At 65.6% G+C, this 56,802-nt stretch carries 50 protein-coding genes (1 of these 50 only partly in view); 36 read left to right on the top strand and 14 right to left on the bottom strand.

The window, feature by feature from the left end:
• Positions 1 to 85: 85 nt before the first annotated feature.
• Entirely contained in the window at positions 86 to 604 is a 519-nt protein-coding gene (locus ACSQ3P_RS31245; protein WP_436169309.1) for a hypothetical protein, read from the bottom strand.
• 196 nt (positions 605 to 800) lie between these two features.
• Between ACSQ3P_RS31245 and ACSQ3P_RS31250 the strand changes: the two genes are divergently transcribed.
• The 4 genes from ACSQ3P_RS31250 to ACSQ3P_RS31265 all read left to right on the top strand — a co-directional run bounded on the left by ACSQ3P_RS31250 (position 801) and on the right by ACSQ3P_RS31265 (position 7,283).
• Entirely contained in the window at positions 801 to 1,988 is a 1,188-nt protein-coding gene (locus ACSQ3P_RS31250) for a trypsin-like peptidase domain-containing protein (RefSeq protein ID WP_436169310.1), read from the top strand.
• A gap of 123 nt (positions 1,989 to 2,111) precedes the next feature.
• Complete coding sequence (locus tag ACSQ3P_RS31255) at positions 2,112 to 2,795, top strand: response regulator transcription factor (RefSeq protein ID WP_069690458.1); 684 nt, start codon at positions 2,112 to 2,114, stop codon at positions 2,793 to 2,795.
• Positions 2,796 to 2,850: 55 nt separating this feature from the next.
• Positions 2,851 to 4,311: an ATP-binding protein gene (locus tag ACSQ3P_RS31260; protein WP_436169358.1), complete on the top strand. Its 1,461-nt coding sequence runs from the start codon at positions 2,851 to 2,853 to the stop codon at positions 4,309 to 4,311.
• Positions 4,312 to 4,328: 17 nt separating this feature from the next.
• The gene (locus ACSQ3P_RS31265) at positions 4,329 to 7,283 is read left to right on the top strand and encodes a bifunctional [glutamine synthetase] adenylyltransferase/[glutamine synthetase]-adenylyl-L-tyrosine phosphorylase (RefSeq protein WP_436169311.1); all 2,955 of its coding nucleotides are present in this window, start codon (positions 4,329 to 4,331) and stop codon (positions 7,281 to 7,283) included.
• 4 nt (positions 7,284 to 7,287) lie between these two features.
• On the opposite strand, the gene ACSQ3P_RS31270 is transcribed toward ACSQ3P_RS31265, so the two are convergent.
• From ACSQ3P_RS31270 to ACSQ3P_RS31300, 7 genes are all read right to left on the bottom strand, one after another.
• A complete protein-coding gene (locus ACSQ3P_RS31270) occupies positions 7,288 to 9,558 on the bottom strand; it encodes a PAS domain-containing sensor histidine kinase (protein ID WP_436169312.1) in 2,271 nt (756 codons plus the stop codon).
• 248 nt (positions 9,559 to 9,806) lie between these two features.
• The gene (pepN, locus tag ACSQ3P_RS31275; protein ID WP_436169313.1) at positions 9,807 to 12,452 is read right to left on the bottom strand and encodes an aminopeptidase N; all 2,646 of its coding nucleotides are present in this window, start codon (positions 12,450 to 12,452) and stop codon (positions 9,807 to 9,809) included.
• Positions 12,453 to 12,599: 147 nt separating this feature from the next.
• Complete coding sequence (locus tag ACSQ3P_RS31280; protein ID WP_436169314.1) at positions 12,600 to 14,705, bottom strand: alpha/beta fold hydrolase; 2,106 nt, start codon at positions 14,703 to 14,705, stop codon at positions 12,600 to 12,602.
• A gap of 4 nt (positions 14,706 to 14,709) precedes the next feature.
• Entirely contained in the window at positions 14,710 to 15,324 is a 615-nt protein-coding gene (locus ACSQ3P_RS31285) for a TetR/AcrR family transcriptional regulator (protein WP_436169315.1), read from the bottom strand.
• Positions 15,325 to 15,387: 63 nt separating this feature from the next.
• Complete coding sequence (gene mddA, locus ACSQ3P_RS31290) at positions 15,388 to 16,170, bottom strand: methanethiol S-methyltransferase (RefSeq protein ID WP_436169316.1); 783 nt, start codon at positions 16,168 to 16,170, stop codon at positions 15,388 to 15,390.
• Positions 16,171 to 16,651: 481 nt separating this feature from the next.
• Entirely contained in the window at positions 16,652 to 16,936 is a 285-nt protein-coding gene (locus ACSQ3P_RS31295) for a hypothetical protein (protein ID WP_436169317.1), read from the bottom strand.
• Between the two features lie 105 nt (positions 16,937 to 17,041).
• Positions 17,042 to 18,499, bottom strand: a complete 1,458-nt coding sequence (locus tag ACSQ3P_RS31300; protein WP_436169318.1) for a cation-efflux pump — start codon at positions 18,497 to 18,499, stop codon at positions 17,042 to 17,044.
• A gap of 176 nt (positions 18,500 to 18,675) precedes the next feature.
• Between ACSQ3P_RS31300 and ACSQ3P_RS31305 the strand changes: the two genes are divergently transcribed.
• From ACSQ3P_RS31305 to ACSQ3P_RS31340, 8 genes are all read left to right on the top strand, one after another.
• Complete coding sequence (locus ACSQ3P_RS31305; RefSeq protein WP_092176790.1) at positions 18,676 to 19,125, top strand: VOC family protein; 450 nt, start codon at positions 18,676 to 18,678, stop codon at positions 19,123 to 19,125.
• 13 nt (positions 19,126 to 19,138) lie between these two features.
• A complete protein-coding gene (locus tag ACSQ3P_RS31310) occupies positions 19,139 to 20,032 on the top strand; it encodes a PfkB family carbohydrate kinase (protein ID WP_436169319.1) in 894 nt (297 codons plus the stop codon).
• A 116-nt stretch (positions 20,033 to 20,148) separates the two neighbouring features.
• Complete coding sequence (locus tag ACSQ3P_RS31315; protein WP_436169320.1) at positions 20,149 to 21,000, top strand: urease accessory protein UreD; 852 nt, start codon at positions 20,149 to 20,151, stop codon at positions 20,998 to 21,000.
• Positions 21,001 to 21,010: 10 nt separating this feature from the next.
• Entirely contained in the window at positions 21,011 to 21,349 is a 339-nt protein-coding gene (locus tag ACSQ3P_RS31320) for a hypothetical protein (protein WP_436169321.1), read from the top strand.
• Positions 21,346 to 21,966: an urease subunit gamma gene (locus ACSQ3P_RS31325; protein ID WP_436169322.1), complete on the top strand. Its 621-nt coding sequence runs from the start codon at positions 21,346 to 21,348 to the stop codon at positions 21,964 to 21,966. The genes ACSQ3P_RS31320 and ACSQ3P_RS31325 overlap by 4 nt, the downstream gene beginning before the upstream one ends.
• Before the next feature lie 15 nt (positions 21,967 to 21,981).
• Positions 21,982 to 22,818, top strand: a complete 837-nt coding sequence (locus tag ACSQ3P_RS31330) for a DUF1003 domain-containing protein (protein ID WP_436169323.1) — start codon at positions 21,982 to 21,984, stop codon at positions 22,816 to 22,818.
• 45 nt (positions 22,819 to 22,863) lie between these two features.
• On the top strand, positions 22,864 to 24,600 hold the full coding sequence (gene ureC / locus ACSQ3P_RS31335; protein WP_436169324.1) for an urease subunit alpha: 1,737 nt from the start codon (positions 22,864 to 22,866) through the stop codon (positions 24,598 to 24,600).
• A 113-nt stretch (positions 24,601 to 24,713) separates the two neighbouring features.
• On the top strand, positions 24,714 to 25,691 hold the full coding sequence (locus ACSQ3P_RS31340) for a GSU2403 family nucleotidyltransferase fold protein (protein WP_436169325.1): 978 nt from the start codon (positions 24,714 to 24,716) through the stop codon (positions 25,689 to 25,691).
• Between the two features lie 25 nt (positions 25,692 to 25,716).
• Here ACSQ3P_RS31340 and ACSQ3P_RS31345 read toward each other — a convergent pair whose 3' ends face one another.
• The gene (locus ACSQ3P_RS31345; RefSeq protein ID WP_436169326.1) at positions 25,717 to 26,340 is read right to left on the bottom strand and encodes an FMN-dependent NADH-azoreductase; all 624 of its coding nucleotides are present in this window, start codon (positions 26,338 to 26,340) and stop codon (positions 25,717 to 25,719) included.
• A gap of 76 nt (positions 26,341 to 26,416) precedes the next feature.
• Here ACSQ3P_RS31345 and ACSQ3P_RS31350 point away from each other — a divergent pair, with 76 nt between their 5' ends.
• From ACSQ3P_RS31350 to ACSQ3P_RS31430, 17 genes are all read left to right on the top strand, one after another.
• Positions 26,417 to 26,836 carry a winged helix-turn-helix transcriptional regulator gene (locus ACSQ3P_RS31350; RefSeq protein ID WP_436169327.1) on the top strand — a complete coding sequence of 140 codons (420 nt, stop codon included), beginning with the start codon at positions 26,417 to 26,419 and terminating at the stop codon, positions 26,834 to 26,836.
• Positions 26,837 to 27,041: 205 nt separating this feature from the next.
• The gene (locus ACSQ3P_RS31355; protein WP_436169328.1) at positions 27,042 to 27,350 is read left to right on the top strand and encodes a putative quinol monooxygenase; all 309 of its coding nucleotides are present in this window, start codon (positions 27,042 to 27,044) and stop codon (positions 27,348 to 27,350) included.
• Positions 27,351 to 27,376: 26 nt separating this feature from the next.
• Positions 27,377 to 28,075 (top strand): urease accessory protein UreE, encoded by a 699-nt coding sequence (locus ACSQ3P_RS31360; RefSeq protein WP_436169329.1) that lies wholly within the window; start codon positions 27,377 to 27,379, stop codon positions 28,073 to 28,075.
• Positions 28,076 to 28,084: 9 nt separating this feature from the next.
• Complete coding sequence (locus ACSQ3P_RS31365) at positions 28,085 to 28,762, top strand: urease accessory protein UreF (protein WP_436169330.1); 678 nt, start codon at positions 28,085 to 28,087, stop codon at positions 28,760 to 28,762.
• A complete protein-coding gene (locus ACSQ3P_RS31370) occupies positions 28,759 to 29,196 on the top strand; it encodes a DUF3995 domain-containing protein (protein WP_436169331.1) in 438 nt (145 codons plus the stop codon). The genes ACSQ3P_RS31365 and ACSQ3P_RS31370 overlap by 4 nt, the downstream gene beginning before the upstream one ends.
• Positions 29,197 to 29,199: 3 nt before the next feature.
• Positions 29,200 to 29,832 carry an urease accessory protein UreG gene (gene ureG, locus ACSQ3P_RS31375; protein WP_069690481.1) on the top strand — a complete coding sequence of 211 codons (633 nt, stop codon included), beginning with the start codon at positions 29,200 to 29,202 and terminating at the stop codon, positions 29,830 to 29,832.
• 90 nt (positions 29,833 to 29,922) lie between these two features.
• Positions 29,923 to 30,513: an ANTAR domain-containing response regulator gene (locus tag ACSQ3P_RS31380; protein WP_436169359.1), complete on the top strand. Its 591-nt coding sequence runs from the start codon at positions 29,923 to 29,925 to the stop codon at positions 30,511 to 30,513.
• Positions 30,510 to 31,562: a CmpA/NrtA family ABC transporter substrate-binding protein gene (locus tag ACSQ3P_RS31385; RefSeq protein WP_436169332.1), complete on the top strand. Its 1,053-nt coding sequence runs from the start codon at positions 30,510 to 30,512 to the stop codon at positions 31,560 to 31,562. The genes ACSQ3P_RS31380 and ACSQ3P_RS31385 overlap by 4 nt, the downstream gene beginning before the upstream one ends.
• Before the next feature lie 320 nt (positions 31,563 to 31,882).
• The gene (locus ACSQ3P_RS31390) at positions 31,883 to 33,202 is read left to right on the top strand and encodes a CmpA/NrtA family ABC transporter substrate-binding protein (protein WP_436169333.1); all 1,320 of its coding nucleotides are present in this window, start codon (positions 31,883 to 31,885) and stop codon (positions 33,200 to 33,202) included.
• A gap of 4 nt (positions 33,203 to 33,206) precedes the next feature.
• Positions 33,207 to 34,436, top strand: coding sequence for an NAD(P)/FAD-dependent oxidoreductase (locus ACSQ3P_RS31395; RefSeq protein ID WP_436169334.1), 1,230 nt, complete (start codon positions 33,207 to 33,209; stop codon positions 34,434 to 34,436).
• A 1-nt stretch (position 34,437) separates the two neighbouring features.
• Positions 34,438 to 37,146, top strand: a complete 2,709-nt coding sequence (locus ACSQ3P_RS31400; RefSeq protein WP_436169335.1) for a molybdopterin-dependent oxidoreductase — start codon at positions 34,438 to 34,440, stop codon at positions 37,144 to 37,146.
• Positions 37,147 to 37,198: 52 nt separating this feature from the next.
• Complete coding sequence (ntrB, locus tag ACSQ3P_RS31405) at positions 37,199 to 38,107, top strand: nitrate ABC transporter permease (protein ID WP_436169336.1); 909 nt, start codon at positions 37,199 to 37,201, stop codon at positions 38,105 to 38,107.
• Positions 38,108 to 38,117: 10 nt separating this feature from the next.
• Positions 38,118 to 38,909, top strand: coding sequence for an ABC transporter ATP-binding protein (locus ACSQ3P_RS31410; RefSeq protein ID WP_436169337.1), 792 nt, complete (start codon positions 38,118 to 38,120; stop codon positions 38,907 to 38,909).
• Positions 38,910 to 39,060: 151 nt separating this feature from the next.
• Positions 39,061 to 40,857 (top strand): NirA family protein, encoded by a 1,797-nt coding sequence (locus ACSQ3P_RS31415; protein WP_436169338.1) that lies wholly within the window; start codon positions 39,061 to 39,063, stop codon positions 40,855 to 40,857.
• The gene (locus ACSQ3P_RS31420; RefSeq protein WP_436169339.1) at positions 40,854 to 42,437 is read left to right on the top strand and encodes a sulfite reductase subunit alpha; all 1,584 of its coding nucleotides are present in this window, start codon (positions 40,854 to 40,856) and stop codon (positions 42,435 to 42,437) included. Before ACSQ3P_RS31415 ends, ACSQ3P_RS31420 begins: the two co-directional genes overlap by 4 nt.
• Positions 42,438 to 43,115: 678 nt before the next feature.
• Positions 43,116 to 44,138 (top strand): PAS domain-containing protein, encoded by a 1,023-nt coding sequence (locus ACSQ3P_RS31425; protein ID WP_436169340.1) that lies wholly within the window; start codon positions 43,116 to 43,118, stop codon positions 44,136 to 44,138.
• A 221-nt stretch (positions 44,139 to 44,359) separates the two neighbouring features.
• The gene (locus ACSQ3P_RS31430; RefSeq protein WP_436169341.1) at positions 44,360 to 44,692 is read left to right on the top strand and encodes a hypothetical protein; all 333 of its coding nucleotides are present in this window, start codon (positions 44,360 to 44,362) and stop codon (positions 44,690 to 44,692) included.
• Positions 44,693 to 45,216: 524 nt separating this feature from the next.
• Here the strand turns inward: ACSQ3P_RS31430 and ACSQ3P_RS31435 are convergent.
• Together ACSQ3P_RS31435 and ACSQ3P_RS31440 are read right to left on the bottom strand one after the other, a co-directional pair.
• Entirely contained in the window at positions 45,217 to 46,140 is a 924-nt protein-coding gene (locus ACSQ3P_RS31435) for a MurR/RpiR family transcriptional regulator (protein WP_436169342.1), read from the bottom strand.
• The gene (locus ACSQ3P_RS31440; RefSeq protein ID WP_436169343.1) at positions 46,137 to 46,895 is read right to left on the bottom strand and encodes an HAD-IIA family hydrolase; all 759 of its coding nucleotides are present in this window, start codon (positions 46,893 to 46,895) and stop codon (positions 46,137 to 46,139) included. The genes ACSQ3P_RS31435 and ACSQ3P_RS31440 overlap by 4 nt, the downstream gene beginning before the upstream one ends.
• Positions 46,896 to 47,109: 214 nt before the next feature.
• Here ACSQ3P_RS31440 and ACSQ3P_RS31445 point away from each other — a divergent pair, with 214 nt between their 5' ends.
• From ACSQ3P_RS31445 to ACSQ3P_RS31460, 4 genes are all read left to right on the top strand, one after another.
• On the top strand, positions 47,110 to 48,033 hold the full coding sequence (locus tag ACSQ3P_RS31445; RefSeq protein ID WP_436169344.1) for an ABC transporter permease: 924 nt from the start codon (positions 47,110 to 47,112) through the stop codon (positions 48,031 to 48,033).
• Between the two features lie 6 nt (positions 48,034 to 48,039).
• The gene (locus tag ACSQ3P_RS31450; protein WP_436169345.1) at positions 48,040 to 48,957 is read left to right on the top strand and encodes an ABC transporter permease; all 918 of its coding nucleotides are present in this window, start codon (positions 48,040 to 48,042) and stop codon (positions 48,955 to 48,957) included.
• 70 nt (positions 48,958 to 49,027) lie between these two features.
• Positions 49,028 to 50,596 (top strand): ABC transporter substrate-binding protein, encoded by a 1,569-nt coding sequence (locus ACSQ3P_RS31455; protein WP_436169346.1) that lies wholly within the window; start codon positions 49,028 to 49,030, stop codon positions 50,594 to 50,596.
• 76 nt (positions 50,597 to 50,672) lie between these two features.
• On the top strand, positions 50,673 to 51,551 hold the full coding sequence (locus tag ACSQ3P_RS31460) for a metallophosphoesterase family protein (RefSeq protein ID WP_436169347.1): 879 nt from the start codon (positions 50,673 to 50,675) through the stop codon (positions 51,549 to 51,551).
• A gap of 7 nt (positions 51,552 to 51,558) precedes the next feature.
• Here the strand turns inward: ACSQ3P_RS31460 and ACSQ3P_RS31465 are convergent, their stop codons facing one another.
• Positions 51,559 to 51,795, bottom strand: a complete 237-nt coding sequence (locus tag ACSQ3P_RS31465; protein WP_436169360.1) for an NAD(P)-dependent oxidoreductase — start codon at positions 51,793 to 51,795, stop codon at positions 51,559 to 51,561.
• 52 nt (positions 51,796 to 51,847) lie between these two features.
• Here ACSQ3P_RS31465 and ACSQ3P_RS31470 point away from each other — a divergent pair, with 52 nt between their 5' ends.
• Positions 51,848 to 52,738, top strand: coding sequence for a hypothetical protein (locus ACSQ3P_RS31470; RefSeq protein ID WP_436169348.1), 891 nt, complete (start codon positions 51,848 to 51,850; stop codon positions 52,736 to 52,738).
• 101 nt (positions 52,739 to 52,839) lie between these two features.
• On the opposite strand, the gene ACSQ3P_RS31475 is transcribed toward ACSQ3P_RS31470, so the two are convergent.
• The gene (locus ACSQ3P_RS31475) at positions 52,840 to 53,832 is read right to left on the bottom strand and encodes a transglutaminase-like cysteine peptidase (RefSeq protein WP_436169349.1); all 993 of its coding nucleotides are present in this window, start codon (positions 53,830 to 53,832) and stop codon (positions 52,840 to 52,842) included.
• 171 nt (positions 53,833 to 54,003) lie between these two features.
• Between ACSQ3P_RS31475 and ACSQ3P_RS31480 the strand changes: the two genes are divergently transcribed.
• Together ACSQ3P_RS31480 and ACSQ3P_RS31485 are read left to right on the top strand one after the other, a co-directional pair.
• Positions 54,004 to 55,353, top strand: coding sequence for an HlyD family type I secretion periplasmic adaptor subunit (locus ACSQ3P_RS31480; protein WP_436169350.1), 1,350 nt, complete (start codon positions 54,004 to 54,006; stop codon positions 55,351 to 55,353).
• Positions 55,343 to 55,969 (top strand): ribbon-helix-helix domain-containing protein, encoded by a 627-nt coding sequence (locus ACSQ3P_RS31485; RefSeq protein ID WP_436169351.1) that lies wholly within the window; start codon positions 55,343 to 55,345, stop codon positions 55,967 to 55,969. Before ACSQ3P_RS31480 ends, ACSQ3P_RS31485 begins: the two co-directional genes overlap by 11 nt.
• Positions 55,970 to 56,117: 148 nt before the next feature.
• Here ACSQ3P_RS31485 and ACSQ3P_RS31490 read toward each other — a convergent pair whose 3' ends face one another.
• Positions 56,118 to 56,802, bottom strand: the 3' portion of a protein-coding gene (locus ACSQ3P_RS31490) for a class I SAM-dependent methyltransferase (RefSeq protein WP_436169352.1). 128 nt of this gene lie beyond the right edge of the window; the window shows 685 of its 813 coding nt (coding positions 129-813); the start codon falls outside the window, past its right edge; the stop codon is at positions 56,118 to 56,120.

Consider the following 56,802-nt stretch of genomic DNA (forward strand, 5'->3'; position numbering starts at 1 on the left):
CAGGGGAGAAGGGTTCCCCGAGCCCATCTTTGTTTCAACGTGTTTTCTTCGCGCGAGCCGGTATCCACTTTGCTCGAAAACGCTCTCAACGGCTGATGCCGCAACTGCTTTGAAGCTCGAGCGCGTAGACCGGGACCGAGCGGCCCTCCACAACGTAGTGTACCCGGCCATCCGGCCGTTGGCTTGCCGAGGCGTAGCTGGAGAAGATGCGGGCGTAGCAGGCGGCGCGCTCGCCACCATGGCCGCGCTCGGCTGCGACCTGAAGGCCAGTCGCATAAGCCGAACCTGCGGGTCTGCGTGGTCGTATCGCGGTCGCGCGCATGGCGCGGCGCGACGAGATATCGGCCAGACGGTCTATCCCGCAGCGGCTGCGTTGCTCGGCGTTATAGGCGGGGGTCGAGGCCGCATGCCAGTTCCGCCGCCCATCGGCCCTCTCCACGACGACGGCGTGCTTGGCGAAGACCTGCGCATAGCAGCCGGCATTGGCGTAGCCTCGCCCCTCGGCTATCCGCAGCCCGGATTGATAGGCCGTGACGGTCTGCGCCAGCGCCGCATTGCTGCCGAGCAGCAGCATGGCGGCGACCGCATGTCTGAGAACGCCCATTATCAGTCCCCCCGCGAACGTCGGTTTGCGGGGGGAGTGTTTCTGCAGCGTAAACGCCCGTCAAGCGTGCAGGGACGCGCTGCAGCGCCAACCTTACGAAATCGTCATCTTCGCGCCAAATCCGGGTAAGGCTGCGCTCGTCATGGTCCCTGGCACAGACAGGGAAGGCCCTGCCGATTTGACCGAGGGTTTCGCCATGACGACCACCATCTCAAGATCCATTCTGAAGCGCGGCGTCCTGATCGCCGGCGCCGCCACGCTCGGCATCGGCCTTGCCGCCGGTATCGCCGATGGCGCGCTGAAGCTCGATCACAGGGCCTTCGCCCAGCCGATTCAGCTCTCGGGCGTCCAGACGCAATTGCCCTCCTTCGCCGACATCGTCGAGAAGGTGAAGCCCGCCGTCGTCTCCGTCCGCGTCAAGACCCAGACCGTCGCCGCCACCGATGAGGACGGCCAGGGCAGCCTGGACGATCTGCCGCCCGGACTGCGGCGCTTCTTCCGCCAGGACGGCCAAGGCGGCCAAGACGGCCCGCGTCAGGGCCGGCCGCAGCCGCGCCAGGGCATGGCTCAGGGCTCCGGCTTCTTCGTCAGCCAGGACGGCTATGTCGTGACCAACAACCACGTCGTCGAGAACGCGGTCGAGGTCCAGCTCGTCACCGATGACGGCAAGACGCTGGAGGCCAAGGTCGTCGGCACCGATCCGCGCACCGATCTCGCCCTGCTGAAGGTCAAGGATGGCGGCAATTTCCAGTACGTCCAGCTCGCCTCGGCCAAGCCGCGCATCGGCGACTGGGTGCTGGCCGTCGGCAATCCCTTCGGGCTCGGCGGCACCGTGACCGCAGGCATCGTCTCGGCGCAGGGACGCGACATCGGCTCTGGCCCCTATGACGATTACCTGCAGATCGACGCGCCGGTGAACAAGGGCAATTCGGGTGGCCCGACCTTCAACCAGCAGGGCCAGGTCGTCGGCGTCAACACCGCGATCTTCTCGCCCTCGGGCGGCAGTGTCGGCATCGCCTTCGCCATTCCCTCCGCGACCGTCGAGCAGGTCGTCGATGCGCTGAAGAAGGACGGCTCGGTCGCGCGCGGCTTCATCGGCGTGCAGATCCAGCCGGTGACGAGCGAAGTCGCCGACGCTATCGGCCTCAAGGAGGCGCGTGGCGCCCTGGTCGCGAGCGCTGAAAAGGACGGTCCGGCCGCCAAGGCCGGCGTCAAGCGCGGAGACACCATCGTCGCCGTCAATGGCGAGCAGGTGAAGGATGCGCGCGACCTCTCGCGCCGGATCGCCAAGTTCGCGCCGGGCACCAAGACCAGTCTCACGGTCTGGCGTGACGGCAAGGAGCGTCAGCTCAGCTTCGAGGTTGGCCGCCAGCCGGCGGCCTAACGAGGGCAGGCTAGAGTCTCACGGTTCCTGTCGCCCCCACCGGGAGACCAGCCTTCACCGCGGCAGGCCGGATGCGTATCGTCCGGCCTGCCGTTTTTGCGTTTTGTAGGATAGGCTTATCCCATGCGACTCTTGATCGTTGAAGATGATGCCGAGGCAGCGGCCTATCTGACCAAGGCTTTCCGCGAGGCCGGCCATGTCGCCGACCATGCCGCCGACGGGCTCGAAGGCTACGCCATGGCGGAAGGCGGCGGCTATGACGTGCTGGTGGTTGACCGCATGCTGCCGCGCCTCGACGGCCTGTCATTGATCCGCTCGCTGCGCGAGCAGAACGACGTGACCCCGGCGCTGATCCTCTCGGCGCTGGCGCAGGTCGATGATCGGGTGAAGGGCCTGCGCGCCGGCGGCGACGACTATCTGCCGAAACCCTATGCCTTTTCCGAACTGCTCGCGCGGGTCGAGGTGCTGTCGCGCCGCCGCGCCGCGCCGGCGTCCGAGCCCACGACCTATCGCGTCGGCGATCTCGCGCTCGACCGGCTGGCCCATCGCGTCGCGCGCGGCGAGGAGGAGATTCCGCTGCAGCCGCGCGAATTCCGCCTGCTCGAATATCTGATGAAGCATGCCGGGCAGGTGGTGACGCGCACCATGCTGCTGGAGAATGTCTGGGACTATCATTTCGACCCCCAGACCAATGTCATCGACGTGCATGTCAGCCGCCTGCGCGCCAAGGTCGACAAGGGCTTCGAACACCCGATGATCCACACCATTCGCGGCGCGGGATACATGGTCCGTGACACGGCGCGCTGATCCTGCGGAGCAGGGCGCGGCCGCGCAGAGCGTTCCGCGCAAGACGACCACGCATCTGCTGCCAAACCTGTTCCGCACCACCGCCTTCAAGCTGACGGCGGTCTATCTCGTCATCTTCGCGCTCTTCGCCGGCTTCGTGCTGGGCTATGTCGCCTGGAACGCCAAGCGCCTGCTCGACGACCAGATCCGCTCGACCATCGACGCCGAGATCCAGGGGCTTGCCGAGCAGCAGCGCCAGGGCGGCATCAGGCGGCTCGTCAACATCATCGAGCGGCGCTCGCGCGGGCCCGGCGCCTCGCTCTATCTCGTCACCACGCCGGTGGGCGATCGTCTCGCCGGCAATGTCGAGGCCGTGCCGCCCGGTGCGCTCGATCGGCCGGGTGAAAGCGAGATCGAATATGCGCGCTCCGCCGATGCGGTCGATACGCCGAGCCGCGCGATCGTGCGCGTCTTCGTGCTGCCGGCGGGTTTCAGGTTGCTGGTCGGGCGCGATGTCGAGGAGCGCGAGCGTCTCGGCGTGGTGATCAGGCGCGCGGCCGGCTGGTCGCTGCTGCTGGTCTTCGTGCTCGGCTGCTTCGCGAGCTGGTTCGTGGCGCGCCGCGTGCTGAAGCGCGTCGACGGCATGACCGACACGGCCCAGTCGATCATGGCCGGCGATCTGAAGGGCCGGTTGTCGATCTCGGGCACGGGCGACGAGCTCGACCGCCTTGCGCTGAACCTCAATGCCATGCTCGACCGCATCGGTGAATTGATGGCCGGCATGCAGCAGGTCTCCGACAACATCGCCCATGACCTGAAGACGCCCTTGACCCGGCTGCGCAACCGCGCCGAGGAGGCGCTGCGCACGGCGAAATCCCCCGACGAATTGCGCGCTGCGCTCGACGGCTCGATCGACGAGGCCGACAACCTGATCCGCGTCTTCAACGCGCTCTTGATGATCGCGCGCCTCGAGACCGGCCGCATCCAGGACAGTATGGATGCGCTCGACCTCTCCGAGATCGTCTCCGGCATGGCGGAGCTCTATGAGCCGCTGGCCGAGGAGGCGGGCCTCTCGCTGGTCACTGAGGTTGCGCCGGAATTGCATGTCTCGGGCAATCGCGAATTGCTCGGCCAGGCGCTCGCCAATCTGATCGACAACGCCCTGAAATACGGCCAGCCGATCGAGGCGGGCGCGGCGACGGTCGTCGTCTCGGCGGCTCCTGTCGGCTCCGAGATCGAGCTTGTCGTCGCCGATCATGGGCCGGGCGTCCCGGAGGCCGATCGCGGCCGCGTGCTGGAGCGCTTCGTCAGGCTCGACCAGAGCCGCAGCAAGCCCGGCTTCGGGCTCGGCCTGGCGCTGGCGGCCGGCGTCGTCAGGCTGCATGGCGGCCAGCTCAGGCTGGAGGACAATGCGCCGGGCCTGCGCGTGGTGATCTCGCTGCCGCAAGCGCAGCCGAAGCCTGTGGACATGCCCGAGGGCGCTGCGCTCCCGGCCTCGACAGCGCAGCCGAACCCTGCTGGCTTGCAGTCCGCGTGATCTAGCAGGGCGGGACGATGGACGGGCGGCTTTGTGATCGACTGAAGGCCGCCCCCGTGCTGCCGGCCAAAGCCCGCCGCGAGGCGCTCCTCGTGCGCGAGCTGATCGAGCGCCTGCGCGACGATGAAGCCGCCGAGGCTCTGACGCAGCACTTCGCCGCCAACCCGGCATCAGTCGATCTCGTTGCCGGCATCCTGGCGCATTCGCCCTTCCTGACGCAGATCATGCGGCTTGATCCCGCAGGCCTCGTCTCGGCGCTGACGACAGCGCCGGAGGCGCGCCGCGATGCCTTGCTGGCCGAGATCGCGGCCATCGCCGCGTCGGGCGTCGAGACGGCCGAACTCATGCGCGCGCTACGCCGCTTCCGGCAGGCAATGGCGCTCTTGATCGCGCTCGCCGATATCGGCGGCGTCTGGGATGTCGAGACGGTGACGGCAGCGCTGACGGCGATGGCCGATGCCGCCGTGCGTCTCGCGACCGAGCATGTCCTGCGGCAGGCGGCCGATCTCGGCCGCATCCACTTGCGCGATCCGGCTGATCCCGGCGTGGGCTGCGGTCTCGTCGTGCTCGCGCTTGGCAAGCATGGCGCGGGCGAGCTGAACTACTCCTCCGACATCGACATCGTCGTCTTCTTCGATCCCGAGGCTGCCGAGACTGTAGGCGTCGCCGAGCCGTCGAGCTTCTTCGTCAAGCTGACGCAAGCCATCGCCCGCATCATCCAGGAGCGTACGCCCGACGGCTATGTCTTCCGCGTCGATCTGCGCCTGCGGCCGGACCCGGCCTCGACCCATGTCGCGGTCGCGCTGCCATCAGCCTATTCCTACTACGAGACCGTCGGCCAGAACTGGGAACGCGCCGCCATGATCAAGGCGCGGCCGGTCGCGGGCGACCTCGCGCTGGGCAAGCGCTTCCTCGCCGATCTCGCGCCCTTCATCTGGCGCAAATATTTCGACTTCGCCGCGATCGCCGACATCCATGCGATGAAGCGCCAGATCCAGACGGTGAAGGGCCATGAGACGATCGCCGTCGAGGGCCATAATGTGAAGCTCGGGCGCGGCGGCATCCGCGAGATCGAGTTCTTCGTGCAGACGCAGCAGCTTGTCTTCGGCGGCCGGCGCCCGGCCCTGCGCGGCCCGCGCACGCTGGAGATGCTCGGCGAACTGACGCATGAGGGCTGGATCACGCCCAAGGCGCGTGATGAGCTCGCCGAATCCTATCGCTATCTGCGCGTGATCGAACATCGCCTGCAGATGCGCCATGACGAGCAGACGCAGACCTTGCCCAAGGCGAAGGGCGATCTGGAAGCCTTCGCGCGCTTCTGCGGCTATCCCTCGACTGCGGCCTTCGGCAAGGCGCTGACGGCGCATGCCAGGCGCGTCGAGGGGCATTACGCCTTGCTCTTCGAGGAGGGGCCGAGCCTGGCCAGCGAAGCGGGCACGCTGAGCTTCACCGGCACCGAGCTCGACCCGGACACATTGGCGACCCTGCGCAAGCTCGGCTTCCGCGACCCCGGCACCGCCGCCGAGACGGTGCGCGGCTGGCATTTTGGCCGCCGCGCCGCCGTCACCAGCGCCCGCGCCCGCGAGGTCCTGACGGAGCTGACGCCGGCGCTCTTGGTGGCGCTGGGTCGCACCGTCGATCCCGATGGCGCGCTCGCCCATCTCGACAACGCCTTCGTGCGCATGCCGGCGGCGGTCGAATTGCTGACGCTGCTGCGCTCGCATGCGTCGTTGCTGACGATCTTCGCCGACATCCTCGGCAGCGCGCCGAGGCTCGCCAAGGTCGCCGCGCTCTATCCCCATGTCCTCGACGGCATCATCGACCCGGCCTTCACCTCGGCCAATCTCGACATCGATGCCTTGACCGGCCGCATCAGGGCCGTCGTCGGCAATCCGCCGCCCAGCGTCGAGGACGGGCTCGACCGCTTGCGCGATGCGGCGCGGCAGGAGAATTTCCTGGTCGGCGCGCGCCTGATTTCGGGCGTCTACCGGGCCCAGCAGGCGGGCCAGGCCTATTGCGCCGTGGCCGAAGGCTGCCTGCGCGTCGCCTTCGACGATACCCGGGCCGCCTTCGCCGCCGATCATGGCCTCATTGCGGGCGCCGAGACGGTGGTGCTGGGGCTGGGCCGGCTCGGCGCGGGCGAGCTGACGCCATCCTCCGATCTCGACCTGATCCTGCTCTATGACCGGCCGGAGGACGCCGGCCCGAGCGACGGCGCCAAAAGCCTCGACCCCGTCACCTGGCATGTCCGCTTCACCCAGCGGCTGGTGGCAGCGCTGACGGTGCCGACGCGGCGCGGCGGGCTCTACCAGGTCGATATGCGCCTGCGGCCCACCGGCAACAAAAGCCCGGCAGCGACCCAGTTCTCCGGTTTCGAGGCCTATCATACAGGCGAGGCCGAGATCTGGGAGGAGATGGCGCTGACACGCGCCCGCGTCGTCGCCGGCGATGCCGGATTGGCGCAACGGGCTCAGGCTGCGATTACCCTGGTCCTGCGGCGCGAGCGCAAGCCGGCGAAGGTCGCGGCAGCTGTGCTGGAGATGCGCGCCCTGATCGCCAAGGAGAAGGGCGAGAGCGATCCCTGGGATCTGAAGCTCGTGGCTGGCGGCCTGACCGATCTGGATTTCCTGGCGCAGTTCCTGGTGCTGGCCCATGCCGCGCGCCATCCAGGCCTGGTCGCGCCCGATACCGCCGCCGTTTTCGCCGCGGCGCGGGAGGTTGGCTTGCTGTCGCCTGCCGATGCGGCCTTCCTGATCGAGGCGCACAGGCTGATCGGCGATGTTCAGCTATGGCAGCGTTTCACCGTCGAGGAGACGTTCGACCCTGCCGCCGTGCCGCCGCGCGTGCTCAAGCGGATTGCGACGGCTGTGGGCCGGCCGGACGCCAAGGTGTTGCGGGCGGAGCTGGACGAGATGCGCGCCGGTGTCCGCGCCCTGTTCCAGAAGCTGCTCGGCGCGGCCCGCGCCGGCTGAGGGCTCAGGCCGCCTGGGCGGTGATGCGCCCGGCGCCGCCATCCAGCGGCAGATGCACCATCACGATGGTGCCGGCGCCGATCGATGAGCGCAGGCGCAGCGAGCCGCCATGCAGTTCGGCCAGCGAGCGAGCGATGGCGAGGCCGAGCCCCGAGCCCTGATAGCTGCGGGTGAGGTCGCCCTCGACCTGTTCGAAGGGCCGCCCGATACGGTCGATCTTCTCCTTGGGAATGCCGATGCCGGTGTCCTCGATATAGATGTTGAGCGCACCCGGCACCTGGCGCAGCCGCACCGCGACCTGCCCGCCTTCGGGCGTGAACTTGACCGCGTTGTCGAGCAGATTGCCGAGGATCTGGTAGAGCGCGTGTGGATCGGCCTCCAGGCGCAGGTCGCGCGGCCCCTCGATGCGCAGCGCAAGGTGCTTGCGGTCGATTTCGCTGCGCGCCTTGAGGACGGCCTCGTCGATGACCAGGCCCACCGCGACGTCGGATTTCTCGAGCCGCATCCGGCCGGCCTCGATGCGGGCCATGTCGAGGACGTCGTTGATGACGCCGAGCAGATAGCCCCCGCTGGAGCGGATATCGCGGACATAGTCGAGATAGCGGTCGCAGCCGAGGCTGCCGAACAGGCCGTTTTCCATGATCTCGGAGAAGCCGATGATGGCGTTGAGCGGCGTGCGCAGCTCATGGCTCATATTGGCCAGGAATTCCGATTTGGCCCGGTTGGCGCTCTCGGCCGCGGCCTTCTGCTCCAGATAGCGCTCGGCCATGTCGGCGAGCTGCTGCGCCTGCGCTTCCAGCTTCTGGCGCGAGGCCTTGAGGTCGGTGACATGCATCAGGAGCTGGTGCTCCGACTGGGTCAGGCGCTCCTCCTGCTGCTTCAGCTTGGTGATGTCGGTGCCGACCGAGACCGAGCCGCCATCCTTGGTGCGGCGGCCGTTGATCTGCAGCCAGCGGCCGTCAGACAGGCGCGCCTCATAGGACGAGGCGCCGACCGTGCCGCGCATGGTGCGCACCGGCTCGCGGTCGATATTGGGCTGGGCGCTCAGCGCCATCAATTGATCATGGCCGATGCCGACCTGGAGCTGCTCCGAGGGGAGCTGGTGGAGCTGCTGGTATTTGGCGTTGCACAGGACGAGGCGGTTATCGGCATCCCAGAGCACGAAAGCTTCGGAGATCGCCTCGACGGCGTCGCGCAGGCGGGCGTCGGCGGTCGCCGTGCGCTCGGCCATGTTGCGCTGCTCGGAGATGTCGACGGCGATGCCGACGAGATGCTGGGAATGGGTCCGGCGGTCGATCACGAGCTCGGCGCGGGCCTTGAGCCAGACCCAGTCGCCGGTGGCGCCGCGCACGCGGAACTCCTGGTCGAGATGCTCGGCCTCGCCGCGGCTGATCGCATCGGCAAGCGCATAGAGATCGACATCGTCGGGATGGATGAAGGCGCTGACCTCGCCGAAGGACATGTAGTCGCCGGAGCGGTCATAGCCGAGCATGGCGTACATCGAATCCGACCAGTAGATCCGGCCACGCGCCAGATCCCAGTCCCACAAGCCGCAATGGCCGCGGTTCAGGGCGGAGTCGATGCGCTGGCGCACGCGGTCGCAATCCTCATCGGCGGCCGAGGCCCGCCGCGATTGCAGGATGAAGGCGAGGGTGAGGGCGACGAGCACGAGCGCGGCTGAGCCGATCAGCGCCAAGATCGCGCTGCGGCGCTGCTGCCAGGTCGCGAGCGCCCGGGACACGGGCTGCATCACCGCGACCTGGCCGAGCGGGGCGGGAAGATTGCGGACGGTCGCGAACACCTCGGTCGCGCCCGGCAGGGTGATGCGCATCACGCCGGCGCGGTCGCCGAACACGGTCAGCGGCTGGGTCTGGCCGAGGAGGTCGACCAGCGTGCGCTGGGTCTGGCCGATGACGGGCTCGCTGGCGATGACCTGCCCGTCGGCTGTGCTGACATGGACGATGCGGCCATGGGGGGCGAGGTGCTTGGAGGCCAGCGTTGCAAGAAGAGACGCAGGCGAGGCGCCGGTCTGGACCGCGACCTCAAGTTCTCGCACGATCAGCGCCGAGACGAGATCGATGTCGCCTGCAGCATCGAGCAGGGCGTCATCTCGCATGGCCGAGGTTTGAACCAGGGCCCCGGCGCCCAGGATGAGCATGAACACGGCGACGAGCGCCGGCAAGACTTTGCGAAAGATCGGTTCGAGGCTCTCGAAACGCCGATAAAGCGGGTGCGTCAGCGATCTGGCGACCCCCAGAATCGTGTCTGCGCGCATAGATGCGCAGCTCGCGTTGGCACGCGTCATGCCCGTCCCCCTTCGGATAATCCGTACCGTCAGTAAGATCGGGAGACGTGCCGCATCCCCTCGAATCACTTTGAGTTGAATCCGCGCGGGCCGGTTTGTCTAGCCTTGAGTTGAATCGGGACGTAAGAATTCGCCTTAAGGTTGTAGTGATCGAATCAATGAATCCTGTGCGGGTAATGAAACGTTAACGTTTCGGGCAAGGGGCCCCTCAGTGCCGTTCAGGCGAGAGCGCGCTCGGCGATATCGGCGACGTCCCGCGACAATCCGGGCGTCCGCGCGACCATCGCCAGAGACGCCTGTGCGAGGTCCTTGCGGGTGGGTTCGAGCATCTTCCAGCTCTTGAATGAGCCGAGCAGGCGCGAGGCGACCTGGGGGTTGGTTCGGTCGAGCGCGATGACCATGTCGGCGACGAATTCGTAGCCCGCGCCGTCGGCCCGGTTGAACTGGGTCAGGTTCGCGGCGAAGCCGCCGATCAGGGCGCGCACGCGGTTGGGATTGCCGAGCGAGAAGCCCTTGTGCTGCATCAATCGCTTGACGCGGTCGAGCGTACCTGGTTCGGCGATCAGCGCCTGCGCCATCAGCCATTTGTCGAGCACCAGCGGCTCGCTGGCATAGATCTCGGCGAAGCGCCCGATCAAGTGCTCGCGCGCCTCGCCGGGGATCAGCGTCATGGCCGCGAGCGCGGCCAGCCGGTCGGTCAGGTTGTCGGCGCTCGAAAACTGCTGCTCCACCAGCCGGGCTCCCGCCTCGGGAGCGGCGATGGCGATCAATCCAAGGGCCTCATTGCGTAGGGCGCGGCGGCCGGCGGAGGCCGCATCGGGAGCGTAGGTGGCCTTGGTGGCGAGCGTGTCGCGCAGGCCGATCAGCGTTGCTTCCAAAGCCTGCCCGATTGCGCCCGACAGGTTGCGATGGGCGCCATAGATCGCGTCGGGATCGACATCGCCGCCGATCTCGCGGGCGATGTCGGCCGGGGCCGGCAGGCGCAGCACCTGGGCAGCGAAGGCCGGGTCGGCAAGCCCCTGTTCGCGCAGGAAATGCTCAAGCGCGCCTGCGATCTCGGCTGCCTTCGCCAGGAGGACGGCGCGGTCGGTGCCGGGGCGCCCGGCCGCGACCAGGGCCCGTGTCGCCACGCTCTGCAGCGCCTGCCAGCGGTTGAAGGAATCGCTGTCGGCCGAGAACAGGCGCAGCAAATCGGCGTCGGAGAGATCGAGCTCGAGCCGCACCGGCGCCGAGAAACCGCGCAGCAGCGAGGGGATCGGCGCCTCCGCGACATCGCTGAAGACCACCGAAAGCGAGGGCTGGTCGAGTACGATCAGCCCGTCCCCGGCATAAGCGCTCGATCCGGTCGTCAGGGGCAGGTCGCCATCCCGGCCGACGAGACCGAGCGTGACCGGCAGCACCACTGGCTGCTTCGTCGCCTGGCCTGGCGTCGGCGGGGTCGTCTGGGCGAGGTCGAGCGTGTAGCGCTTCGCCCGCGCGTCGTAGCGGCCGGAGGCGACGATGGTGGGCGTGCCGGCCTGCTCGTACCAGCGCGCGAAATGGGAAAGGTCCCGGCCCGAGGTCTCGGCGAAGCAGTCGAGGAACTCCTCGATCGTCGCCGCCGTGCCGTCGCAGCGCTCAAAATAGAGGTCCATGCCGCGCTTGAAGGCGTCCGCGCCGATCAGGACCTTGAGCATGCGGATCACCTCCGCGCCCTTCTCATAGACCGTCGGCGTGTAGAAGTTGTTGATTTCCTTATAGGCACGCGGCCTGACCGGGTGGGCGAGGGGGCCTGCATCCTCGGAGAATTGCGTCGCGCGCAGCGTGCGCACGTCAGCGATGCGCTTCACCGGGCGCGAGCGCTCATCGGAGGAGAACTCCTGGTCGCGGAAGACGGTGAGGCCCTCCTTCAGGCAAAGCTGGAACCAGTCGCGGCAGGTGATGCGGTTGCCGGTCCAGTTGTGGAAATACTCATGCGCGATGATCGCCTCGATCGAGGCATAGTCGCCATCGGTGGCGGTCTGCGGATCGGCCAGCACATATTTGTCGTTGAAGATGTTGAGGCCCTTGTTCTCCATCGCGCCCATGTTGAAGTCCGACACGGCGACGACGTTGAACACGTCGAGATCGTAATTGCGGCCGAAGACGCGCTCGTCCCAGCGCATGCAGCGCACCAGCGAATCCAGCGCCCAGCCGGCGCGCCCGGCCTTGCCGGGCTCGACATAAACAGCGAGCTCGACCTGCTGGCCGTCGGCGGTGACATAGTCTTCGCGGACATGGTCGAGCGCACCGCCAACCAGGGCGAAGAGATAGGCCGGCTTGGGATGGGGGTCGTGCCAGACGGCGAAATGCCGGTCGCTGCCGGGCACTTCCCCCGTCGCGACGCGGTTGCCGTTGGAGAGCAGCACCGGCGCCTCGGCCTTCGCCGCCTCCAGCCTGACCGTATAGACCGACATCACATCGGGCCGGTCGAGGAAATAGGTGATGCGGCGGAAGCCGTCCGCCTCGCATTGCGTGCAATAGACCTTGGACGAGCGGTAGAGGCCCATCAGCTTGGTGTTGGCGGAGGGGTCGAGCACGGTCTCGATCGTCAGGGTGAAACCGCGCCGGGGCGGCGCATGAACGGTCAGCGATTGCGGGCCGGCGGCAAAGGCGTTCGCATCGAGCGTGACGCCGTCCAGCTTGATCTCGCTCAGCGCCAGCTCGTCGCCGTCGAGGATCAGGGGCGCGCCCGGCTGGCCAGCCGGGTTGGGTCGCAGGCCGAGCAGGGCGCGCACGCGGGTCTGCTGCGGGGCGAGGCTGATGTCGAGATCGACCGTATCGATCAGCCAGTCGGACGGGCGATAGTCCTCGAGGCGGATCAAGGGGGTGTCTTCGGCGCGCATGGACTGACCTGACAGAAGCGACTCTTAAGCCTCGTGTGTAGCCCGAGCCTCCTCCGCTCGGAAGTCCGGGCGTGCCGCAGGGCTGGAGCGCTTGCGGGGCCGGGCCCATGGTCTCTCCCATGGGCTTCGCCATGGCCCGGCTTCGGGTCAGAGGAGATCGGCAAGCATCCGCGCCGCCCGTTGGGCGCCGTCTGCTTCGACCTGTCTGAATTGCGGCGGTGCCTGCAGCGCCGTGACCATGGCCTGCGCGATCATGTCCGGTGTCGCGGTGGCGTAGTCCATACGCTGCCCCGCGCCGTAACGGTCGAGGCGGTGGGCGACGTGGAAATTCTGCTCGAAGTGATTGCGGAGCGGGAAATAGAGAAACGGCGTGCCCGCCGCCGTCAGCTCCATGCAGGTGGTCAGCCCGCCCTGCACCAGCGCGAGATCGCAGGCTGCGAGATGACGGTCGAGGTTCGGCACGAAGGCATGTACTTCGACGCCTGCTGGCGCCTTGAGCGAGGCAGGATCGATGCGCGGACCGGCGACGACGATCATGCGCAGGCCCGGGAGCCGCGCGCTGGCCAGCGCATGGCTTTGCAGGATGCGCCTGATCAGATGCCCGCCGATCCCCGAGCCGCCGACCGTCACGATGCACACGCGCTCGCCGCGATTGTAGCCGAGCCTCTCGCGCAACTCGGCCCGTCCGCCAAAGCTCTCGGGGTGCGCGCCGATAACGTAACCGGCGAAATCGAAGTGCTTGGGCACCCAATCGCGCATCGCCGGCAGGTCCCGGCCGAACGACAACGGAGCAATATCCTCGGGATTCCCGACGAAGATGGCACGATCCCGAACACCCGGGTGGCGTTCAATGTGCCCGATCATCTCGGCATTGTAGTCGGTGGTCAGAAAGGCTTCGTGATCTCCTCCCGATGGCATGGGGATGTAGCCCACGAAATCGGTGAGCCAGGCGAGCTTGGCCCTCTTCAGCTCGGGATGCTCGTGCCAATAATGGTCGATGTCCCAGGCTTCATCGGCGATCACGAGATCGTAGCCGCCCTCGTCGACGGCATCCTGGAAGATCATGAAATTGGCGATCAGCACCTCATCCATCCGGCGGATGGCCTGGAAGGCATTGAGCTCGTGCTCGCCCGACTCCAGTTCGATGTGCCGCGTCTCGCTGGCGAGCCGAGGACTTAGCGGATGGATGGGCTCGCGATGCGCCTCCAGCAGGCGCGTCACCGGATCCTGCGCCAGCCAGTCGATCCGCAGCTCCGGGTGCAGTTTGCGCAACTCGCGGGCAATGGCGATGTCGCGGCGACCATGTCCAAGACCGATGGGCGAGGACAGATAGAGCGCCTTCTTTGTCTTCGCGCTCCGCCGCACAGCGCCTTCCCGGGCGGGAATGCCGAGCTTTCGGTCGAGAAAATCGACGATCAATGTGTTGCACTTTGCCGGATAGCGCCCGAACGGATTATGGCCGCCGCCTGGAATCGCTACGAGCTCGGCGCCGGTTACCTCCGCCACCGCTTGCGCGCGCGCATGAGGCTGAATCTGATCGTCTTCGCCGTGGATCATCAGAATCGGGCAGCGAATCTTGCGGTACATCGCTTCGCTGACATCGAAGGCCGGCGGAAGTGAGCGCGCTTCCACGGTCTTGGTCAGAACGGCACCCGTGGTGTCGCTGGCCCAGCCGATTGCATCCTCGATCTGCTTGGTCGAGTGAGGATCCGAGAAGATGTTGCGAGCGAAATAATCCGCGAAATCGGGATAGTTCCTAAGCCAGTATTCGCGGTTGTACTTGTTCCATCCCTCGAACCGTTCATGCCTGGCGAGAAAATGCTGCGGTGTCGCGTAAGGATATCCGGGGCCTATGCTCGCCGATGTCCCGCCCAGAATCGCTGCTTTGACCCGTTCGGGGTGATGCGCGGCGAGCGCGCAGGCCAGCATGCCGCCAAAGGAAAGACCCACGAGGATGGCCTCACCGGCCTCGGCCGCATCCATGACGGCAAGTGCGTCGGCGAGGTAGTTGTCCAGCGCATACGCAGCGACAGTGGCGGGCCGGTCGGACTTGCCGTTGCCACGGCCGTCATAGGCAATGCAGCGGAAGCGCTCGCTGAAATAGGGCAACTGCGCCTTGTAGACACGGGAGTGCACGATGCTCCAAGGCGGCAGGAAAACAATCGTCTCCGGGCCGTCGCCATAGATCTCGTAGTGCAGCTTCACGCCGTCGCGATCGACGAAGCCCTCCTCGCCGGGCAGCTTTGCGCGCATGATGTCACCTCTTCGGCGAAGCTCCTTCCGCCATACGAATGAGATCCCCCACGCGCTCCAAGGATCGGCGTACGGGCGAGCCCTGCTTTTCCAGGCCGAGGAGATAAAGGCTCTCCGCCCCGATGAAGGCGTTGGCGACGAGGGCGCCGACCTCCTCGGGCGAGAACCGGCCCAGGCTGCCTATTTCGGGCTCGCTCCTGCGCACGGCATCCACGATGAGATCCACCCAGCCCATGATCCCGGCGCGAATGACCTCGGCGACGGCTTGATCATGCCAACTGGCGGCGATGAGCTCCTGCAGAACGCGCACATAGCCCGAGCCGATATCGTCGTCGAGATATTGGCAGGCGCGGTCCCATCGCTCCGATAGCGTGAGCGTCGCGTCGCCGAACATGGCGTTCTGGCGACTGAGCAACTGTGCGTTCAGATATTCGAAGAGCGCGAGCACGAGCCCCTGCTTGGAGCCGAAGTGATAGTGAATCTGGCTCAGCGGCACGCCTGCGGCAGCCGCCACCTCACGGGTCGACAATCCGGCATAGCCATTCTGGCGCAGCACCTGCTTGGCCGCCTCGAGCAGCGTGACGCTGGTCTCCGGTTTCTTCGACAACGCGCCCGCCATGCCAATCCTTCCAACTCCCCGCCGGCACCTCATTCGAGAAGGGCCAAGGATCATCCGCCGCCGCTATGGGCGCTTCAACCCTGCGGGCGGCGTTTCAGGGGAGCCATCTGCGGCGGCCTTGCGCCCGGGAAGCGGAATGAGCATCGATACCTGCTCGCGATAGCGGCGATATTGATCGCCAAACAAGCCGATCAGATCGCGTTCCTCGAGATAGATCCCGATCAGGATGTAGCCGGTGGTCGCGATCGCAAACAGCAAATGTCCGGCCGTCATGGCGGGCGTTGCCCAGAAGGCCAGCAGGAAGCCGAGATAGATCGGATGCCGGACCTTCCTGTAGAAGAACGGCGTCTTGAACACCGGTTCAGGCAATGTTCGGCCGCATAGCCGGGCATAGACCTGGCGCAGGCCGAACAGCTCGAAATGATTGATCAGGAAGGTGCTGATCAGCACGACGGCCCAGCCGACCCAGAAAATGGCCTGCAGGGCCGCGGCGCCGACAGGACCGGTCACCGACCACACCAGTTCGGGCATCGGCCGCCACTGCCAATAGAGCAGCACCAGCGCCAGGCTCGCGAGCAGCACATAGGTCGTCCGCTCGACCGGCTGCGGCACGAACTGCGTCCACCAGCGCTTGAACCCGGGCCGAGCCATGACGCTGTGCTGAATGGCGAAGAGCCCCAGCAAGACCATGTTGATCAGCAATGCCGGCGCGAGCGGCCCGGCTACGCCGCTGTCGATCGTCTTGGGCACCGGCAGGTTGCCGACGAAGGCGATGGCGTAAAGGAACGTGCCCAGGAACAGCAGATAGGCCAGCACACCGTACAGAACTGAAGCGATGCCACCCATGGCGATGCCTCCTTGCCGTGGAGCTGCCGAAGACCGCGATGCCGCGCCTTCGTTCGGTCGAACGACCGATATTGCTCGAACGTAATATCGGTCGACCGACCGAGTCAATCGCTGGATCGGCCGTGCCCTTCCACGGATCAATCCGAACGGTTCCCGGAGCATCGGCCCGAAAAGTGGGAACCGGTTTTCGGGGCAAGCCGATGCGGGACCAAAAGAGCATCGGCCCGAAAAGTGGGAACCGGTTTTCGGGGCAAGCCGATGCGGGACCAAAAGAGCATCGGCCTTTGAGACCGACTTATGGCTGAAGCTCCGCCGTCATTCCGGGGCGATCCGAAGGATCGAGCCTGGAACCCAGAACCGATACCGCTGCTCAAGACGGCACCGGTCGCCGGCTCGCGTCACGAGGACGCGCAGCGGCTCTGGGTTCCGGGCCCATGGCTGCGCCATGTCCCGGAATGACGGCAGAGAATAACGCCAGAGCTCAGCGCCAGCCGGCTTCCTTGTCGCAGGCGGCGCGCGCGGCCGGATTGCTCTTCTCCCATTGCGAGATCGAGCGGGTCTCGTTGTCGCTCATCTTGTTGTTCATGCAGACGCAGTATTTGCGCACGATCGGCTCGGCCGCGCCGCCGGCATTGTCGATCAGGCATTGCCCGACCCATTTGGCGTCATCGGCGCTCTGCGCCATGGCGGCTTGGCCGGTAAACAAGGTCTGGCCGGTAAGCAGGGTGAATGCGATGGCGGCGGTCGCGAGAATGGCTGTCTTCATCAGTGATGTCCCTCGTCATGCCTCGCTGTTCGGAAGCGACAGCGTTTGGCGGCCGCAACCTCTCACCGGGACGTGGACCTCGAATGCATCAGCTGTGAACCGCGGTCACAATCCGGGCAGCGGGTCGGGCGTCGTCGCCATGCGCGCCGGTTCCGCATGGCTGACGAGCCGGCAGACCTGCGGGCGGGCGATCCGAACCGCGCGCTCGATCGCATCGACGGCGGCATGGACGGCCGCGACATTGAGCGCGGGGTCGACGCGGCAGTGATAATTCACCACCAGCCCATTCTTGGTCTGGCGCACGCGGACGCTGTGAATGTCGTGGATCGGCCCGCCGAGTTTTGAGGCTTCGCCCGCCAGGGCCTTGCCGATATCCTCGACCGTCTCCCAGGCGGCGTTGTGGCCGGCCGGCGCGCCGGTCTCCATCGGTTCGATATGGGTCTCGACCTCTGTCTCGCCGCCGAATTCTTCCCGGATCGCCGCTTCCAGCCGGGTCGCGATGTCATGCGCTTCGCCCAGCGGCAATTTGGCGTCGACCTCCATGTCGAGGCTCACCGAGAGCCGCCCGCCAATGGTGTGGACGGTGACGTGATGCACCGGGATCTTGAGCTTGAGCGCGATCAGCAGCACTTTCTCCAGCGCCGTTTCGTCATCGACCTGGATCGGGTTGGCGGCGATGGTGATCTCGGCTCCGGGCTCTTCCTTCTCGACGGCGTCGAGCAGCGCCTGCTTGATCGCCACGACCCGGTCGAGCGGCAAGGTGCGCGAGACGCGGATGCCGATCTCGCCATAGGTTCGCCCGCCGGCCGGGCGGACCCTGATCCAGTCGACCGCCACGATGCCCGGCACGGCCGCCGCGATCTTGTTCAGTCGCTCGCTGACGCCCTCTGGCGCTGCGTCCATCAAGGTGTTGATGGTTCGCCGGGCGAGCCTGAAGGCGGAAAAAGCAGTGAAGGCCGCGATCGCGAAGGCGGCGATCGTGTCGGCGCGCGGCGCGCCGGCCCAGACGCCGATGAGGCCGGCGAGCACCAGCGCGGAGCCGACGAAATCCGTCGAGAAATGCGTCGCCTCGCCGGCCAGCGCCTCGCTGCCGGTCTCCTTGGCGACGCGGCTGAGCGAGCGCCAGCGCAGCGCATCGACCGTCATCGAAAGCAGCATCACGCCGATGACCACGGGCGTGACGGCGACATATTCGGCGATGCCCAGCCACAGCCGCGAGCCTGCCTCCCAGAGGATCGCGCCGGCGAGCGTGAACAGGATCGCGGTTTCGACCAGTGCGGCCAGCGCCTCGAGCTTGCCATGGCCGTAATGGTGCTCCTCATCGGCCGGCTTGTCGGCGGCATGGACGGCAAACCAGGTGAACAGGGTCGAGCCGATATCGACCAGGCCCTGGAGGGCGTCGGTCAGCAGGGCCAGCGAGCCCGAGATCATCGCCGCCACGACCTTCGCGGCCGTGAGCAGGATGGTGGCCATCACGGACAGCATCGCCGCGCGGCGCTTGATCGCGCTGATCTGCAGGGCGGTCGGCGCCGGCCGCTCGTCTGCGTCGTCCGTTCTCGTCATGGCAAATCCCGTATCGGGCTGTCATCAATGGCCAGAGCAGGATTTGGGGTCAAAACAGGACTTGGTCCGAAAACCGGTTCCCACTCTTTGGTGTCATGCTCTAGGAATGCGCAGGGTTTGGCCCGATCCGGGATCGAGATCAACCCGCCCATGATCGAAACAAGAGGCAGTCCACGATGCGCTATCTCCACACCATGGTCCGCGTCACCGATCTCGACGCAGCGCTCGATTTCTACGTGACCAAGTTCGGGCTGGTCGAGACCCGCCGCATCGAGAACGAAAAAGGTCGCTTCACGCTGGTCTTCCTGGCCGCGCCCGACGAGGTCGAGACCGTCAGGGAGCAGGGCAGCCGCGGCCGCCCGACGCTGGAACTCACTTATAACTGGGATCCGGAGGTCTATACCGGCGGCCGCAATTTCGGTCACCTCGCCTATGAGGTCGACGATATCTACGCCACCTGCGACAAGCTCATGAAGGCCGGCGTCACCATCAACCGGCCGCCGCGCGACGGCAACATGGCCTTCATCCGCTCGCCCGACAACATCTCGATCGAGATCCTGCAGAAGGGCGATCCCAAGCCGCCGGCCGAGCCCTGGACGAGCATGCCGAACACCGGGGCTTGGTAGGCGAAGCGGCGGCATGACCGGCGTCTTCTCCCTCGGCATCGCCACGCTCGACTATGTCTACAGCGTCGAGACCATGCCGACGCGCGGCGAAAAATATCGCTCGCGCGATCTCGCCGTGGTCGGCGGCGGCTGCGCCGGCAACGCCTCGGTCGCGATCGCGCGGCTCGGCGGCCGCTCATGGCTGGCGACGCGGCTCGCCGACGACCTGACCGGGGACCAGATCGTCGCTGAGCTCGAAGGCGAGGGCGTCGACACCGGCTTCTGCCTCCGCGCGCCCGGCCTGCGCTCGCCGGTCTCCGCCATCCTGGTCGATGCCGAAGGCGAGCGCATGGTGATCTCCTATTCCGATCCCGCCATGCCGGTGACGACGGATTGGCTGCCCGGGAGCCTGCCGGAGGGGGCGGACGCGGTGCTGGCCGACACGCGCTGGGGCGAGGGCGCGCTCGCCGCCCTGACCCTGGCGCGCAAGGCCGGCGTCCCCGGCGTGCTCGACGCCGACCGCAAGCCGCCCCATCCCGATCTCGTCGCGACCGCGAGCCATGTCGCCTTCAGCGCGCAGGCGCTCCAGGAATTGTCGGAGGAGGATGATCCGCGCCTCGGCCTCGCCAAGATCGCCGGCAATGCCGAGACCTGGCTTGCGGTGACGCTCGGCAAGGAGGGCGTGCTCTTCGTCGAGAATGGCGCGATCGCGCATATCCCCGCCTTTCCCGTCGTGGCGGTCGATACGCTGGGCGCCGGAGATGTCTGGCACGGCGCCTTCGCACTGGCGCTGGCGGAGGGGCAGGGCGAGCGCGCGGCGATCCGTTTCGCCTCAGCGACGGCCGCGATCAAATGCACGCGCTTCGGCGGCCGCGCCGGCGCGCCGCGGCGCGAGGAGGTCGAGCGCTTTCTGGCGCAGGCCGGCTGAGCTTCGCTCTGCGGCGAGGCTCTGCCTGAAATTTAGGCAGACGAGATCGCGCAAGCCCTTGCCCGGACAAGAGGCGCGCGGAAGATTGGCGGCGTTCGCTCGTTTCAAGGTTTCCCATGTTTGCGCCGCCCGTGCCGGCAGCCAGTGACCCGCTCCTGCCGGCCTATGTGCGGGCCGATGGTGGCGTGCGATTGCGCTTCGGCCGGGTGGGAGCGCGGACGCATCGTCTCGAACTGGCGGAATCCGGCGGCTACCGCGCCCGCTTTCCCACGACCTTCGACGCAAGCTGCGAGGCCGTGCTGATCAACACCGGCGGCGGCATGGCCGGCGGCGATACGATGCGGGTCGCAGCCGTGCTGGAGGCCGGCAGCGACGCGGTCATCACCAGCCAGGCCGCCGAGAAGATCTATCGCAGCCAGGGCGCCGACACGCGCATCGAGACGGCGCTCACGCTCAAGGCGGGCGCGAGCCTGGCCTGGCTGCCGCAGGAAAGCATCCTGTTCTCGGGCGCGCGGCTCGCACGCAACCTGACGATCGATCTCGCCGCGGATGCAAGGCTGGTCGCCTGCGAGTCGGTCTTCTTCGGCCGCAGCGCCATGGGCGAGGCGATGCTGCGCGGCTCGCTGCGCGATCGCTGGCGCATCCGGCGCGAGGGCAAGCTGGTCTTCGCCGATGATCTGCGGCTCGAAGGAGCTGTGGCGGCAAGCCTTGCGCGCCCTGCGATCGCGGCTGGTGCGCGCGCCTCCGCCACACTGGTAGCCGTGGGGCCTGAGCATCTCGTGGGGCTCGATGATGTGCGCGGGCTCATCGCCGACGCCCTTCCCGATGTCGAGGGGGGCGCCGGCATCGTCTCCGATCTGCTGGTGGTCCGTCTGCTCTCGCGCGATGCACAGGCGCTCCGTCGCGTCCTCGTCACGCTGCTCGGGCATTTGACCGGTCGTGCGCTGCCGCGCACCTGGTCAATTTGAGGAGAGCATCATGCTGGCGATCCATGGTCTGAAATGCATCTATGACACCGGCGCGCGCGGGTGGGCGGTCGAGCTCGCTTTGAGCGGCGAGGGCGAGGAGGCGGTGCGCCGCTTCGATGTCGACGGCCCCGATGATGCGGAGATGCTGATCGAAGCCTTCGACGAATCGACTTCCAGCAGCTTCGACCCCGCCACCGGCGAGATCGTCTTCGCCTATGAATATGCCGAACTTGACGGCGATGAGGACGAGGACGACGAGTCCGAGGAAGACGGCGACGAAGACGAAGAAGACGAGGAGGTCGCCGAAGACGAGACCTCCGAGGATGAAGACGAAAAGGTGAAGGCATGAATCTGACGCCGCGCGAAAAGGACAAGCTGCTCGTCGCCATGGCTGCCATGGTGGCGCGGCGAAGGCTCGAGCGCGGCGTCAAGCTGAACTACCCCGAAGCCGTCGCGCTCATCACCGACTACGTCGTCGAGGGTGCGCGCGACGGCAGATCGGTCGCCGATCTGATGGAGGCCGGCGCCCATGTCATCACGGCCGACCAGGTCATGGACGGCATCGCCGAGCTGATCCACGACGTCCAGGTCGAGGCGACCTTTCCCGACGGCACCAAGCTCGTCACCGTGCATGAGCCGATCCGTGGCTCGGCCGGCAGGCTCAAGCCCGGCGAGGTCACGACACTGCCGGGCGACCTGATCATGAATGACGGCCGTGAGAGCCTGACGCTCACGGTCGCCAATAGCGGCGACAGGCCGATCCAGATCGGCTCGCATTATCATTTCTACGAGGCCAACCCGGCCCTGCGCTTCGAGCGCGACAAGGCGCGCGGTTTCCGGCTCGACATCCCGGCCGGCACGGCGGTGCGCTTCGAGCCCGGCCAGACCCGCGAGGTGAGATTGGTGGCGCTCGCCGGCAAGCGCGAGGTCTATGGCTTCCGCCAGGATGTGATGGGCAAGCTTTGAACGGGCCGGTTGGTAATGAGTGATATCCTGAACGAGGCCGAGCTGCCGCCTGCCGAGGCGGTGGCGCAGCTCAGCAAGAAAAAGGGCGTCTGCGCGCTTACTGGCGTTGAGATGGCGCGCAAGAACCTCGTCGTCCTCGACAGCCTGCGGCCGACGCTGGCCGAGCATATCAGGCGCGATTTTCCCGAGCTCGAAGACCACAGCCTGATCAGCATCAAGGAGCTGGCGCGCTATCGCACGCGCTATGTCGAGGAGATCCTGCGCGAGGAGCACGGCGAATATTCCGATCTCGACCGCGAGGTCGCCGAGAGCATCGCGCGGCAGGAGACGATCGCCGAGAACATCGAGGATGATTTCGAAGAGCACCGCACGCTGGGCGAGCGCCTCTCCGACGGTCTCGCCAAATTCGGCGGCTCCTGGTCCTTCCTGATCAGCTTCGGCATGGTCCTGGTCGTCTGGATGGCGATCAATGCGATCATCGGCGAGGGCAAGGCCTTCGATCCCTATCCCTTCATCCTGCTCAATCTCGTGCTGTCCTGCATTGCCGCGATTCAGGCGCCGATCATCATGATGAGCCAGAAGCGGCAGGAGGAGAAAGACCGGCTACGTTCCTCGAACGACTACCAGGTCAACCTCAAGGCCGAGCTCGAAATCCGCCATCTCCACGAGAAGATGGACCACCTCATCACGCGGCAATGGCAGCGCCTGGCCGAGATCCAGCAGGTCCAGCTCGAATTGCTGCAGGATCAGGCGCGGCCGAAGCCGAAGCGGCGCAAGCCGGCTGCGAAGAAGAAGCCGAAAGCGAAAGCGGAGGGCTCGTCATCGTCGCCGGCCACGCCCGAGCCGGCCTGAGTCTTGCTGGCAAGTTTTTGAGAAAACAGGGATCCGAGAACCCCCATGCCCTTTCCCTTCCCACGCAACGCCTATGCCGCGATGTTCGGCCCCACCACCGGCGATACGGTGCGCCTGGGCGATACCGAGCTCGTCATCAAGGTCGAGAGTGATTTCACCACCTATGGCGAGGAGGTGAAGTTCGGCGGCGGCAAGGTCATCCGCGACGGCATGGGCCAGAGCCAGGTCCGCAATGCTGACGGTGCGGTCGATACCGTCATCACCAACGCGCTGATCCTCGACCACTGGGGCATCGTCAAGGCCGATATCGGCATCAAAGCGGGCCGCATCTGCGCCATCGGCAAGGCCGGCAATCCCGACATCCAGAGCGGCTTCGGCAATTTCAACCCGTCCGAGACCATCATCGTCGGCCCCGGCACCGAGGTGATCGCGGGCGAGGGCAAGATCATCACGGCCGGCGGTTTCGACAGCCATATCCATTATATCTGCCCGCAGCAGATCGAGGACGCGCTGATGAGCGGCCTCACCACCATGCTGGGCGGCGGCACCGGCCCGGCGCACGGCACCTTGGCTACGACCTGCACGCCCGGCCCCTGGCATCTCGGCCAGATGATCAAGGCGGCCGACGCCTTCCCGATGAATCTCGCCTTTGCCGGCAAGGGCAATGCGGCGCTGCCCGGCGCGCTGGTCGAGATGGTCGAGGCCGGCGCCTGCGCGCTCAAGCTCCATGAGGATTGGGGCACGACGCCGGCCGCGATCGACAACTGCCTCTCGGTTGCCGACGATTACGATGTCCAGGTGATGATCCACACCGACACGCTGAACGAGTCGGGCTTCGTCGAGGATACGATCAAGGCCTTCAAGGGCCGCACCATCCACGCCTTCCATACGGAAGGGGCGGGCGGTGGCCATGCGCCCGACATCATGAAGGTGGCGGGGCTGCCCAATGTGCTGCCCTCTTCGACCAATCCGACGCGGCCCTTCACGGTCAATACGCTGGACGAGCATCTCGACATGCTCATGGTCTGCCACCACCTCTCGCCCTCGATCCCGGAAGATCTCGCCTTCGCCGAGAGCCGCATCCGCAAGGAGACGATTGCGGCCGAGGACATCCTGCACGATCTCGGCGCGCTCTCGATGATGTCGTCAGACAGCCAGGCCATGGGCCGCGTCGGCGAGGTCATCACCCGGACCTGGCAGACCGCCCATAAGATGAAGCTGCAGCGCGGCCCGCTGCCGGAGGATGCCGGTACGGGGGCGGATAATTTCCGCGCCAAGCGCTATGTCGCGAAATACACCATCAACCCGGCGATCTCGCATGGCATCTCGCGCCATATCGGCTCCATCGCCGTGGGCAAGCTCGCCGATCTCGTGATCTGGTCGCCGGCCTTCTTCGGCGCCAAGCCGGACATGATAATCAAGGGCGGCATGATCGCGGCAGCCCCGATGGGCGACCCCAACGCCTCGATCCCGACGCCGCAGCCGGTGCATTACCGCCCGATGTTCGGCGCTTTCGGCAAGGCCGTGACCTCGACCTCGCTGGTCTTCGTTTCGCAGGCTGCGATCGCCAACGGTCTGAAGCAGCGATTGGGCACCGACAAGGAGATGGTCGCGGTCGAGAACACGCGCGGCGGCATCTCGAAGAAGAGCATGATCCACAACGACGCCACGCCCGACATCCAGATCGATCCGGAGACCTATGCCGTGGTGGCCGACGGCGAATTGCTGGTCTGCGAACCCGCCAAGGAACTGCCGCTGGCGCAGCGTTATTTCCTGTTCTGAGAGCCGCCGCTCCGTCATTGCGAGGAGCGCAGCGAAGCATTCCGGACGGGATGGGCTTCTCGATAATAGGTCAACTTAGTAGCACAAATGGTAATCTGTGCTACTAAGTGTCCATGCAGCGCATCCCGCTCAACATCCAGACGCTCTATGCCGATCTGCAGCAGCAGGTCGGGATGGCGTCGTCCGACGAGGCGACGGTCGTCGCCACGACGGTCGGCGGTATCAGCTATCTGCGCCTTCAGCGCTGGGTCGGCGCAAGCCGCACGGTCGAGCATCTCGGCCGCGCCGACGATCCCGCCGTCATCACCCGCGCCGAGGCGGCGAAAGCCGAGATGGCGCGCCGGCAGGAGCGGCGCCGGCTTGTCTCGACCTTGCGGCGGCTTATCCCGGGACCCACGGCGACGCTCGGCAAGGTGCTCGATGCTGTCGCCCATGCCGGCTTGTTCCGGCGCGGCGCGGTGCTGGTCGGAACGGCGGCCTATCAATGCTATCCGCCGCTTCTCGGCGCGATCCTGCCCTCCGCCACGGTGATGACGCAGGATGCCGATCTCGCCACCGCCGACCTCGCGCTCGATGGCGAGATCGCGGGAGACAGCATGATCGCGATCCTGCAAAGGGCCGATGCTAGCTTCACCGGCTTGCCTGGGCTCGATCCGAGGGCTCCGCCGGCGCGCTTCCGCAATGCCGAGAGCTTCGTCGTTGATCTCCTGACGCCGCAGCGGCGACGCTCTGATCGCAATCCGATGCCGCTCAAGGCGCTCGCTGCGGGAGCCGTTCCGTTGCAGCATCTCGACTGGTTGATCGAGGAGCCCGTTCCAGCCGTCGCGCTGCATGGCGCGGGCGTGGCGGTCTCGCTCCCGCGCCCCGCGCGTTTCGCGGTGCACAAGCTCATTCTGGCGCAGAAGCGCGGGGCGCATGAGGCCGCCAAGAGCCGCAAGGACCTCGCTCAGGCGGCGGCGCTGGTCACGGCATTGCGGGAGGCCGCGCCGTTCGAGCTGCAGGACGCACTGGACGAAGCGCGTGCGATCGGCCGCGACGGTTGGGCGCGACCGATCGACCGATCCCTCTCTCAGATCGCCGCTTTGGCCTAAGCAGGCGGCGAGGACGGAGTGGGTTTCACGCCGCCTTCGGCAGGGTGGGCTTGAGCGCGGCGGCGGTTTCCTGCGCGCTCGCCAGCGCGGCCTTGCGGTGCTCGGGGCTGAAGTTGATGCCCTCGGCACGGACGAACTCCACGTCGCTGATGCCGATGAAGCCGAAGAGGGCGCGTAGATAGGGCTCCTGGAAATCATTCGGCGCTGCGGGCGCGCCTGGCGAATAGATGTTGCCGCGTGCGACGGCGATGATGACGCGCTTGCCGCCGGCCAGGCCCTGGGGGCCGTTCTCCGAATAGCTGAAGGTCTTGCCGCGGACGGCGATGCGATCGATCCAGGCCTTGAGCTGGGTCGAGATGGTGAAGTTGTACATCGGCGCGCCGATCACGACGGTATCGGCGGCGAGGAACTCGTCCATGATCGCCGTGCTGGTGGCGACCTCCTGCTGGAGCGCCTCGCTGCCCGGCGCGCCGGCGGCTGCGGCGAGATAGGCGCCGGAAAGATGCGGGACGGGATCGGCGGCAAGGTCGCGATAGGTCACGTCGAGGCTCGGATCGGCCTGGCGCAGGCGGGCGACGATGGCTGCCGAAACCTCGCGGCTGGCCGAGTTGTCGCCGAGGATGCTGGAGTCGAGATGAAGCAGTTTCATAGGGAGCCTCTCTGGTATATGTTTGATACTGAGGCTATGTACGAGCCTGACTAAACCACGACAAGGAGGCACATTTTTGGAACAAGGGCACACGCATGTGACTGAGAACTGCCGGGTCGTTGCGCCAATTCTCGCCCGCATCGGCGACAAATGGAGCGTCCAGATCGTTCGCCTGCTCGGCGATGGTCCCAGGCGTTTCAACGAGATCAAGCGCATGGTCGACGGCATTTCGCAGCGCATGCTGACCCTGACCCTGCGCGGGCTCGAGCGCGACGGGCTGGTCAACCGCACCGTCTTCCCGACGATTCCGCCGCGCGTCGATTATGAGCTGACCGATCTCGGTCGCTCGCTCTGGCTGCCGGTCCAGGCGCTCGGCCTATGGGCCTATGAGCACCATGGCGAGATCAGCCGGGCGCAGAAGGCTTTCGACAAGCGCGCCGGCATAGGCGAGGAGCAGCCGCGCAGGATCGCAGCAGTGGGCATGGCCGGGCGCTAGATCACGTCGCGTTCGGACGGAAACGCCCGAATGCGAGCATTGCTCCTGCGAAAGACCGGCCGCCACTTTTTTGCGCAAGGCTTTGGCGCGTCTTTTTTGTTAATCTTTGGTCAACCATGCAGCTTGCGCTGTTGCGCCCGGATACAACGTCGAGATGTAATCGGGGAATCAGGCAACCCTCGATCGTTCCGGAGCTTCAGGCCGCATGTCCGATCCGATTATCGTCATCGCCCGGGCGCAGGTGCTGGCCGAGGCGCGCGCCAAATTCACCGCTGCCGCGCATGATTGCATCATCGCCACCCGCCGCGAGCAGGGCTGCCTTGCCTATGACATGCATGAGAGCCTCACCGAGCCCGGCCGTTTCCTGACCGTCGAGCATTGGGAGACACGCGCCGACATCGATCGGCACATGGCCGCGCCGCATCTCATCGCCTTCCTCAATGTCGCAGGGGCTTGCGTCAGCGCCCCTCCGGTGATCGAAGTGGTCGAACCGCGATCCATCGATCGCCTCTGATCCACCATCGTCACGGGTTTAACATCATGCTGCGTGCCACCTCCGTCGTTCGCAAGGCTGCAGTCAAAGCAGACAAGATCGTCGAGACGCTGACGCTCGACCATGAGGATCGCAACCGCCGCCGCCTCGCGCTCAAGGGCGATGGCGGGCTCGACATCCTGCTCGACCTGGACAAGCCGACCGCGCTTGGAGACGGTGACGCGGTCAGGCTCGAAGACGGCCGGTTGGTCGTGATCAAGGCGGCGGCGCAAAGCCTGCTCGAGATCCGTGCCGAGAACCCGCTGCGCCTGATGCGGCTGGCCTGGCATATAGGCAACCGCCACACCCCGGCCGAGATCAGCGGCGACGCGATCTATATCGAGAACGACCATGTCCTGGCGGAGATGATCCGCGGCCAGGGCTGCGCCATGAACGCGGTGACGCGCCCCTTCCAGCCCGAGCGTGGCGCCTATGACCACGGCCACGACCATCACGATCACGGGCATGAGCATGGGCACGCTCATGCGGCGGATGCTTGCGGCTGCGGGCACGACCACCATGCCGGCCATGATCACGCCCACCATGATCACGGGCACGACCATGCGGGCCATGATCACAAGGCTCATGACCACAAGGCTCATGACCACGCCGCGCATGCTCACGGTGACGACTGCGGCTGCGGGCATGACCACGGCCACAAGCATGGCGCCGAGCATGGTCACAAGGGCCACAGCCACGACCACTGAGCGCCGCTCATGTCGTCCGCGCATCTCCCGCTCATGGTCTGGCTGTCGCCGTCCTTCCCGGTCGGCGCCTTCGCCTATTCGCATGGGCTGGAATGGGCTTTCGAGGCGGGCGATCTTCATGACGCCGCGACGCTCCGGGACTGGCTCGAGGCCCTCATCGTCCACGGCTCGCTGCGCAACGACCTGATCCTGTTCGCCAACACCTGCCGCGTGGTGGAAGCTGGCGACGATGCCGGCCTGGTCGAGACCGCGGAGCTGGCCCTGGCGCTGGCCAATTCGGCCGAGCGCCGGCTGGAAACGGTGACGCAGGGCAACGCCTTCATCGCAGCGGTGCGCGCCGCCTGGCCGTGTGATGCGATCGAGCATCTGCGCAGCATCTGGCACGGCGATATCGCCTATCCCATCGCTGTCGGCGTGGCGGCCGCCGGCCATGACCTGCCGCTACGGCCGTCACTGGAGGCCTATGGGCTCGGCTTCGTCGCCAACCTCGTCTCGGCCTCGGTGCGGCTCGGCATTGTCGGCCAGACCGATGGGCAGCGCATCACGGCCGGTCTCGTGCCGGCCTTGCATGAGGCTGCAGCCGCAGCCGAGACGGCGACGCTCGATGATCTCGGCGGCTGCGCGCTGCGCTCCGACCTCGCATCTTTGCGACACGAGACCCAGTATTCGCGGCTGTTCCGCTCATGATCATGGCGGTCGCGACGGCTTTGGCGTTCGTACTGGCCGTGATCGCAGGCTTGCATCTCTATTGGGGGCTGGGCGGCCTCTGGCCGGCCTCGACCCAGCAGGGCCTCGTCAGCACCGTCGTCGGCGATGCGAGGCTGAAGCGCATGCCGTCGCCGCTCCTGTCCATCACTGTAGCTGCCGCAATCGCGGTCACGGCGCTCTGGCCGTTGCTGCTCGCCGGGGCTTTCGCGGGCGCGGCGCCCCGCCTGCTGATCATGGGCGCGGGCCTCGCGATCATGGCCGTGTTCTTGCTACGAGGGGTCGCGGGCTATGTGCCGGCCTGGCGGCGAAAGCATGCGCTCGAACCTTTCGCGACGCTCGACAGACATTACTACGCGCCTCTATGCCTCGCGATCGCCGCGGGCTACGCGGCTCTGCTCTTCGAAGGATTGTGATCGGTGACACGCTCTCCCCATGGCCCCCTGCGCGTCGGTATCGGCGGCCCGGTCGGCTCCGGCAAGACCGCGCTGATGGAGGTGCTCTGCAAGCGCATGCGCGACACTTACGATCTCTGCGCCATCACCAACGACATCTACACCAAGGAGGATGCGCGCCTGCTGACGGTGGCGGGTGCGCTGCCGCAGGAGCGCATCATGGGCGTCGAGACCGGCGGCTGCCCCCATACCGCGATCCGCGAGGACTGCTCGATCAACCTGGCGGCGGTCGAGGAGATGCGTGGCAAATTCCCCAATCTCGACATCATCCTGATCGAGTCCGGCGGCGACAATCTCGCCGCGACCTTCTCGCCCGAGCTCGCCGATCTGACAATCTACGTCATCGACGTCGCCGCCGGCGAGAAGATCCCGCGCAAGGGCGGGCCGGGCATCACCCGCTCGGACCTGCTCGTCATCAACAAGACCGATCTCGCCCCCCATGTCGGCGCGGATCTGGCGGTCATGGACCGGGATTCGCGGCTGATGCGCGGCAAGCGCCCCTTCGTCTTCACCAATACGAAGGCGGGCGAGGGGGTCGACGCGGTGGTCGACTTCATCGAGACCGCAGGCGGGCTCCGGGCTGCTCCTGCTGCGTGAGGCATCGCGGCCGCTGGCCTGACTCTTGCTGGCTTTCCAGCTCGTCGACACCGGCGTAACACCTGTGGGTGGAATGCCGGCGCCTCCTTGCTGACCATGAGACCAGACCTGAAAATCCTGATCGTCGATGCCAATCCGGTGCGCGCAGCCATCATCGATGAGGGCCTGCGCGAGGCCGGCTTCACCGATCTCGTCCGCATCGGCGCGACCAACGGGCTCGTCGCGGCCATCGAATTGCATGACCCCGACGTGGTCGTCATCGACCTCGAGGATCCCAGCCGCGACGCGCTTGCCGACATGTTCCTGGTCAGCCGCCATGTCCGGCGGCCGATCACCATGTTCGTCGATCAGTCGGATTCGGCCTCGATCGAGGCTGCGGTCGAGGCCGGCGTCTCCGCCTATATCGTCGACGGGCTGAAGAAGGAGCGCATGCAGCCGATCCTGCAGACCTGCATCAGCCGCTTCAACGCCTTCCGCAAATTGCGCGAGGAGCTCGACGAGGCCCGCTCGCAGCTCGAGGACCGCAAGACGATCGACCGCGCCAAGGCCATCGTCATGCGCATGAAGGGCCTGCCCGAGGAAGAGGCCTATGCGCTCCTGCGGCGCACAGCGATGAACGAAAAGCGCAAGCTCGTCGACATTGCGCGCTCCATCATCACAGCCGCCGAGGTGCTGAAATGACCCTGCACTTACGCGTCGGTTTCATGCCGCTGGTCGATTGCGCCCTCGTCACCTTGGCGAAGGACGAGGGTTTTGCCGAGGCGGAGGGCCTCAATCTCGAGCTGGTGCGCGAGGTCTCCTGGTCGAACCTGCGCGACAAGCTCAATGTCAGGCTGTTCGACGCCGCCCATATGCTGGGGCCGGCCGCCATTGCCGCGACATTGGGCGTCGGCGGCGTCAAGGCGCCGATGGCGGCGCCGCTGGCGCTCAACCTCGACGGCGCGGCGATCACCTTATCGGTGCGCCGCTATGAGGAGCTGGCGCGGCTCGCCGAGGGCGACATGGCCGACACCGCCATTTCCGCCCGGGCGCTCGCCGCCATGGTGGAGCGCCGCAAGGCCTCGGGCCTGCCGCCATTGACGCTTGCCGCTGTCTTCGGCTTCTCCAGCCATACCTACCTGCTCTGCGACTGGCTGGCCAAGACCGGGCTCGTCCTCGGCCGGGACATCCGCTTCGAGGTCGTGCCGCCGCCGCAGACGGTGGAGGCGCTGACCAGCGGGCGCGTCGACGGGTTCTGTGCGGGCGCGCCCTGGAACACGGCCGCCGTCGCTGCAGGCATCGGCGCCATGGTCCATTGCAGCGTCGATCTGCGCCGCAACTGCCCCGACAAGGTGCTGGCCTGGCGCGCCGACGATGCGGAGCGGCGCGCGGCTGCGGTCTCGAAGCTCAACGCCGCGATCCTGCGGGCGAGCGACTGGGCCTGCCAGCCCGCTAATTTCGGCCGCCTCGCCATGCATCTGTCGAAGCCCGATCGGCTCGCGCTGCCCGCCGATATCCTGGAGCCGGTGCTGCATGGGGAGTTGCTGCAGGGAGCGGGGCGGCCGCCCCGCAAGGTCGAGCGCTTCATCCGCTTCGACCGCGAGGCGCTGCGGCCCGATCCCGAGCATGCCGACTGGATTCTCGCAGGCATGGAACAGGCCGGCCAGATCATCCGCAGCCCGGAGATGACCGAGCAAGCCAGGGCCGTCTTCCGGCCTGCTCTCTTTGCGGGCAGCGCCGATCGCCCTTGAAGATTTGCGCATTTTTTGTGCGACTGCGGTTGAATTGTGCGGCGCAATAAAGGGCGCCGCGCCCGCGGCCGGCAGAGGCCCGTTACCTCTAAGCTGTTGAAATTCTAAGAATTGCCTCGGTTTGAACCGGTTGGCACGATCCTTGTTTGTGTTGGTGTAACGCGGCCAAGGCTGCCCGCGCCCTATTTCAGATCGAAACGCACAGCAACGCCGCTGTCGAACGTGCCTCACCCAGGTGCTTTCGCGCGGCGTTTTTCGTTCTGGCGGCGCAGACGAGTTCGACCCAGACCCCAGCTTTAAGTCCAGCAGAGAGGCGATCGATGACCGAGACAGTCGAGACCAGGGTGAAGCCGGCGAAAACCGCCGCCAGCCGCCGCCAGCTCCTCAAGCTCTCCGGCGCGGCCGCTTTGCTGAGTGCGGCGAGGCTTGCGCTGCCGTCGGGCGCCTTCGCGCAAGCCGCGGGGCCGGAGCTCAAGGGCACGCGCCTCGGCTACATCGCTTTGACCGACGCCGCTCCGCTGATCATCGCCAAGGAGAAGGGCCTCTTCGCCAAATACGGCCTGCCCGACATGGACATCGCCAAGCAGGCCTCCTGGGGCGCGACGCGCGACAATATGGCGCTCGGCTTCAAGAACAATGGCATCGATGGCGGCCATATCCTGCGCCCGAAGACGCATCTCTACAGCACCGGCAAGGTGATGCAGAACAGCCAGCCTTTGCCGATGTACACGCTGCTGAACCTCAACCAGGACGGTCAGGCGATCTCGGTCTCGAATGAATACAAGGACCTCAACGTCCAGAAGGATTCCTCGCCGCTGAAGCTGGCCTTCGAGCGCAAGCGGGCGGCCGGCAAGGAGCTCACCGCCGCGATGACCTTCCCGGGCGGGACGCATGATCTCTGGATCCGCTACTGGCTCGCCGCCGGCGGCATCGACCCCGACACCGACATCAAGGTCATCACCGTGCCGCCGCCGCAGATGGTGGCGAACATGAAGGTCGGCACGATGGACTGCTTCTGCGTCGGCGAGCCCTGGAACGAGCAACTGGTCAACCAGAACATCGGCTACACCGCGCTCACCACCGGCGAACTCTGGTTCAAGCATCCCGAGAAGATCCTGGGCATGCGCGCCGATTTCGTCGACGCCAATCCCAAGGCGACGCAGGCCATCCTGATGGCGGTGATGGAAGCCCAGATCTGGGCCGACAAGATGGAGAACCGCCAGGAGCTGGCCGAGATCGTTGGGCGCCGGCAATGGTTCAACGTCCCCGTCACCGACATCAACAAGCGCCTGCAGGGTGACATCAACTACGGCAATGGCCGCGAGGTGAAGGGCACCAATCTCTACATGAAGTTCTGGGGCCAGGGCGGCGAGGTCTCCCATCCCTTCAAGAGCCATGACAGCTGGTTCGTCACCGAGAACATCCGCTGGGGCAAGTTCGAGCCGACGATCGACATCAAGGCCCTGGTCGACAAGACCAACAGGGCCGATCTCTGGCGCGAGGCCGCCAAGACGCTCGGCGTCGCTGGGGCCCCGACCGCGGATTCGCGCGGCGTCGAGACCTTCTTCGACGGCGTGAAGTTCGATCCCGCCGCGCCGCTGGACTATCTCAAGGCGCTCAAGATCAAGCGGGTCGCCTGATCGCATGGCCGAGCCGCTGATCATCGTGGGGAAGGGCATGGCCGCGACGCGGCTGGTTGACGAGCTCAGCCAGCGCGCGCTCGGTCGCTATTCCATCGCGGTGATCGGCGCGGAAGGCCGGCTTGCCTATAACCGGGTGCTGCTCTCGCCATTGCTGGCGGGCGAGATCGCTGAACCCGATATCGAGTTGAAGCCCGCCGCCTGGTGGCGCGCGCGCGGCGTCTCGATGATCTATGGCCGCCCGGTTGCCGGCATCGACCGTGCGGCCAGGACGGTCACGCTGGAGGACGGGCTGGCCCTGCCTTACGGCAAGCTCGTCCTCGCCACCGGCTCCAAGCCCCTGAAGCCGCCTTTCCCGGGCGGCGATCTGCCGGGCGTTGCGACCTTCCGCGACACCGCCGATGTCGGAATGATGCGGGCCTATGCGCAGCGCAGTGCGCGCATCGTCGTCATCGGCGGCGGCCTGCTCGGGCTCGAGGCTGCTTATGGTCTCTCGAAGGCCGGCGGTAAGGTCACGCTGCTGCATCTGGTCGATCGGTTGATGGAGCGCCAGCTCGATGCCGAGGGCGCGGGCCTGCTCGCGGCCGCGATCACGGCGCGCGGCATCGATGTCAGGTTGAGCAGCGCGACCAAGGGTTTTGTCGGCACGGACAAGGTCGAGGGCGTCGAGCTTCAGGACGGCACGATCATCCCCGCCGATCTCGTCGTCATCGCCATCGGCGTGCGCCCCAACATCGATCTCGCCAAGGCGGCGGGGCTCGCCGTCAATCGCGGCATCGTCGTCGACGATGCGATGGCGAGCGAGGATGCCGATGTCTTCGCGATCGGCGAATGCGCCGAGCATCGCGGCCAGGTCTATGGCCTCGTCGAGCCGGCCTATGAGCAGGCACGCGTGCTGGCGATGCGGCTTGCTGGCCAGAAATCCGCAGGGGTGGAGGCCGCTTACGCCGGCTCGCTGCTTGCGACCAATCTCAAGGTCAGCGGCGTCGGCGTCTTCTCGGCCGGCGAGTTCGAGGCGGGCGAGGGCGCCGAGATCCTCGTGCTGCGCGATCCCAAGGCCGGCATCTACCGCAAATTCGTGCTGCGCGAGGGCAGGCTCGCGGGCTGCGTCCTCGTCGGCGATACGCAAGGCGCCCTGTTCTATCTCGGCCTGATCCGCTCGGGGCAGGAGATCTCGGCGATCCGCGCCGATCTGCCTTTCGGCGAGCCTTACTGCATCAGGGAGGCTGCCTGACATGCGCATCGACGATGCCTCGTTCGGCCCCGGCATTCCCGATCCGGCGATCCGCACCACCTGCCCCTATTGCGGGGTTGGCTGCGGCGTTCTGGCAACACCGGACGGCAAAGGCGGTGCGGCGATCGCAGGCGATCCCGCCCACCCCGCCAATCTCGGCCGGCTCTGCTCGAAGGGCTCGGCGCTCGGTGAGACGCTCGGCCTGGGCAGCCGCGTGCTGCACCCGCTGAAGCGCAATGCGGCGGGCGGCTATGACCGTGTCACCTGGGAGCTTGCGCTCGATGCGGTTGCCGAGGGCTTCCGCTCGATCATCCGGCACGAGGGTTCTGAGGCCGTCGCCTTCTATCTCTCCGGCCAGCTCCTCACCGAGGATTATTACGTCGCCAACAAGCTGATGAAGGGCTTCATCGGCTCGCCCCATGTCGACACCAATTCGCGGCTGTGCATGTCCTCCACGGTCGCCGGCCATAAGCGCGTCTTCGGCTCCGACACGGTGCCGGGCAATTACGAGGACCTCGACAGCGCCGATCTGATCGTGCTGGTCGGCTCGAACACCGCCTGGTGCCACCCGGTGCTGTTCCGTCGCATCCAGCAGAACCGCAGCGAGCGCGGCGCCAAGGTCGTCGTCATCGATCCGCGCGTGACGGCCACCGCCGAGGATTGCGACCTCGTCCTGCAGCTCAAGCCGGGCTCCGACAGCGTCCTGTTCGCAGGGCTGCTCGTTCATCTCGCCGAGCACAGCCTGACCGACGCGACCTATCTCGCGCGCCACGCCAGCGGTTTCGAGGCCGTGCTGGAGAATGCGCGCGGCATCGCGCCCGACATCGCCGCCGTCTCCGCGCGCACCGGCTTGAGCCCGGCCGACATTGCAGCCTTCTACGCGCTCTGGGCCGGCACGCCTGCTGTGGTCACGGCCTGGAGCCAGGGCGTCAACCAGTCGGCGCAAGGCACCGACAAGGTCGCCTCCATCCTGCATTGCCATCTCGCCACCGGCCGCATCGGCCGTCCCGGCGGCGGGCCGCTTTCGCTGACCGGCCAGCCCAACGCCATGGGTGGGCGTGAGGTCGGCGGGCTTGCCAATATGCTCGCCGCCCATATGGGCTACTCGGCTATCGAGATCGACAGCGTCCGTCGTTTCTGGAACGCGCCCAACATGGCGCAGCATGAAGGCTTGAAGGCCGTCGCCATGCTCGATGCGGTGGCAGACAAGCGCATCAAGGCGCTCTGGGTCATGGCAACCAACCCGGCCGTCTCCCTGCCGCGCGCCGACCATGTCATGGCGGCGCTGCAGGGGCTCGACCTTTTCATCGTCTCCGAGAACGTGCTCTCCAACGACACGCTCGCCGCCAAGCCGCATTTCATCCTGCCGGCCGCCGCCTGGGGCGAAAAGGACGGCACGGTCACCAATTCCGAGCGCCGCATCTCGCGTCAGCGCGCCTTCCTGCCCCTGCCGGGCGAGGTCAGGCCGGATTGGTGGATCATCTGCGAGATCGCCAGGCGGCTGGGCTTCGCGGCCGGTTTCGGCTTCGCCGATGCTTCCGAAATCTATGCCGAGCACGCCGCACTTTCCGCCTTCGAGAATGACGGCACCCGCGATTTCGACATCGGCGCCCATGCCGGTTTGACGAAGCGCGGCTATGATGCGCTCAGGCCCGTGCAATGGCCCGTGCCCGCCGGTCAATCGCAGGGCACGGCGCGCCTCTTCGCCAATGGCGGCTTCTTCACGCCCGACGGCCGCGCCCAGATGAAGCCGCTCGCCATGCCGGCGCTGGCGGCTGAGCCGAGCGAGGCTTTTCCGCTGCTGCTCAACACCGGCCGCGTCCGCGATCACTGGCATACCATGACGCGCACCGGCCTGAGCCCGCGCCTCTCAGCCCATGTCAGCGAGCCCAGCGTCCATGTGAATCCGGCGGATGCCGCCCGTTTCGGCCTGGAGGAGGGCGGTTTCGCCCGCATCGCGAACGCCCATGGCGCGGTCGTGCTCAAGGTCCTGCGCGACGAGGGCGTGCCGGCTGGCTCGCTCTTCGCGCCGATCCACTGGTCGGCCGAGACGGCGTCCGATGCGCGTATCGGCGCGGCCGTGCAGCCCTTCTGCGATCCCCATTCCGGCCAGCCGGAGATGAAGGCGACGCCCTCGTCGATCGCGACCGTGAGCTATGCCGCGCAAGGCTTCGTGCTGTCGCGTGAGGCCTTCGCCCTGCCGGCGGGAAGCTGGTGGGCGAGTGTTGCGGTCGAAGGCGGGCAGGGCCGCCTGTTCGCGACAGATGCCTCTGTCGATGATCTGATGGCGGCCGTGCGCTCAGCCTTCGGTGAGGATGGTCTCACCGAGATGATCGACCGCCAGGGCGGCGCCTATCGTTGCGCCGTGACGCGTGAAGGCAGGCTGATCGCTGCGCTCTTCGTCGGCCCCTCCGGGCGGGCGCCGCTCTGGGACACGGTCAAGCTCGCCTTCGCCGATGCCGGCTTCGCGCCGGAAAACCGGCTCGCACTGCTCGCCGGCCGCCGGCTCGATGGCGCGGCCGATCCCGGCCCCACGGTCTGCGCCTGTTTCGGCGTCGGCCTCAATGCGATCCGCGCGGCCTTCGCCGGCGGTGGCGCGATGACGCCCGAGGATATCGGCCGGCAGCTCAAGGCCGGCACGAATTGCGGCTCCTGCCTGCCGGAAATCCGGCGCATCGGCGCGCAGTCGCGCGAGACGGTGGCGGCATGATGGTGGCGGCATGACGGACGCGACGGACCAATTCAATCAGAGGAGTATCGGGATGGGTCAGACTGTCTTGAAGAACGCGACCGTGGGCGCGAAGGTCGTCGCATTATCGGCCGTGCAGGCCGAGGTGGTGACCCTGCCGGCGGTTGCCGGCAAGCCGCTGCGCGAGCGGCTCGGCGCCTGGCTCAAGGCGGTTCTCGTCAACATCCTGCCGCCGCTGATCACGGTCACGCTGATCCTGCTGGTCTGGCAGCTCACCGCGCATGGCCCGCAATCCTCGCTGCCGCCGCCGACCAAGATCTGGGCGGAAGCCAAGGACCTGATCACCGAACCGTTCTTCTGGAACGGCTCGCAGGATATCGGTCTCGGCTGGCGCATCCTGGTCTCGCTCCAGCGCGTCGCCATCGGCTTCAGCCTGGCGGCGGTCGTCGGCGTGCTGCTGGGGGCGCTCGTCGGCCAGTCGGTCTGGGCGATGCGGGGGCTCGATCCGGTCTTCCAGGTGCTGCGCACCGTGCCGCCGCTCGCCTGGCTGCCGCTCTCGCTGGCGGCCTTCCGCGACAGCCAGCCCTCGGCGATCTTCGTGATCTTCATCACCGCGATCTGGCCGGTGATCATCAACACGGCGGTCGGCATCCGCAACATCCCGCAGGATTACCGCAATGTCGCGCAGGTGCTGCGGCTGAACCAGATCGAGTTCTTCTTCAAGATCATGGTGCCCTCCGCCGCGCCCTACATCTTCACCGGGCTTCGCATCGGCGTCGGCCTGTCCTGGCTCGCCATCGTCGCGGCCGAGATGCTGACCGGCGGCGTCGGCATCGGCTTCTTCATCTGGGATGCGTGGAACTCCTCGCGCCTGTCCGACATCATCGTGGCGCTCATCTACATCGGCGTCGTCGGCTTCGTGCTCGACCGCCTCGTCGCCTTCATCGGCACCATCGTCACCCGTGGCACCCTGACCAATTGAGGAGGATGCGATGAGCTATCTCAAGATCGACCATGTCGACAAACGCTTCCAGCGCGGCACCGCCACGACCGAGGTGCTCAAGGACATCAACCTCGTCATCGAAAAGGGCGAATATGTCTCCGTGATCGGCCATTCCGGCTGCGGTAAGTCGACCCTGCTCAACATCATCGCGGGTTTGACCCCGGTGAGCGCCGGCGCGGTGCTGCTGGAGGGCAAGGAGGTCAATTCGCCGGGGCCCGAGCGCGCCGTGGTCTTCCAGAACCATTCGCTGCTGCCCTGGCTCACCGTCTACGACAATGTTGCGCTCGCCGTGAACAAGGTCTTCGGCCGCCAGAAGAGCAAGGCCGAGCGGCATGACTGGATCATGCACAATCTCGACCTCGTCCAGATGGGGCATGCCAGGGACAAGCGCCCGGCCGAGATCTCGGGCGGCATGAAGCAGCGCGTCGGCATTGCCCGCGGGCTGGCGATGGAACCCAAGATCCTGCTGCTCGACGAACCCTTCGGCGCGCTCGACGCGCTGACCCGCGCCCATCTGCAGGATTCGATCATGCAGATCCATGCCGCGCTCGGAAACACCATGATCATGATCACCCATGACGTCGACGAGGCCGTGCTGCTCTCCGACCGGATCGTGATGATGACCAACGGCCCCTCGGCGCGCATCGGCGAGGTGCTCGACGTTCGGCTCGAGCGTCCGCGCAAGCGGCTCGATCTGGTCGCCGACCGCACCTACATCGCCGCCCGCGAGGCGGTCCTGAAATTCCTCTACGAGCGCCACCGCTTCGTCGAGGCGGCGTGAGCAGGGACGGTCATCCCGCACGCGCTGCGGCACGAAGTGCTGCTGCGCAGATGCGGGATCGCGAGACGCGTATGGCGCCAATAACGGCGCCTCATTCTGAGGACGGTCCCGGATCGCCGCTTCGCGTCGTCCGGGATGACCGAGAACCAACATGAGCGACGATTTCAGCCCGGACCAGAAGCGCTATCTCGAAGGCTTCATGAGCGGCATGCAGTCCGCCCGCGCGGCGCGTGGCCTCGGCCCGCTCGGCGGGGCTGCGGGCGCTGCTGCTGCTGCGCCTTCCGGTCCCGACAAGGAGCATCAGGAGGCGCAGGCGCGCATCGTCGCCGGCGGCGGCAAACTCGTTGACCAGGAGAAGTGGAAGGCGGCCGAGCATCCCTTCGATGCCTATGCCCGTTTCAAGGCGCAGGCCGAGGCCGGCACCTATCCCAAGCCTGAGGACAATTTCCGCTGGCGCTATCACGGCCTGTTCTACGTGGCCCCGGCGCAGAACAGCTATATGTGCCGCCTGCGCATTCCCAACGGCATCCTGAAGGCCTGGCAGTTCGAAGGCGTCGCCGATCTCGCGGAAAAGCTCTGCGGCCCCTATGCCCATGTCACCACCCGCGCCAATCTGCAGGTCCGCGAGATCAGCGCCGAGAATGCGCCGCTGCTGCTCGAAGGGCTCGCCGATCTCGGCCTCACCGCCAAGGGCTCGGGCGCCGACAATATCCGCAACGTCACCGGCTCGGCCACGGCCGGCATCGACCCGCTCGAACTGCTCGATACGCGGCCCCATGCCCGCGCCTGGCACCACCACATCCTGAACGACCGCTCGCTTTATGGCCTGCCGCGCAAGTTCAACGTCGCCTTTGACGGCGCGGGTTCGATCGCGACGCTGGAGGACACCAACGATATCGGCTTCCAGGCGATAGAGCTGGGCGAGGGCGCCGCTTTCGAAGGCCAGCCCATCGAGCCCGGAATCTGGTATCGCCTGGCGCTGGGCGGCATCACCGGCCATCACGACCTCGCCCGCGACACCGGCGTCATCGTCGCGCCATCTGACGCCGTCGCGGTCGCCGACGCGATCGTACGCGTCTTCATTGCCAATGGCGACCGTACCAACCGCAACAAGTCGCGCTTGAAATATGTGCTCGATGCCTGGGGCTTCGAGAAATTCCTCGCTGCGGTCGAGGACAAGCTCGGGCGCAAGCTGGTCCGGGTCGATGCGAGCCTGGTGAAGCCGCGCCCGGTTTACGACCGCCTGGCCCATATCGGCGTGCACAAGCAGGTCCAGGCCGGCTTGAACTGGATCGGTGTCGCGCTGCCGGTCGGCAAGCTCACCGTGGCGCAGATGCGCGTCATCGCTTCGATCGCCAAGAGTTGCGGCGATGGCGATATCCGCCTGACCGTCTGGCAGAACCTGCTGATCTCCGGCGTGCCGGATGCGAAGGTCGAGGATGTTGTTGCCAATCTCCAGGCGATCGGCCTTTCCGCCGAAACCTCGATCCTGCGCGCGGGGCTGATCGCCTGTACGGGCGCGACGGGCTGCAAATTTGCCGCCGCCCACACCAAGGAGGATGCGCTCGCCATTGCCGCCCATTGCGAGCCGCGCATCACGCTGGAGACGCCGGTCAACATCCATCTGACAGGCTGCCACCACTCCTGCGCCCAGCATTATATCGGCGATATCGGGCTGATCGGCGCCAAGGTGCCGGTCAATGAGGAAGGCGACACCGTGCCCGGCTACGATCTGCTCGTGGGCGGCGGCTATGGCGTCGATGGCGGCATGGCGCGGCCCTTCCGCGAGAAGGTCAGGGCCGAGGATGCTCCGGCGCTGGTCGAGGCGGTCCTGCGCACCTGGCAGATTCATCGCGCCGCGCCCGACGAAAGCTTCGTCGCCTTCGCCCGCCGCCATGAGATCGAGGCGTTGCAGGCCTTGGTCGCGAGCACCGGAGACGCGGCATGACCGTGCAGAGCCCGTCCCCCATCGTCCAGGTCCTGCCCGAGACCGCGCCGTTCTCCGAGGAGCAGCGCTCCTGGTTGAACGGCTTTTTCGCCGGCCTGCTTTCGCTCGACAATGCCGGCGTTACCGCGCTCTCGCCTGCAGAGAATGCCGCCGTGATGGGCGAGGCCGATGACGGCGCGCCCTGGCATGATCCGGCAATGGAGATGGCGGAGCGCATGACGCTCGCCGAGGGCAAGCCTTTGCCGCGCAAGCTCTTCGCCGCCATGGCGCAGCAGGATTGCGGCCAGTGCGGCTATGTCTGCGAGACTTACTCCGCCGCGATCGCCTCCGGGCAGGAGCCGCGCCTGAACCTCTGCGCGCCCGGCGGCAAGGACACGCTGCGCATGTTGAAGACGCTGGTGGAGGAGGGTGGCGCCGCTCCCGCCGCGCCGATGGCGGAAGCCGCTTCGCCCGCGCCCGCGGGCCCGATCGGCCGTTCGCGCGAAAACCCGGCCCTGGCGACCTTCCTCTCGCGCCGCAAGCTCAATGGCGAGGGCTCGGAGAAGGAGACCTGGCATGTCGAGTTCGATCTCTCGGAATGCGGGCTCGACTACATCGTCGGCGACGCCTTCGGCATCGTCGCCCAGAACGATCCACGCTTGGCCGACGCGGTCATCGCGCTGCTCGGCGCGCGGCCGGACGCGCCCGTCAACGGCAAGACGCTGCGTGAGGCGCTCGTCAGCGATTGCGCACTCGGCCCGGCGCCCGATGCGCTGTTCCAATTGATCTCCTATGTCACGGGCGGCGAAACCCGCGCCAAGGCCAAGCGCCTCGCGGCGGGCGAGGATCCCGATGGCGATCTCGACCGGCTCGACGTGCTCGGCGCCTTGCACAAATTCGGCCAGGCAAAGCTCTCGGCTGAGGCCTTCGTCGAGGCGCTCGACCCGTTACAGCCGCGGCTCTATTCGATCTCGTCCTCGCATGTCGCGACGCCCGGCCGCATCACGCTGACGGTCGATACAGTGCGCTATAAGGTCGGCACGCGCCCGCGCTGGGGCGTGGCCTCGACCTATCTCGCCGAGCGCGTCCAGCCCGGCAACAAGGTGCCGGTCTATGTCCAGCGGGCGCATGGCTTCGGCCTGCCGGAGAATCCCGCGACGCCCGTCATCATGTGCGGCCCCGGCACCGGCATCGCCCCGTTCCGCGCCTTCCTGCATGACCGCAGAGCGACGAAGGCGCCGGGCCGGAATTGGCTCTTCTTCGGCCATCAGCGCCGGGCCTCGGATTTCTTCTACGAGGACGAATTGAACGCGATGAAGCAGGAGGGCGTCCTCACCGGCCTCACCTTGGCCTGGTCGCGCGACGGCAAGGAGAAGATCTACGTCCAGGACCGCATGCGCGAGCGCGGTGCCGAGCTCTTCGCCTGGCTGGAGCAGGGCGCGCATTTCTATGTCTGCGGCGACGCCAAGCGCATGGCCAAGGACGTCGAGCGCGCCATGGTCGATGTCGTCGCCGAGCATGGCGGCCGCTCGGCGGACGAGGCCGTGGCCTATGTCGCCGCGCTGAAGAAGGCCGGGCGCTATCAGGCCGATGTTTATTGAGGGCAAGAGCAGGATGCGAAAAAGTGGGCACCGGTTTTTCGCATTGATCCTGCTCTGACTCTTAGAGCATTTTCGAGCGAAGTGGACACCGGTTCGCGTGAAGAAAATGCGATAAAACAAGGAGCTGGAGCATTTCCGCGATTCGGAGAAACGCGGAAATACTCTAGATGAGAGGCGGATTCAGAATTCAGCTGGGATCACTTTGTGATTCCAGCTGAATTCTGAATCCGCCTCTCGCGTTTTCGAGCGAAGTGGATCCCGATTCGCGTGAAGAAAACGCGGTCAAGCCGTGATCTAGATCAATTGAGCGATGCGTTTTCCCGGTACAAACAGCGTTCCAGCATTCAAGCGGGGCCAATAAGCAGGCCGCAAGCGAAGTTGTGATATTATTACGATTAAGGCATCGTTCGCGCTTGGCCAGAGAGTAATTGCCCTGGCGTCGGCCGGCCGAAATCTCCGATTCGTTACGGAAACCGGAAGGTGCTCCTGACGATTCAAAATGGAACGGACAGGCTCTGCTTATGTTACGATAGCCGATGACCGCTCAATCAGGGGTCTATCTATCTTTGACCGCCAATTTTAGCATTGTTCTAAAGTGGTGTTGTCGTGATTGATTCGAGACCGAGTATCTGCGGCGCAGATGCCGCGAAGCGCGTCGACACTGGATCGGGGGGTCCAATGCTGGCATTCTTCAACGAAGACGAGAGCTTCGGTGAAACCTTGCGTTTCATCGAGGAGCGGATTCCGCTTGGCATTTTCTCGATGGCGCTGCCGTCGCGCAAGGTGCGCTGGTCGCCTGGCATGTTCCGGCTGCTGGGGCTCGATCCGGCAACGCACCAGCCGTCCGAAGAGATGTTCCACGCGCTGATTCACCCGGCCGATCTCGGCCCGCGGGCCGAGATCGAGCTGAGCTTGCGCAACGCCATGCCGCTCCACCGCGATATCCGGATCCTCAACCCGAAAGGGCAATTGCGCTGGGTGAGGGTCAATGCCGAGTTTCTGCTCGACGACCGCGGCAGGCCGCATCGTCTGGTCGGATCTTTCCTCGACGTATCCGCCGAATACGAGGCACGGCAGTTGATCAAGGCTAGCCAGCGACGCTTCGATGCGATGGCTGCGGCCTGCACCCCGGTCTGGTGGAGCGCCGGGCCGGATGGGCGGATCGAATGGCTCGAGGGCTGGCAGGAACTGACGGGGCAGGATCCCGACCACAGCCGCGATTGGGGTTGGATCGCGATGCTCCATCCCGACGATACCGAGCGCGTCGTCGCCGAGCGCAACATGGCGCTTGCAGCTGGCCGGGTCTGCGAGATCGAGATGCGGGTCCGCCTGCGCGACGGCAGCTATCGCTGGGTGCGCGCGCGCAGCGTCCCGGTCCGTGACGATGCCGGCGAGATCACCGAATGGGTCGGCGGCTGCGTCGACATCCATGCCAGCAAGGAGTGGCCTGCGCCAAGCTGCGCGACAGGGGGGCTCAGCGGTGCCCAGATTCGCGGCGGGCGCGGCATCGTCAACTGGTCGGTGAAGCAGCTCTCGGAAGCGACGGGCGTAGCCGTCTCGACCATCCGCAGGATCGAGGAATTCGACGGCTTCGTCGGCTCGCATGCGAGCGCGGTTGAAAAAATCCATCACGCTCTCGTGCGCGCGGGCGCAGATTTTGTCACGCCGCCAAATGGTAAGCCGGCGGTGCGCCCGGCCTGAGGCCGGCATATGGCCAGCGCGATCGCGCCCGACCGCATGGCGAGCAAATTTCGCGCTTAGCGTGTATTTCTGAGCAAAGATTAGACACAAAAATTGTTCAAATTGGTCCTGAATGGAATGAGCGGGCTGCAAAGATGGTAAATTGCTCATCAATATCCTGTGCCTAGCTTGGTCTCGTAGGCTGTTGTCGTTTCAACAAAGCAGCCACTCGGGGGACTGACATGGTGACGAAATCCTTGGAGAAGCACCCTGGCGCAACGGAGGCGCGGTCGCATGGTGACGAGGCCGGCATTGCCGCCTGGCTGTCGGCAAATGCGACTGTGGCGCGCAACGAGCTGCACGGGCTGGCGATGCTGTCTCAGGCGCAATGCGAAACGGCGGACTATGTCGCCGAACTGGCGCAGTCCCTGGCGAGCCTGACCCGCAAAAGCGGCCTGCGCTCGCTCGCGGATGTCCTGAACATCGTCGCTCATGAGGCCGGAGTGATGGCCAGGACGGGCTTTACGATCCTCGATGAGGTGCGCGAGGAGCAGCAGCGTTCACAGGTGGTTTAGCAAAGGCTCGCGAGCCGGGGGCGGGCGTTGCGCTCAATGGGCATAGCGGAGCTCAAACCCGGAAAAGCGGGCTCGGTGTCGGGTGGGCTCCACTGGCTCCGGCCGCGCCATCGGCTCGGCTCTATCGACGGCAGCAACCGCGAGCCACGGACTGGAGCGCGGCCGTACAAATCCCTGCTGGTCCTGCGGGCGGATCTGCGCCCGCTTGGTCGCTCCCGGCATTGGCGTGGCCACCGCCGGCTGATCCGCCAGCGGGAACGCCGTTAGCCTGTTGATTTGATTGGAGCCACGGCCGTCATTCCGGGGCTACGCCCTCGGGTCCGACCTTTGGTCGGCCCAAGGATAAACTCCGCGTAGAGCCCGGAACCCAGAACCGACAGAGCTGGGAAGCGGGCTCCGCCATCAGCCACGCTCATATCGTTGCCATCTGCGGTTCTGGGTTCCGGGCTCGACCCTGCGGGCCGCCCCGGAATGACGGCGTGTTTCCCAGCAAAGACGGCAAGCCTTAGGGCGGCCCGGAAACCTCAATATCGCTTGGTTGAGAGCACGTCGAAGGTCTTGCCGATCGTCGCCAGGGCCTTGTCGTAATCGGCCAGCGACAGGCAGGCGATCAGCGCGTCGATGATGGCGAGCTGGGCGATGCGGCTGGTCATCGCCTCCGTGCGGAACTGGGTTTCGCGCGCCATGGTGTGCAGCACGATATCGGCATAGGCCAGCAGTGGCGACTTGCCGAAATTGGTGATGCAGATCGTCGTCGCGCCGGCCTCCTTGGCGAGCTTGGTTGCCGTCACGGTCTCATGCGTGCTGCCGGAATGGGAGATGGTGATGACAGCCACATCCGGCCCGGTCAGCGAGGCGCTGATCGCCTGGACATGGGAATCGACCACCACCTTGGCCTCGACGCCGATGCGCAGCAGGCGGTAATTCGCGTCCTCTGCGATCGGGGCGGCGCTGCCGATGCCGTAGAGCTCGACGCGGCGCGCTTTCAGGATCGCGGCGACGGCCCGTTCCATCGCGCCGGTGTCGAGCGCCTTCATGGTGTCGTGCAGCGCCTGGAGATCGCTGCGGAAGATCTTTTCGATCACCGTGCCGGTGTCGTCGCTGCGGGCGAGATCCTCATGGATGAACTGGACCGGCTGCACCAGATCGCGCGCCAGCGCGATCTTGACCTGCTGGAAGCCGCGCGCGCCGAGCTGCTGGCACAGCGAGATGACGCTGCCTTCGCTGGCGCCTGTGCGCTCGGCCACTTCCGTGACCGACATGTGCACCACCTCACCGGCATGGGCGATGAAGAAATCGGCGATGCGGGCGGCGGTCGGCGGCAGGTTGGCGCGCAGCGCCTGCAGGCGATCGAGCGCGCCCTCCAGACCGGAGGATGACGGGCTCTTGCGGATCTCCGCGGGCTTGCGAATCTCTGCAGATTTGGAGGCGGGCTTCGCGGTCGTCATGCGCTCAAGGCCAATAGGCCGATGCTTTCATGCTGGGGCGGGGCGCTTCCCGGGAGCGGAAACACCCCGTCGCGAATCTCGAAATAGCGCAGGCCGAAGCGCCGCGCACCCTCGCCGTCGGTCGCCGGATTGTCGCCGACCATCATGACGGCGCGCTTGGGCAGTTTGAGCAGGGCAAGCCCGGCCTCGAACAAGGCGGGCTCGGGCTTGCCGATGACGCGGTGCGGCACCGGGCCGGTGCAGGCGATGAGAGCGGCCAGCAGCGCGCCCGTCTCCGGCACGATTGCACCATTGGGGCCGGGATGGACGAGGTCGGGATTGGCGGCGACGAGCTCGGCGCCGTCGCGCACCGCATTGGCCGCGATCGTCAGGCGCTCATAGGAGAACTGCCGGTCGCGGCCGAGGAAGACGATGTCGGGTCGTGTCTGCACCGGCACGAGCCCCTGGTCGCGCGCATGGGCCATCAGGCTCTTGCTCGCCATCATATAGATGCGGGCGCGGGGCAGGCGGCGGGCGATCTCGTCGAGCGCAGTGGTTCCCGCGAGGATGATCCGGCGCTGAGCGACCGCCAGGCCAAGCCGCTTCAGGCCGCGCGATAGCTCCAGCGGCGTATGCTCGGCGTCGTTGGAGGCGATGACGAAACGGCCCTCCAGCGCCTCGAGAAAGGCGCTCGCGCCCGGCAGGGCCTGCTGGCCGCGCACCAGGGTTCCGTCGAGATCGACGAGATAACCGTGAACATCCCGAAGCGAGCCCATCGCGCGAATCTCAAAATCTGCCGGCCGGATACTTGAATCCATGAACTGAGATAAGCTCAGTGTCAAATCTGATATTTACTGAGCTAAGTTCATCGTCCTGTCATGAAGCGCTGCCACCACATTGCCATCGCAGCAAGGGCCCAGGGCAGCAAAGCCTAGAGCGGAAGCCAGGCGGTGAATGCGATGTCCGTGGCAGCCCAGGCAGGGGGAAGACATGCTCGAATTCCTGACCGGCCGCGTGCTGCGGATGGCGATCACGCTCTGGGCGATCGTCTCTGTCGTCTTCCTCGCCACCCGCCTGACCGGCAACCCGATCGACTTCCTGATGCCGGAAGGGCTCGACGCTGCTTCGCGGCGCGAGATGATCGCCTATTGGGGGCTCGATCGCACGGTCGTCGAGCAATACTGGCTGTTCTGGCGCTCGCTGCTTTCGGGCGATTTCGGCCTCGGCCTGATGGAGCGGCGGCCGGTCGCGACGATCTTCACCGAGCGACTCTGGCAGAGCGCCTCGCTCCTGGTCGCAACGCTGGCGCTGACGATCGGCGTCGGCGTGCCCGCCGGCATTTTGGCTGCGATCTGGCGCGGCCGGCCGGGCGGAAGCGGCGTGCTCTTCGCGGCCTTCCTCGGTTACGCCATCCCGAATTTCGTGCTCGCCATCCTGCTGCTGCTGATCTTCTCCTACACGCTGCACTGGCTGCCCAGCGCCGGCTCCGGCACGCTGCTGCATTACGTCATGCCGACGATCGCGCTGTCGGCCTATTTCGTTGCGGCGCTGGTGCGCTACACCCGCAACGCCATGCTCGATGTCCTCTCCGAGGACTATATGCGCACCGCCCGCGCCAAGGGCCTGTCCGAGCGCGCGATCATCCTCGAGCACGGCCTGCGCAATGCGCTGATCCCGGTCATCACCGTGCTCGGCCTGCAGATCACCACGCTGGTCTCGGGCGCGGTGGTGGTCGAGACCGTCTTCGCCTGGAACGGGGTCGGCGATCTCCTGGTCGGCGCGACGATCAAGCGCGACTACCCGGTGCTGCAATTCGGCGTCCTCGTCGTCGCGAGCGCGGTGATCCTCGTCAATCTCGTGGTCGATCTCACCTATGCGCTGGTCGATCCGCGCGTGCGCCTGGCTGGAGCCTGAGCGATCATGACCGATATCCTCGATGCCAATGCCCTCGACGCCAAGATCGCATTTCCGCCGCGGCCCAAGCCGCGCGGGCGCTTCGCCTGGCCGGCGGGCGTCAGCCTTCTCGTCGCAGGTGCTGCCCTGCTCGCGCTCATCCTCGTCCTGCTCGCGCTGTTTGCGCCGGCGCTCGCACCCTTCGAGCCCGACCAGCAGAAGCTGCTCGCCCGGCTGCGCCCGCCGATCGGCTTCGAGCGCGCCAATCCGGCGCATTGGTTCGGCACCGACCAGCTCGGTCGCGACCTGCTCTCGCGCTGCCTCCATGGCCTCAGGCTGACGCTGGCGCTTGCCTTGTTCGGCACGCTGATCGGGCTGGCGCTCGGGGTTTCGCTCGGGCTCGTCGCCGGCCTGTTCGGCGGCTGGGCCGATGCGCTGATCATGGGCTTCGTCGACATCATGCTGTCGCTGCCCTTCACGCTCGTCGCGCTCCTCGTCATCGCGCTGGCCGGGACCGATGTCGCGGTGCTGATCTGCGTGCTCGGCATCGCCTATTGGGCGCATTTCGCCCGGCTGGTGCGCGCCCAGGTGCTTGGCCTCAGGGAATTGCCCTTCGTCGAGGCGGCGCGGGCGGCGGGCGCGACGCGCTGGCACATCGCCACCGTGCACATGATCCCCAACATCGTCTCGCCCATCGTGGTGATGGCGAGCCTGAACTTCTCCAACCTGATCCTGCTCGAATCCGCGCTCTCCTTCCTGGGCCTGGGCGTGCAGCCGCCGACAGCGACGCTCGGTTCCATGGTCGGGCAGGGGCGCGACTACATGGCGTCCGCGTCCTGGATCGTGGCGGTGCCGGCGCTGCTGATCGTGCTCGTCAGCCTAGCCGCCATGCTGCTCGGCGATTTCCTGCGCGACCATCTCGACGTGCGCCTGCGCGAACGCTGACGGCCGCCTGCCTTTCACACCCGCCTGCCACGCCTCTTCCTCTCCCGCTCGTCTCGAAAGGGCTGAAACCATGCTCAAGACCTTGATGAAGACCGCGCTCGCCGCAGCGCTCGCCACCACAGCGCTCACCGGGCTTGCCGCCGCACAGGAGCTCAAGGTCGGCGTGCAGAACATGGCGCCCTGGCTCGATCCCGGCCGCGATTTCTCCAATGTCGGCTCGCAATTCTACTTCAACGCCTTCGATCCGCTGATCGGCAAGGACGCGGCCCGCGCCGAGAGCGTCTGGCAGCCCGGCATCGCCACGAGCTGGAAGCAGGTTTCGCCGACGCAGATCGAATTGAAGATCCGCCAGGGCGTGACCTTCCACAATGGCGACCCGATGACGGTGGAGGACGTGGTCTTCTCCTTCGACCGCATCATCAACTCGACCTTCCCGCCCTATACCGTGCGCAAGCGCGACACGCTGCCCAACATGGCCAAGGTCGAGGCGGTCGACGCCGAGACGGTGCGGATCACCGCCACCAAGCCCGAGCCGCTGTTCGAGACCCTGCTCAACGTGCAGCAAGGCATGATCGTGCCGAAGAGATACGTCATGGCCCTGACGGGCGATGCCAATGTCGCCGAGCCCAGTGATTTCGAGGCCTTTGCGCTCAAGCCCGTCGGCACCGGCCCCTACAAGATCACCGAATTCGTCCCCAACCAGAAGCTGGTCTATGAGCGCTATGACGGCTTCTGGGGCGAGAAGGCGCCGTTCCAGAAGGTCACGGTCCAGCGCATTCCGGAGCTCTCGGGCCGCCTGACCGCGCTGAAGAACGCCGAGGTCGACCTCATCACCAATATCCCGCCCGACCAGCTCGATCCGATCGCGTCTGATGCCAAGCTCAAGGTCGAGGGCATGCAGACGCCGCTCTTCCACGTCGTCATCTTCAACACCCAGAACCCGAAGATGGCCAATCCGAAGCTGCGCCAGGCGCTGTCCTACGCCATCGACCGCAAGACGCTGAACGAGGCGCTCTGGTTCGGCAAGGCGAAGGTGCCGAGCTCGCATACATTCGCGCAGTTCGGCCCGCTCTACATGCCGGAGCTCGACACCTTCGAATATGATCCCGCCAAGGCCAAGGCCCTGCTGAAGGAGGCGGGCTATGACGGTTTCCCGATCCGCTTCGACACCCAGGCCGCCTATTACACCAATGGCCTGCTGGCCGCGCAGGCGATCCAGGAGATGTGGGGCGCTGTGGGCGTCAAGACCCAGCTCAACGTCACCGAGCAATGGACCGGCTCCGAGCCCTCGATGATGGCGCGCAACTGGTCGAACCCGATGTATTTCCCCGATCCCGCCGGCTCCTTCGGCATCATGTGGGCGCCGACCGGCAACTCCGCCTCGGAAGGCCGCTTCAAGGCCGACGAGGCCTACATCGCGCTGTGGGAGAAGTTCCGCTACTCGACTGATCTGGCAGAGCGCAAGCAGGCCTATGCCGGGCTGATGCAGATGATCAAGAACGACCCGCCGGTGCTGCCGCTCTACCAGCCCTATGAATCCTACGGCATGAAGCGCTCGCTCGCCTGGCGGCCGCTGCCCGGGCACATCCCCTATGTGCTCGATTTCCGCGCCGGCCGCGTGACGCTGGCGGCCCGCTGAGCCGATCCGGGAGGGGCCGGCCTGCGCCGGCTCCTCCTCCTCTTCTTCTCAACCCATCGCAATCGTGAGCCTTGTCATGGCCAAAGCCCTTCGCCTCGCCTTCGTCGCCGATATCCATCACGGCGAGAACAGCTTCACCAAGATGGGCGCCCACGCCCTGCCATTGCTGGCGGAGTTCCGCCGCTTCGTCGCGCAGGCCAGGCCCGACGCCGTGATCGATCTTGGCGACCGCATCTCCGATTGCGACCATGCGACCGATCTGCGGCTGGAGCAGGAGGTCGCCGAGGCCTTCTCGGCCATTGCCGCGCCGCGCTTCCATCTCTGCGGCAATCATGACCGCGACCATCTCAGCGTCGCCGAGAACGAGGCGATCCTGGGCCAGAAGCTGGGACATCGCATCATCGATCTCGGCGATTGGCGGCTTGTGCTCTGGGCCGCGGATTCGAAGATCCACCGCCCCGGCGGCTTCGTGCTGCAGGAGGCCGATCTGCTCTGGCTCGCCGCGACCGTGAACGCCGCCGACCGCCCGCTCGCGATCATGAGCCATGTCCCGATCTCGGGTCATGGCCAGACCGGGAACTATTATTTCGAGCGCAATCCCGAATTCTCGACCTATCCCGGCGCGGAGCGGGCGCGCGCCGTGCTGCGGCAGGCTAATGTCCCGGTCGTCTGCCTCTCCGGCCATGTCCATTGGAACACGCTGACGACGGTCGACGGCATTCCGCATCTGACGCTGCAATCGCTGACCGAGAGCTTCACCACCTTGCCGGAGCCGGCCGGCTCCTGGGGCCTGCTCGAACTGGACGAGACGATCACCTGGACCGTCCATGGCAAGGACCCGTTCTCGGCGCGGGTCGAGGCGGGGGAGACCCTGCGCCGCTGGATGACGCCGCTGCAGCCTTTCCACGAGCATCCCGAACTGCGCCTGCGCCATCTGGCGCTGGCGGCGGAATAGGCTGCGTTCAGGCGGCCGATATCTGCTCCAGGGCCCGCTCGATCAGCCTGAGCGAGGCCTCCGTCGTCTTGTAGGCGGCGTGCGGCGTCAAAGTGAGGCTGTCCATCCGCAGATAGGGGTGTGATGGCGGCAGCGGTTCCTGCTCGAAGACATCGAGCCCCGCATGCGCCAGCCGGCCGCTGTCGAGCGCGGCGATCAGCGCCGCCTCTAGGGCGGTTCTACGACTGGTATAATAAGTACAAATGCGTTACAGTTTGTAAGATAACGACGTTTTGGATCAGTCGACAATGTTACGCATGTCGGAAACCAAAGCCGCTTTCCAGAGAGCCAATTTTGCAGGCGTGCGTAAACTCGCTGCTATCTTCATCTTGGCGCAGGCCTCGCTTGGTCTTGAGGCCAGAAGCGAGGCTCTGGCAGAAGTAAAGCAGCCTCCAAATCCCATCGTTCAATGCTGTGCTTTCGCCGACTTGTTATTCTGCAAGAGCTTCCTCGCTTGCAATCCACTGTCCCAACTCATTGAGAGTCGAAAGAAATTCGCCCATAGGTTTTCTGAGCGGGCGGTTTTGATCTACGATCAATCCTTCCTGCTCAACCGGGACAATCTGCATTCCAATTGGATGCCGGCTACGTCCATGCCGGCAGCGGTCGCTCGTAGCGTTGGGCTGACAAAGCCATCGACGACCCGCGCCGGACTGATCAGCGACAATGAGGCGGAGCCAGAGTTCCCGATCATTCGTCAAGGCCAGGCAGTCTGGAGTGCTGATCTTAGCGGCGAAACACAATTGGTGCGAGTCACTATCCAAATCGATACGACTGATCTGCGTGTCGACCTGGCATTCAAGGTCGATTCAACTTCGAAAATCCTGGCGATCGAATTGGTTGCTTCGGCCCCCAAGATGGAGGGGCGCCTGGCGCTGACCGAGATGCCGCGCGCTCGGCGCTCGGGCGCCACGGAAGGCGAGCCGCTTCTAGGCCGCATAGCCATGACAACCGCCGGGGCAGACAGGGTGGAGCTGTCCCCTGACCCTATCGATTTAGCCAATAATCAGCGCCGCATTGTGTCCGCGCCTTGGCTTGATTTTCGGCTGGTCGATCGGAACAACAAGGCTGTTGTTCTAACCGTTGAAAAGGGGAAGGCGTCTACAGAAATGCTGGCTGCGCTGCTAAAGAATTTTACGGGTAAATAGTATTTTACTTATCTGCGGCCCAAAATCTGTAGTTTTAATTCACATTATGAGATCAAAGATCTCGTCTTCTCTCAGCTTAATGCGGCATTGATTCTTGAGGCTCATTTGGCCTCGAGGCGTGCCTTCTGGTAGCCATGCAGCCACGTACCGCGAATGCCATAGGAAAGCAGCGGTTGCATGGATACTTCCGCGTTGGAATAAATGATCTTGTTGCTAAGATTATCGAGGTAGAAATTCTGATCCGTATCAGCCCTCATCACCAGGATCGCATGATCCTGATGCAGCTTGATATGCTTGCCGATCAAAAGATAGAGGTCTGAACTGTCAACGCCAGAGGCTTTCAGCATCCACATTTTGACAATGGCAATATCCTCGCAGTCGCCGCGGCCTTTGTTCAGGGTCTCTGCCAATGTGGCCCAGTGGTCGAGCTCGCCATAGTTTTCAATATCCGTCATATATTGGATCGTTTCGTTGACGAAACGGTTGATGAGGCGGGCTTTGGCATTGCGATCCAGCCCGCGCGCCTCGCGGACAACCTCTCGAGCCCGTTGCAGGCGCGGATTGGAGCAGCCTTGACGCAGCGTTTCACAGGGAGCCTTCAGGAGGTTGTCCCCTTGCTCCGCCAGGATTTGCTTCCATTTCCCGGCGTGGATCGAGTTCGAGACCGAGATCGCCACCGATCCGAATACCTGCTTGGGAATGCCGTCCGAGCTAACCGGAGGCTGCTGCTGAAGCATTCCCGGCAGATTTTGAAGGAAAGGCAGAAATGGCTGATACAAGACGTTGGCGAACTGAATGCCACTGCTCTTCTGCCACTTGGGAGCCAGAAGCGGTGCATCGACAAGGTTGTTGCTGGAGCCTGTTGTCTCAGGGGCGCTCCAGGGTGTGGACAATGGCTGCATCGCATTGGCCTGCAACATGAAGCGCGTCAGGACTTTTCCCGGTTCCGTTGTTCCGTTCTCAGCGAGCAGGGCAGGCTTTTCCGAAAGATCAGCCGGGTCGATGCTGGCGCGCGTCGGCTGGCTTTGCATCGCAAAGACGACGCCGACCAATGTCAGCGCGGCCCGGATACCTTGTCGCCAGTTCGACTGCATGATTGCCTCCCCTTGCAGACGCATTGGGAGGCCGCTCTCGTCGCTAGCGGGCTGCGGAAATACCTAAAATTTGAGAGATCGGGCTTCTGAAGTTCACCAAGGCAAAGGGAATCTATTTGAATCGATCTAATTTGAGATAAGATCGCTCACGTAGCGGAAACCATATCGACCATGAGACTTCTCTCGTATCTCAACAGCTGGCTTACGGAGCCGACCACAGGCACCGGGCTTGGCGAAATCCAGCGCGGCGAGGCAGTGCCGAGACTGGCGAAGTTGGTGGTCCTTTTCGTTGGCTTGCTCATGCTGTTGCTGGGGCTCTGGGCCGGCCTGACCCAGCTCGAAGAGGTCACTCGCGGCTCCGGCCGGGTCATTCCGTCTAGCCGCGTACAAGTGATTCAAACGCCTGAGGCCGGCGTCGTCCGCGAAATCCCTGTCAGGCTTGGCCAGCGCATCCACCGTGGTGATCTGCTGATGCGCCTCGAGGATACGCCGAATGCCACACGCGCCAACGAAGTCGAGGCACAGGCGCGCGCGCTCAGCGCCCAGATTGCGCGTCTGGAGATCGAGGCATCAGGTCAGGATACACCTTATCAATGTCCGCCTCGCGTAGCTGAGACCGCAATCGCCGTCTGTGAGAACGAGGAGCGCCTGTTGGCGCTGCGCAAGGAAAACCTGAATACGCGGCTTGAAGTCTTTCGCCAGCGCGTCCAGCAGCGCCGCCAGGAGATCGCCGAAACCGTCGCCAACATGAACCGCTATGCCGAGGGCTTGAAGCTGTCCGAGCGCGAGATGCGGCTAGTCGGTCCGTTGGTGAGCCGCAATCTGGTTTCACAAATGGAATCACTGCGCGTGGAGCGGCAGCTTGTCGAATTCCGCGGCCAGGTTGCCACGGGAACCGAAACGCTCGTCAGGCTCAAATCGAACTTGTTGGAAGCAGAGCTGCAAGTCGATGAGCAAGTCATCCAGTCCCGGCGCGAAGCGGCCGGCGAGCTGACGACTCGCAAATCCGAATTCTCCGTGATCGATCAGACTTTGCGCGGCGCAGAGCAGCGTGTCGCGCGAACCGATATCCGGGCGCCGGTCGAGGGGATCATCAACGCCCTTCCGATCACGACGGTGGGGGCGTTCCTGAATGCCGGCGAGAAGGTGGTCGAAATCGTTCCGCTGGAGGACAAGCTGCTGGTCGAAGCGCGCATTCGTCCGTCCGATATCGCCTTCATAACTCTCAACCAGCGCGCCATAGTCAAGGTGACGGCTTACGACTTCTTTCAGTATGGCGGGCTGTCCGGCACAGTCGAGCACGTTTCGGCAGACAGCCTCTATGACAGCAATGCCAAGGAGAATTTCTACGCTGTCATCGTCAGGACTGATGAAGCCGCACTGAAGCGGGGCGGGGTCGAGTTTCCCATCATTCCGGGCATGATCACCGATGTCGACATCATCACCGGGCACAAGTCGATTCTGACCTATCTTCTGAAGCCGATCAACCGCGCCTGGCGCGAGGCTTTGCGTGAGCGCTGAGGCTTTACCGAGCGAAAACGGACTGACGACCGGCAGAGCGCTTGCCCGCCGAACGCGCATCCTGTCATTCGGGGGCAGGCGACACATCTTTGCTCTTGAGGAGCCGTTCTGGACCAGCCTTGAACAGATGGCCGCCCGGCAGTCGGTCAAGCTGAGTCAGCTGATCAGCATGGTGCTCGCCGACCATGCGGGAGAGAACCAGACCTCCCTCCTTCGCGCTGCCGTCGTCAGATGGCTCCTCGATGAATGCGACAGACACTATGCCATCCTGTTGTCGTCGATCCGTGGGATCCTGTCCGCCATTCCAGCACCTGCCGTCGCGATGACGGATAAGCAGCAGGTTATCGCGCAAAACCTGCCTTTCGCTCGTCTTCTCGATGGGCGCCTGCAAAGTGAAGGCGATACGAACCCGGAGCTGACGCTCAGGCTGAATGTGCCCCCGGCTCGGCTGATCGCGCTGCTGACGGTCGACCCGCATCGCGCGATCGGCGTTCCCTTCACGCTTCGCTCCTCCGCTCGGAAGATCAGCGGCATCATGAACACGTCGGTCATCGACCCCACGGGAGAAAAACCGGTATTCATGTGCGTTGTGCGCAGCGTCGAGGGCGTAAACTAGAGCGTTTTCGAGCGAAGTGGGTACCGGTTCGCGTGAAGAAAGCGCGTCAAAGCAAAGAGCTGGAGCGGTTGAACGATCCAATTGGATCGGAAATTGCTCCAGAGCGTTTTCGAGCGAAGTGGGTACCGGTTCGCGTGAAGAAAACGCTCTAAAATACAGCCACGATGACATGAGCCTGAATTTTGGCAGCAACCTCGCCGCTGCCATGTCTGTCAGCGATTGCGGATGTGGCGTAGTCGGTTGCGGCGTCCAGTTGCCCAGCGTCTCTGGCCTCGATTTCGTTGCGAAGGGGCGTTCCCTGGCAATAGGCAATGGCTGGAAGTCGCGGCGAGGATGCGCGGCTCTGCTCGGCCCTCGTCTCGATCGCCACATGGGAGAAACCTGCGGCCTCTAGTTCGCTGCGGATCAGGGCTGTGTCGTGGTAGCCATGCGGCGTGCGCGCCAGAAAACGCGGCGGATCGTTCGGAAAAAGCCTTGCGAGAGCATGCGTCACTTCATCGGCAAATACGTTCTCCTCGATGCGATCCCAGACGTTGAACAGGAAATGTCCGCCGGGCTTCAGGACGCGCCTGGCTTGCCGGTAGGCAGATATGCGGTCGGGAAAGAACATTGCGCCGAACTGACAACACACGAGGTCGAAGGCCGCATTTTCAAATGGCAGCGCCAAAGCATCCGCCTGGCGCCATGTGATGCGGCTGTCGGGAGCTTGCCGCGAGGCGGCGTAGTCGAGCATCGGCTGGTTCAGGTCGGTGACAACATAGCTTGCGCTGGGGGACAGTTTTGGCGCCAATGCGCGGGTGACGGCCCCGGTGCCCGCGGCGATTTCCAATACG

This window comes from Allobosea sp. LjRoot9 (assembly GCF_964252745.1).
Lineage (GTDB): Bacteria > Pseudomonadota > Alphaproteobacteria > Rhizobiales > Beijerinckiaceae > Allobosea.

Bases quoted from the DNA above. Each gene is read 5' to 3' on its own strand.
- ACSQ3P_RS31330 (WP_436169323.1), top strand. From the start codon at position 21,982: ATGAGTGATATCCTGAACGAGGCCGAGCTGCCGCCTGCCGAGGCGGTG.
- ACSQ3P_RS31435 (WP_436169342.1), bottom strand. From the start codon at position 46,140: ATGACGACCGCGAAGCCCGCCTCCAAATCTGCAGAGATTCGCAAGCCC.
- ACSQ3P_RS31430 (WP_436169341.1), top strand. From the start codon at position 44,360: ATGGTGACGAAATCCTTGGAGAAGCACCCTGGCGCAACGGAGGCGCGG.
- ACSQ3P_RS31460 (WP_436169347.1), top strand. From the start codon at position 50,673: ATGGCCAAAGCCCTTCGCCTCGCCTTCGTCGCCGATATCCATCACGGC.
- ACSQ3P_RS31425 (WP_436169340.1), top strand. From the start codon at position 43,116: ATGCTGGCATTCTTCAACGAAGACGAGAGCTTCGGTGAAACCTTGCGT.
- ACSQ3P_RS31310 (WP_436169319.1), top strand. From the start codon at position 19,139: ATGACCGGCGTCTTCTCCCTCGGCATCGCCACGCTCGACTATGTCTAC.
- ACSQ3P_RS31470 (WP_436169348.1), top strand. From the start codon at position 51,848: ATGTCGGAAACCAAAGCCGCTTTCCAGAGAGCCAATTTTGCAGGCGTG.
- ACSQ3P_RS31325 (WP_436169322.1), top strand. From the start codon at position 21,346: ATGAATCTGACGCCGCGCGAAAAGGACAAGCTGCTCGTCGCCATGGCT.
- ACSQ3P_RS31245 (WP_436169309.1), bottom strand. From the start codon at position 604: ATGGGCGTTCTCAGACATGCGGTCGCCGCCATGCTGCTGCTCGGCAGC.
- ACSQ3P_RS31450 (WP_436169345.1), top strand. From the start codon at position 48,040: ATGACCGATATCCTCGATGCCAATGCCCTCGACGCCAAGATCGCATTT.
- ACSQ3P_RS31265 (WP_436169311.1), top strand. From the start codon at position 4,329: ATGGACGGGCGGCTTTGTGATCGACTGAAGGCCGCCCCCGTGCTGCCG.
- ACSQ3P_RS31420 (WP_436169339.1), top strand. From the start codon at position 40,854: ATGACCGTGCAGAGCCCGTCCCCCATCGTCCAGGTCCTGCCCGAGACC.
- ACSQ3P_RS31250 (WP_436169310.1), top strand. From the start codon at position 801: ATGACGACCACCATCTCAAGATCCATTCTGAAGCGCGGCGTCCTGATC.
- ACSQ3P_RS31320 (WP_436169321.1), top strand. From the start codon at position 21,011: ATGCTGGCGATCCATGGTCTGAAATGCATCTATGACACCGGCGCGCGC.
- ACSQ3P_RS31415 (WP_436169338.1), top strand. From the start codon at position 39,061: ATGAGCGACGATTTCAGCCCGGACCAGAAGCGCTATCTCGAAGGCTTC.
- ACSQ3P_RS31295 (WP_436169317.1), bottom strand. From the start codon at position 16,936: ATGAAGACAGCCATTCTCGCGACCGCCGCCATCGCATTCACCCTGCTT.
- ACSQ3P_RS31475 (WP_436169349.1), bottom strand. From the start codon at position 53,832: ATGCAGTCGAACTGGCGACAAGGTATCCGGGCCGCGCTGACATTGGTC.
- ACSQ3P_RS31360 (WP_436169329.1), top strand. From the start codon at position 27,377: ATGCTGCGTGCCACCTCCGTCGTTCGCAAGGCTGCAGTCAAAGCAGAC.
- ACSQ3P_RS31370 (WP_436169331.1), top strand. From the start codon at position 28,759: ATGATCATGGCGGTCGCGACGGCTTTGGCGTTCGTACTGGCCGTGATC.
- ACSQ3P_RS31400 (WP_436169335.1), top strand. From the start codon at position 34,438: ATGCGCATCGACGATGCCTCGTTCGGCCCCGGCATTCCCGATCCGGCG.
- ACSQ3P_RS31390 (WP_436169333.1), top strand. From the start codon at position 31,883: ATGACCGAGACAGTCGAGACCAGGGTGAAGCCGGCGAAAACCGCCGCC.
- ACSQ3P_RS31345 (WP_436169326.1), bottom strand. From the start codon at position 26,340: ATGAAACTGCTTCATCTCGACTCCAGCATCCTCGGCGACAACTCGGCC.
- mddA (WP_436169316.1), bottom strand. From the start codon at position 16,170: ATGGGTGGCATCGCTTCAGTTCTGTACGGTGTGCTGGCCTATCTGCTG.
- ACSQ3P_RS31365 (WP_436169330.1), top strand. From the start codon at position 28,085: ATGTCGTCCGCGCATCTCCCGCTCATGGTCTGGCTGTCGCCGTCCTTC.
- ntrB (WP_436169336.1), top strand. From the start codon at position 37,199: ATGGGTCAGACTGTCTTGAAGAACGCGACCGTGGGCGCGAAGGTCGTC.
- ACSQ3P_RS31355 (WP_436169328.1), top strand. From the start codon at position 27,042: ATGTCCGATCCGATTATCGTCATCGCCCGGGCGCAGGTGCTGGCCGAG.
- ACSQ3P_RS31305 (WP_092176790.1), top strand. From the start codon at position 18,676: ATGCGCTATCTCCACACCATGGTCCGCGTCACCGATCTCGACGCAGCG.
- ACSQ3P_RS31315 (WP_436169320.1), top strand. From the start codon at position 20,149: ATGTTTGCGCCGCCCGTGCCGGCAGCCAGTGACCCGCTCCTGCCGGCC.
- ACSQ3P_RS31480 (WP_436169350.1), top strand. From the start codon at position 54,004: ATGAGACTTCTCTCGTATCTCAACAGCTGGCTTACGGAGCCGACCACA.
- ACSQ3P_RS31395 (WP_436169334.1), top strand. From the start codon at position 33,207: ATGGCCGAGCCGCTGATCATCGTGGGGAAGGGCATGGCCGCGACGCGG.
- ACSQ3P_RS31280 (WP_436169314.1), bottom strand. From the start codon at position 14,705: ATGCGCGCAAAGCTGCCCGGCGAGGAGGGCTTCGTCGATCGCGACGGC.
- ureC (WP_436169324.1), top strand. From the start codon at position 22,864: ATGCCCTTTCCCTTCCCACGCAACGCCTATGCCGCGATGTTCGGCCCC.
- ACSQ3P_RS31270 (WP_436169312.1), bottom strand. From the start codon at position 9,558: ATGCGCGCAGACACGATTCTGGGGGTCGCCAGATCGCTGACGCACCCG.
- ACSQ3P_RS31385 (WP_436169332.1), top strand. From the start codon at position 30,510: ATGACCCTGCACTTACGCGTCGGTTTCATGCCGCTGGTCGATTGCGCC.
- ACSQ3P_RS31300 (WP_436169318.1), bottom strand. From the start codon at position 18,499: ATGACGAGAACGGACGACGCAGACGAGCGGCCGGCGCCGACCGCCCTG.
- ACSQ3P_RS31255 (WP_069690458.1), top strand. From the start codon at position 2,112: ATGCGACTCTTGATCGTTGAAGATGATGCCGAGGCAGCGGCCTATCTG.
- pepN (WP_436169313.1), bottom strand. From the start codon at position 12,452: ATGCGCGCCGAAGACACCCCCTTGATCCGCCTCGAGGACTATCGCCCG.
- ACSQ3P_RS31410 (WP_436169337.1), top strand. From the start codon at position 38,118: ATGAGCTATCTCAAGATCGACCATGTCGACAAACGCTTCCAGCGCGGC.
- ACSQ3P_RS31445 (WP_436169344.1), top strand. From the start codon at position 47,110: ATGCTCGAATTCCTGACCGGCCGCGTGCTGCGGATGGCGATCACGCTC.
- ACSQ3P_RS31285 (WP_436169315.1), bottom strand. From the start codon at position 15,324: ATGGCGGGCGCGTTGTCGAAGAAACCGGAGACCAGCGTCACGCTGCTC.
- ACSQ3P_RS31440 (WP_436169343.1), bottom strand. From the start codon at position 46,895: ATGGGCTCGCTTCGGGATGTTCACGGTTATCTCGTCGATCTCGACGGA.
- ACSQ3P_RS31340 (WP_436169325.1), top strand. From the start codon at position 24,714: ATGCAGCGCATCCCGCTCAACATCCAGACGCTCTATGCCGATCTGCAG.
- ACSQ3P_RS31455 (WP_436169346.1), top strand. From the start codon at position 49,028: ATGCTCAAGACCTTGATGAAGACCGCGCTCGCCGCAGCGCTCGCCACC.